The sequence below is a fragment of the Parapedobacter indicus genome, assembly GCF_900113765.1.
Taxonomy (GTDB): Bacteria; Bacteroidota; Bacteroidia; order Sphingobacteriales; family Sphingobacteriaceae; genus Parapedobacter; species Parapedobacter indicus.
Window position 1 is genome coordinate 115,344 of record NZ_FOQO01000007.1, and the last position, 57,671, is coordinate 173,014.

Annotated in this window: 55 protein-coding genes (2 of these 55 cut by a window edge); 25 read left to right on the top strand and 30 right to left on the bottom strand. The window is 48.9% G+C overall.

Annotation, left to right across the window (positions count from 1 at the left end):
• On the top strand, positions 1-231 hold the 3' portion of the coding sequence (fumC, locus tag BMZ56_RS14995) for a class II fumarate hydratase (RefSeq protein ID WP_090628092.1). 1,167 nt of this gene lie to the left of the window's left edge; the window shows 231 of its 1,398 coding nt (coding positions 1,168-1,398); its start codon lies off the left edge, out of view; its stop codon occupies positions 229-231.
• A 50-nt stretch (positions 232-281) separates the two neighbouring features.
• Positions 282-764, top strand: a complete 483-nt coding sequence (locus BMZ56_RS15000; protein ID WP_090628440.1) for a fumarate hydratase — start codon at positions 282-284, stop codon at positions 762-764.
• Positions 765-777: 13 nt separating this feature from the next.
• On the opposite strand, the gene BMZ56_RS15005 is transcribed toward BMZ56_RS15000, so the two are convergent.
• Positions 778-1,389, bottom strand: coding sequence for a response regulator (locus tag BMZ56_RS15005; protein ID WP_090628094.1), 612 nt, complete (start codon positions 1,387-1,389; stop codon positions 778-780).
• Positions 1,382-3,334 carry a tetratricopeptide repeat-containing sensor histidine kinase gene (locus tag BMZ56_RS15010; RefSeq protein WP_090628096.1) on the bottom strand — a complete coding sequence of 651 codons (1,953 nt, stop codon included), beginning with the start codon at positions 3,332-3,334 and terminating at the stop codon, positions 1,382-1,384. Before BMZ56_RS15010 ends, BMZ56_RS15005 begins: the two co-directional genes overlap by 8 nt.
• 159 nt (positions 3,335-3,493) lie before the next feature.
• On the opposite strand from BMZ56_RS15010, the gene BMZ56_RS15015 reads away from it, so the two are divergent.
• Entirely contained in the window at positions 3,494-4,243 is a 750-nt protein-coding gene (locus BMZ56_RS15015; protein WP_090628098.1) for a hypothetical protein, read from the top strand.
• Between the two features lie 40 nt (positions 4,244-4,283).
• Positions 4,284-4,838: a hypothetical protein gene (locus BMZ56_RS15020; RefSeq protein WP_143072934.1), complete on the top strand. Its 555-nt coding sequence runs from the start codon at positions 4,284-4,286 to the stop codon at positions 4,836-4,838.
• A gap of 99 nt (positions 4,839-4,937) precedes the next feature.
• Here the strand turns inward: BMZ56_RS15020 and BMZ56_RS15025 are convergent, their stop codons facing one another.
• Entirely contained in the window at positions 4,938-5,330 is a 393-nt protein-coding gene (locus tag BMZ56_RS15025; RefSeq protein WP_090628101.1) for a DUF3127 domain-containing protein, read from the bottom strand.
• Positions 5,331-5,476: 146 nt separating this feature from the next.
• Between BMZ56_RS15025 and BMZ56_RS15030 the strand changes: the two genes are divergently transcribed.
• Both BMZ56_RS15030 and BMZ56_RS15035 read left to right on the top strand, forming a co-directional pair.
• Entirely contained in the window at positions 5,477-6,670 is a 1,194-nt protein-coding gene (locus BMZ56_RS15030) for a THUMP domain-containing class I SAM-dependent RNA methyltransferase (protein ID WP_090628102.1), read from the top strand.
• Positions 6,654-7,298 (top strand): HD domain-containing protein, encoded by a 645-nt coding sequence (locus BMZ56_RS15035; RefSeq protein ID WP_090628442.1) that lies wholly within the window; start codon positions 6,654-6,656, stop codon positions 7,296-7,298. The genes BMZ56_RS15030 and BMZ56_RS15035 overlap by 17 nt, the downstream gene beginning before the upstream one ends.
• Here the strand turns inward: BMZ56_RS15035 and BMZ56_RS15040 are convergent.
• The gene (locus tag BMZ56_RS15040) at positions 7,295-7,654 is read right to left on the bottom strand and encodes a TM2 domain-containing protein (protein WP_090628104.1); all 360 of its coding nucleotides are present in this window, start codon (positions 7,652-7,654) and stop codon (positions 7,295-7,297) included. The two genes, BMZ56_RS15035 and BMZ56_RS15040, sit on opposite strands and share 4 nt — an antisense overlap.
• Positions 7,641-7,958: a DUF2752 domain-containing protein gene (locus tag BMZ56_RS15045; protein WP_090628105.1), complete on the bottom strand. Its 318-nt coding sequence runs from the start codon at positions 7,956-7,958 to the stop codon at positions 7,641-7,643. The genes BMZ56_RS15040 and BMZ56_RS15045 overlap by 14 nt, the downstream gene beginning before the upstream one ends.
• Positions 7,959-8,122: 164 nt before the next feature.
• Between BMZ56_RS15045 and BMZ56_RS15050 the strand changes: the two genes are divergently transcribed.
• The 4 genes from BMZ56_RS15050 to BMZ56_RS15065 all read left to right on the top strand — a co-directional run bounded on the left by BMZ56_RS15050 (position 8,123) and on the right by BMZ56_RS15065 (position 11,423).
• On the top strand, positions 8,123-8,905 hold the full coding sequence (locus tag BMZ56_RS15050; protein WP_090628107.1) for a glycerophosphodiester phosphodiesterase: 783 nt from the start codon (positions 8,123-8,125) through the stop codon (positions 8,903-8,905).
• Positions 8,906-8,912: 7 nt separating this feature from the next.
• The gene (locus tag BMZ56_RS15055) at positions 8,913-9,749 is read left to right on the top strand and encodes an endonuclease/exonuclease/phosphatase family protein (RefSeq protein WP_090628108.1); all 837 of its coding nucleotides are present in this window, start codon (positions 8,913-8,915) and stop codon (positions 9,747-9,749) included.
• Between the two features lie 69 nt (positions 9,750-9,818).
• On the top strand, positions 9,819-10,583 hold the full coding sequence (locus tag BMZ56_RS15060; RefSeq protein WP_090628110.1) for a DUF4197 domain-containing protein: 765 nt from the start codon (positions 9,819-9,821) through the stop codon (positions 10,581-10,583).
• 9 nt (positions 10,584-10,592) lie between these two features.
• Positions 10,593-11,423: a universal stress protein gene (locus BMZ56_RS15065; protein ID WP_090628111.1), complete on the top strand. Its 831-nt coding sequence runs from the start codon at positions 10,593-10,595 to the stop codon at positions 11,421-11,423.
• A gap of 42 nt (positions 11,424-11,465) precedes the next feature.
• Here BMZ56_RS15065 and BMZ56_RS15070 read toward each other — a convergent pair whose 3' ends face one another.
• Both BMZ56_RS15070 and BMZ56_RS15075 read right to left on the bottom strand, forming a co-directional pair.
• On the bottom strand, positions 11,466-13,160 hold the full coding sequence (locus tag BMZ56_RS15070; RefSeq protein ID WP_104443719.1) for a hypothetical protein: 1,695 nt from the start codon (positions 13,158-13,160) through the stop codon (positions 11,466-11,468).
• Positions 13,157-13,888 carry a hypothetical protein gene (locus BMZ56_RS15075; protein ID WP_090628115.1) on the bottom strand — a complete coding sequence of 244 codons (732 nt, stop codon included), beginning with the start codon at positions 13,886-13,888 and terminating at the stop codon, positions 13,157-13,159. Before BMZ56_RS15075 ends, BMZ56_RS15070 begins: the two co-directional genes overlap by 4 nt.
• 117 nt (positions 13,889-14,005) lie before the next feature.
• Here BMZ56_RS15075 and BMZ56_RS15080 point away from each other — a divergent pair, with 117 nt between their 5' ends.
• From BMZ56_RS15080 to BMZ56_RS15095, 4 genes are all read left to right on the top strand, one after another.
• Positions 14,006-14,389, top strand: coding sequence for a hypothetical protein (locus tag BMZ56_RS15080; RefSeq protein ID WP_143072935.1), 384 nt, complete (start codon positions 14,006-14,008; stop codon positions 14,387-14,389).
• Positions 14,390-14,396: 7 nt separating this feature from the next.
• Entirely contained in the window at positions 14,397-15,659 is a 1,263-nt protein-coding gene (gene pepT, locus BMZ56_RS15085; protein ID WP_090628443.1) for a peptidase T, read from the top strand.
• 12 nt (positions 15,660-15,671) lie between these two features.
• The gene (locus tag BMZ56_RS15090; protein WP_090628118.1) at positions 15,672-16,247 is read left to right on the top strand and encodes a nitroreductase family protein; all 576 of its coding nucleotides are present in this window, start codon (positions 15,672-15,674) and stop codon (positions 16,245-16,247) included.
• Between the two features lie 97 nt (positions 16,248-16,344).
• The gene (locus tag BMZ56_RS15095; RefSeq protein ID WP_090628119.1) at positions 16,345-16,758 is read left to right on the top strand and encodes a DUF983 domain-containing protein; all 414 of its coding nucleotides are present in this window, start codon (positions 16,345-16,347) and stop codon (positions 16,756-16,758) included.
• Positions 16,759-16,790: 32 nt separating this feature from the next.
• Here BMZ56_RS15095 and BMZ56_RS15100 read toward each other — a convergent pair whose 3' ends face one another.
• The 10 genes from BMZ56_RS15100 to cobA form a co-directional block, all read right to left on the bottom strand.
• A complete protein-coding gene (locus BMZ56_RS15100) occupies positions 16,791-17,438 on the bottom strand; it encodes a hypothetical protein (protein WP_090628121.1) in 648 nt (215 codons plus the stop codon).
• Positions 17,428-17,982, bottom strand: coding sequence for an RNA polymerase sigma factor (locus BMZ56_RS15105; protein ID WP_245893252.1), 555 nt, complete (start codon positions 17,980-17,982; stop codon positions 17,428-17,430). The genes BMZ56_RS15100 and BMZ56_RS15105 overlap by 11 nt, the downstream gene beginning before the upstream one ends.
• Before the next feature lie 165 nt (positions 17,983-18,147).
• Complete coding sequence (locus tag BMZ56_RS15110) at positions 18,148-19,938, bottom strand: acyl-CoA dehydrogenase FadE (protein WP_090628446.1); 1,791 nt, start codon at positions 19,936-19,938, stop codon at positions 18,148-18,150.
• Positions 19,939-19,955: 17 nt separating this feature from the next.
• Positions 19,956-21,131 carry an acetyl-CoA C-acyltransferase gene (locus tag BMZ56_RS15115; protein ID WP_090628122.1) on the bottom strand — a complete coding sequence of 392 codons (1,176 nt, stop codon included), beginning with the start codon at positions 21,129-21,131 and terminating at the stop codon, positions 19,956-19,958.
• 4 nt (positions 21,132-21,135) lie between these two features.
• Positions 21,136-23,580, bottom strand: coding sequence for a 3-hydroxyacyl-CoA dehydrogenase/enoyl-CoA hydratase family protein (locus tag BMZ56_RS15120; RefSeq protein ID WP_090628124.1), 2,445 nt, complete (start codon positions 23,578-23,580; stop codon positions 21,136-21,138).
• A gap of 19 nt (positions 23,581-23,599) precedes the next feature.
• Positions 23,600-24,031, bottom strand: a complete 432-nt coding sequence (locus tag BMZ56_RS15125; protein ID WP_090628125.1) for a MarR family winged helix-turn-helix transcriptional regulator — start codon at positions 24,029-24,031, stop codon at positions 23,600-23,602.
• Between the two features lie 112 nt (positions 24,032-24,143).
• Complete coding sequence (locus BMZ56_RS15130) at positions 24,144-25,619, bottom strand: rubredoxin (RefSeq protein WP_090628127.1); 1,476 nt, start codon at positions 25,617-25,619, stop codon at positions 24,144-24,146.
• The gene (locus BMZ56_RS15135) at positions 25,612-29,124 is read right to left on the bottom strand and encodes a nitrate reductase (protein WP_090628129.1); all 3,513 of its coding nucleotides are present in this window, start codon (positions 29,122-29,124) and stop codon (positions 25,612-25,614) included. Before BMZ56_RS15135 ends, BMZ56_RS15130 begins: the two co-directional genes overlap by 8 nt.
• A gap of 3 nt (positions 29,125-29,127) precedes the next feature.
• The gene (locus BMZ56_RS15140; protein ID WP_090628130.1) at positions 29,128-30,444 is read right to left on the bottom strand and encodes an MFS transporter; all 1,317 of its coding nucleotides are present in this window, start codon (positions 30,442-30,444) and stop codon (positions 29,128-29,130) included.
• A 39-nt stretch (positions 30,445-30,483) separates the two neighbouring features.
• A complete protein-coding gene (cobA, locus tag BMZ56_RS15145; RefSeq protein WP_090628132.1) occupies positions 30,484-31,242 on the bottom strand; it encodes a uroporphyrinogen-III C-methyltransferase in 759 nt (252 codons plus the stop codon).
• A 151-nt stretch (positions 31,243-31,393) separates the two neighbouring features.
• On the opposite strand from cobA, the gene nirB reads away from it, so the two are divergent.
• The 4 genes from nirB to BMZ56_RS15165 are packed head-to-tail and all read left to right on the top strand — an operon-like array spanning position 31,394 to position 36,648.
• On the top strand, positions 31,394-33,913 hold the full coding sequence (gene nirB / locus BMZ56_RS15150) for a nitrite reductase large subunit NirB (RefSeq protein WP_090628134.1): 2,520 nt from the start codon (positions 31,394-31,396) through the stop codon (positions 33,911-33,913).
• 35 nt (positions 33,914-33,948) lie between these two features.
• Positions 33,949-34,299 (top strand): nitrite reductase small subunit NirD, encoded by a 351-nt coding sequence (nirD, locus tag BMZ56_RS15155; protein ID WP_090628135.1) that lies wholly within the window; start codon positions 33,949-33,951, stop codon positions 34,297-34,299.
• 55 nt (positions 34,300-34,354) lie between these two features.
• Complete coding sequence (locus tag BMZ56_RS15160; protein ID WP_090628137.1) at positions 34,355-35,281, top strand: isopenicillin N synthase family dioxygenase; 927 nt, start codon at positions 34,355-34,357, stop codon at positions 35,279-35,281.
• 53 nt (positions 35,282-35,334) lie between these two features.
• Positions 35,335-36,648, top strand: a complete 1,314-nt coding sequence (locus BMZ56_RS15165) for a DUF389 domain-containing protein (protein ID WP_090628138.1) — start codon at positions 35,335-35,337, stop codon at positions 36,646-36,648.
• On the opposite strand, the gene BMZ56_RS15170 is transcribed toward BMZ56_RS15165, so the two are convergent.
• Together BMZ56_RS15170 and BMZ56_RS15175 are read right to left on the bottom strand one after the other, a co-directional pair.
• Positions 36,636-38,450 (bottom strand): DNA topoisomerase 3, encoded by a 1,815-nt coding sequence (locus BMZ56_RS15170; protein ID WP_090628140.1) that lies wholly within the window; start codon positions 38,448-38,450, stop codon positions 36,636-36,638. The two genes, BMZ56_RS15165 and BMZ56_RS15170, sit on opposite strands and share 13 nt — an antisense overlap.
• A gap of 91 nt (positions 38,451-38,541) precedes the next feature.
• Positions 38,542-39,099 carry a thioredoxin family protein gene (locus BMZ56_RS15175; RefSeq protein WP_090628141.1) on the bottom strand — a complete coding sequence of 186 codons (558 nt, stop codon included), beginning with the start codon at positions 39,097-39,099 and terminating at the stop codon, positions 38,542-38,544.
• Positions 39,100-39,263: 164 nt separating this feature from the next.
• Here BMZ56_RS15175 and BMZ56_RS15180 point away from each other — a divergent pair, with 164 nt between their 5' ends.
• The 5 genes from BMZ56_RS15180 to BMZ56_RS15200 all read left to right on the top strand — a co-directional run bounded on the left by BMZ56_RS15180 (position 39,264) and on the right by BMZ56_RS15200 (position 41,605).
• Complete coding sequence (locus tag BMZ56_RS15180; protein ID WP_256213834.1) at positions 39,264-39,983, top strand: AraC family transcriptional regulator; 720 nt, start codon at positions 39,264-39,266, stop codon at positions 39,981-39,983.
• Between the two features lie 62 nt (positions 39,984-40,045).
• The gene (locus BMZ56_RS15185) at positions 40,046-40,576 is read left to right on the top strand and encodes a dihydrofolate reductase family protein (protein ID WP_090628144.1); all 531 of its coding nucleotides are present in this window, start codon (positions 40,046-40,048) and stop codon (positions 40,574-40,576) included.
• Positions 40,577-40,787: 211 nt separating this feature from the next.
• Positions 40,788-40,994 carry a (4Fe-4S)-binding protein gene (locus BMZ56_RS15190; protein WP_090628146.1) on the top strand — a complete coding sequence of 69 codons (207 nt, stop codon included), beginning with the start codon at positions 40,788-40,790 and terminating at the stop codon, positions 40,992-40,994.
• A gap of 18 nt (positions 40,995-41,012) precedes the next feature.
• Positions 41,013-41,306, top strand: coding sequence for a GNAT family N-acetyltransferase (locus BMZ56_RS15195; RefSeq protein WP_245893253.1), 294 nt, complete (start codon positions 41,013-41,015; stop codon positions 41,304-41,306).
• 8 nt (positions 41,307-41,314) lie between these two features.
• Complete coding sequence (locus tag BMZ56_RS15200; RefSeq protein WP_090628148.1) at positions 41,315-41,605, top strand: GNAT family N-acetyltransferase; 291 nt, start codon at positions 41,315-41,317, stop codon at positions 41,603-41,605.
• Between the two features lie 26 nt (positions 41,606-41,631).
• Here BMZ56_RS15200 and BMZ56_RS15205 read toward each other — a convergent pair whose 3' ends face one another.
• Positions 41,632-41,991, bottom strand: coding sequence for an MmcQ/YjbR family DNA-binding protein (locus tag BMZ56_RS15205; RefSeq protein ID WP_317048194.1), 360 nt, complete (start codon positions 41,989-41,991; stop codon positions 41,632-41,634).
• A 249-nt stretch (positions 41,992-42,240) separates the two neighbouring features.
• Here BMZ56_RS15205 and dnaK point away from each other — a divergent pair, with 249 nt between their 5' ends.
• Entirely contained in the window at positions 42,241-44,163 is a 1,923-nt protein-coding gene (gene dnaK / locus BMZ56_RS15210) for a molecular chaperone DnaK (RefSeq protein WP_090628151.1), read from the top strand.
• Positions 44,164-44,251: 88 nt separating this feature from the next.
• Here the strand turns inward: dnaK and BMZ56_RS15215 are convergent, their stop codons facing one another.
• The 4 genes from BMZ56_RS15215 to BMZ56_RS15230 all read right to left on the bottom strand — a co-directional run bounded on the left by BMZ56_RS15215 (position 44,252) and on the right by BMZ56_RS15230 (position 49,059).
• A complete protein-coding gene (locus BMZ56_RS15215) occupies positions 44,252-45,163 on the bottom strand; it encodes a nucleotidyltransferase family protein (protein ID WP_090628152.1) in 912 nt (303 codons plus the stop codon).
• Positions 45,164-45,263: 100 nt separating this feature from the next.
• On the bottom strand, positions 45,264-46,808 hold the full coding sequence (locus BMZ56_RS15220; protein WP_090628155.1) for a helicase HerA-like domain-containing protein: 1,545 nt from the start codon (positions 46,806-46,808) through the stop codon (positions 45,264-45,266).
• 69 nt (positions 46,809-46,877) lie between these two features.
• A complete protein-coding gene (locus BMZ56_RS15225; protein WP_090628156.1) occupies positions 46,878-47,693 on the bottom strand; it encodes an N-acetylmuramic acid 6-phosphate etherase in 816 nt (271 codons plus the stop codon).
• A 13-nt stretch (positions 47,694-47,706) separates the two neighbouring features.
• Positions 47,707-49,059, bottom strand: coding sequence for a DegT/DnrJ/EryC1/StrS family aminotransferase (locus BMZ56_RS15230; RefSeq protein ID WP_090628158.1), 1,353 nt, complete (start codon positions 49,057-49,059; stop codon positions 47,707-47,709).
• A gap of 262 nt (positions 49,060-49,321) precedes the next feature.
• Here BMZ56_RS15230 and BMZ56_RS15235 point away from each other — a divergent pair, with 262 nt between their 5' ends.
• Positions 49,322-50,071, top strand: a complete 750-nt coding sequence (locus BMZ56_RS15235) for a DeoR/GlpR family DNA-binding transcription regulator (RefSeq protein WP_090628160.1) — start codon at positions 49,322-49,324, stop codon at positions 50,069-50,071.
• 8 nt (positions 50,072-50,079) lie between these two features.
• Here the strand turns inward: BMZ56_RS15235 and BMZ56_RS15240 are convergent, their stop codons facing one another.
• The 6 genes from BMZ56_RS15240 to BMZ56_RS15265 all read right to left on the bottom strand — a co-directional run.
• Complete coding sequence (locus tag BMZ56_RS15240; RefSeq protein ID WP_090628161.1) at positions 50,080-51,192, bottom strand: glycoside hydrolase family 43 protein; 1,113 nt, start codon at positions 51,190-51,192, stop codon at positions 50,080-50,082.
• A 4-nt stretch (positions 51,193-51,196) separates the two neighbouring features.
• Entirely contained in the window at positions 51,197-52,048 is an 852-nt protein-coding gene (locus tag BMZ56_RS15245; RefSeq protein WP_317048195.1) for an alpha/beta hydrolase, read from the bottom strand.
• Between the two features lie 93 nt (positions 52,049-52,141).
• Positions 52,142-53,665: a sulfatase gene (locus BMZ56_RS15250; RefSeq protein ID WP_177195164.1), complete on the bottom strand. Its 1,524-nt coding sequence runs from the start codon at positions 53,663-53,665 to the stop codon at positions 52,142-52,144.
• A gap of 62 nt (positions 53,666-53,727) precedes the next feature.
• Positions 53,728-55,080, bottom strand: a complete 1,353-nt coding sequence (locus BMZ56_RS15255; protein ID WP_177195165.1) for a sulfatase family protein — start codon at positions 55,078-55,080, stop codon at positions 53,728-53,730.
• Between the two features lie 76 nt (positions 55,081-55,156).
• Complete coding sequence (locus tag BMZ56_RS15260) at positions 55,157-57,241, bottom strand: arylsulfatase (protein WP_090628165.1); 2,085 nt, start codon at positions 57,239-57,241, stop codon at positions 55,157-55,159.
• A 48-nt stretch (positions 57,242-57,289) separates the two neighbouring features.
• A protein-coding gene (locus tag BMZ56_RS15265) for a sulfatase family protein (protein WP_090628166.1) crosses the window boundary here: on the bottom strand, positions 57,290-57,671 show its 3' portion. The gene runs 1,010 nt beyond the window's last position; the window shows 382 of its 1,392 coding nt (coding positions 1,011-1,392); its start codon lies beyond the right edge, outside the window — the gene reads right to left on this strand; the stop codon is at positions 57,290-57,292.

The following is a 57,671-nucleotide window of genomic DNA, read 5'->3' on the forward strand; positions in this document are numbered from 1 at the left end:
ATCGGTATTGAGCCAAACTACGACGGGATTAAAAAACACGTGGAAAATTCGTTGATGCTCGTCACAGCGCTTAATCCCCATATTGGTTACGAAAATGCAGCAAAAATCGCCAAAAAGGCGCATAAAGAAAACAAATCACTGCGGGAAGCCGCGCTGGAGCTGGGACTGCTGACCAACGAGCAGTTTGACGAGTGGGTGCGACCGGAGGATATGATTGGTGGACTCAAGTGATCGACCGTAAAACGTATATATTACGCTGTAACGCGGCATACCGGCTGTTCATGGCTGGTATGCTCGTTCTATGTGCCATGGGTTGCCGTTTCAATCCCGATATTCAAAGCGAAGGCGCGGACTACCTGCAAGGAGTATGGGTGCAGGACAGCATTCCGATGCAAGATGCGCTATTGCGTTATACACTGCATGAATTGAAATTTACGTGCGACTCCATCTATGCCACTCTACGCACGACTGCTAAGGTCAATAATATTGCCGATTCCTGCTATAACAACGGGCAGTGGACCGAGTATGCGAAAGGTATTTACGTGGTCCGCGGCGACAGCCTGATTGTGGATGGTCTGTACACAAAACCAGACTGGAGGCAGAAAATTTCCGGTTGTTACCGCAGCGGACAATATCTTCCTCGTTTTAAAATTGTCCGGTATTCCTCCGATTCACTCGTATTGGAAAACCGTTATGATCAACGGCCGCTTTTGCTGCGGAAAACCGCCGACATCACGTGCGTACCGAAGAAACGCTGGGAATAAATGAAAATGATAATCAAATCAATTTTTGCTCAACCGCCATTTTCACCAGTACTGCTGTGTTTTTCGCACCCAGTTTCAATAGCAGATTCTTGCGGTAACCTTTGATCGTTTCGGGACTCAAAAAAATCTGTTCGGCAATTTCACCGTTGGTTAATCCCTCTGAAATCAGGCGGAGTAATTCACGTTCCCTGGGGCTCAACCAGATGTTCTTCGACGATGGCCTCTTCATCAAGAGGTCGATTTCATGGCAAAGGAACGTCCTACCAGCAGCCACTGCTTCTATGCCGGCCAATACCTCATCGGCCATCGCATTCTTGACTAAGTAGCCCGAAGCGCCATTGTCCAACATCTGCCGTACAATCGCATATTCGTTATGTGTAGTCAGTGCCAACACGTTGATTTTCGGAAACTGCGCTTTCACCTCCTTGCAGAAGTCCACTCCGCTGACGTCCGGCAAGCCGACATCGAGGAGCAACACATCCGGTTTCCAGAAGCCGAGGGAAAGCCGGCAATCCGTAGCGCTGTGTGCCACACCGATAACAGTCGCTATACCCGATTCATCAATCAGGTTTACCAATCCCTCCGTAAGAATCTTATGGTCATCGATGATGGCTACGCTAATCATTGCTGTCTTTATTTGTTAATTCCAGTTCTACGTGGATTTCCGTCCCCTGTTCGGATGAATAAACCGCCATTTTACCCTGAAAAGCCGCGACACGCTGGCGGATATTCCGCAATCCCATCCCTTCCGATACCGTATGTGCATCAAAGCCTTTGCCATCATCCTGTACGGTGAAGGATACTCGCTCGGATTCTTGGACCAATTGCACATTGATTTGCGTACCCGCTGCGTGTTTCAGCGCATTGTTGACCAGCTCGTGGATACATCGGTAAACCATGATTTCCAGTTTCTCGGGCAGACGGGCTTCACTCCCGAAATAATGGAATTGGGCGATAGCGATGGCGTCGCAGAAATCCGACAGGGAGATCTTCAAGCCATAGCGCAGAAGTGACTCCGGCATCATGTGGTGCGCCACGCGACGAAGCTCCCGAATAGAATCGTCGAGCATACCCAACGCTGTCTGAAAGCGGGATACATCAACCGCTTCCAGCACCGCATCACCTTTCACCTGCGGCAAATTGATCTTCACCGCAGACAGCATGCTACCCAGTCCGTCGTGCAGGTCTTTGGCCAGGCGTGTACGTTCGGCTGCTTCACCATCCAGTGTGGCCTGCACCGCAACCAACTGCTTTTCCTGCTCCAGGCGTCGGGTTTCTTCTTCCGCTAGTTTCCGCCGGTTCACCGCCAATCGGTAGCGTATGAAGGCGAGTGCCAATGCAATGAGGAGAATAGCTACACAAGCGACACCGAGCCAAATAGATAGTTTCCGTTCCTGTTCCAAAGAGGCTATTTGAAGTTCTTTTTTTTCGGTTTCATACTTTATTTCCATCCCCGACAATGTCTTTTGATAGGATTCGTTAGCATAGCGATCCGATGCTGTCCGATAACTATCCATATATTTATGGGTAAGTTCCGGATGACCCAGGTAGGCATTGGCAACCGCCAGATTCGTGTAAATGTCTTTCGTGTGATTATAGTCGGTCGAATCGATAGCTAACGCTTCACCTGCCAGCACTACCGATTGGGCATATTGCCCCTGCTGAAAATATATGTCTGCCAATATGACCAATGCGGGCGTGATTAGGCTGGGGAAACCCAGCTCCTTGGCCATAGCTAAGGCTTGTCGTGCAATCGGCTCGGCCGTAACATAGTCGTCATGAAGGCTGTATAGCTGCGCTAGGGCTTGTATGGCAAAGTTTTCACGATACTTATCCCCCGCCTTTCTAGAAATTTCGGCAGCTTTATGCGCATAATCTACCGATACTGCGCTAGGTTTTCCTTGATGAAAGGTAATGTTACTAAGCGAAACATAGACACCAGCCAGTACCTCTTGACTACCCGCATCTGTAGCCAACTCCTCCGTGATTCTGAAATATTTGAACGCCTGCTCAAAATTCTCCATACGCTGGTAGATATTGCCAATGTTATAATACAGTACGGCTTGTCCCTGTGTATCGTTATGGTCTTCTAAAATTCTCACCGCAGCAAAATAGTTTTCCAATGCCATTTCATACAAACTTTGGACATTGTAGATATTTGCGTACGCGTTGTATATCGAAGATTGCTGCCTGTAATTCTGGAGTTTGTCAGCAAGGGTCCGAGCTTTTTCCAGGTATATCATTGCAGTATCGTATGTACCTCCCGCATAGTAGGCGGTACCGATATTGAAGTATAATGAAGCTTCTTTTTTGGAATCCCCTGTTTTTTGGGCAAGCACTAACCCTTTTTTACCAAAATCTATCGAACGGTTAACATCAATATTCTTGTATGCCCAGCTTAAATCGTAATATAGCTGGATTCTCGCTGCATCCGTAAGGCTTTTTTCTGCCAGTAGCTGTTCCAAGGAATCCACCGACTGCCCGCACAAAAGAAAAGGGGAATTACATATCGTGGAAATGCACATTAATAGCCGCAACCACACGATCTTGCTTTTTATATGTCTTTTCATAAGGCTACCTATAAGGGTCTAGCAAATGTATTCGTTATTATCACAACAAAGGTAAGCCGTTTACCCCCAATTAAACCCCCCCTTTGGGGGGTAAGTACGGTGCCCGGTAAGCGCATACTTTTGCCTTGCAATAATATCATAAACTAATTAATAAATACCATGAAGACGACAATTCGAAAAACCCTGTGGCTGCTCCTGATTGCTGGAGTGTTCACTTCCTGTTCCAAAAATGACGGCGGCGAAGACACCGGCCCCGATAACGAACTGTCTGGCGACTTATTGCTGATCGAGCAAACGAAAAACGGACAAACGATCTCCAAATTTGAATATGACGAGCGAAACCGTGCAACGATCCATCACCTAATGGACGAAACCAGCGGCGACCTGCATACTGTTACATTCACCTACGATGACCGGAATCGGCTCATTGCGGCAGACAGAATGACTGACGAAGTGTATTTAAGCGAATCGTATACCTACGAAGATGATGATAAACCGGTGGCGGGAGTCTGGACATTCCCCGACTCCGACGGTAGCGATGTAGTAGTTCCCGTACAATACACCTACACCGAGAATACCGTTGCCGAAACAGTTTTTCACGAAGGGGCAGCACAAACGTCCACGTACACTTTTGATACGAAAGGTAACCTGGCAACTGTCCTGATTGGGGCAGCCCTTCAGGAATACGGCGATTATGACGACAAGAAAAGCACGCATACCAATTACCCCTGGGCCTGGAAAATCAGCTACGCAAATAATCCCCGGTCTGTGAAGATAGCCGGTATGGTGGACCAAATCTGGGAATACACCTACAACGACGCCGGCTATCCAGTAAGCGCCAAGGTTTACAACCGGGGATCCGACGAGGTGGCCGAAACCCACGAATACCGCTACAAGAAGGCGAACTGAATCCGAATCATACACAATGTTCATCAAAATGAGAAACAAAATGAATAAATCAATCATCGTGCTGTTTTCAGCAATCGCAATAGTCGCCTTTGTGGCTACCGTTGCTCAAGCACAACCCTTTCAAAAAGGAACAACCGCAGGTAATGTCGGCATCGGCTTAGGTACAGCGCTGGGCGGGCTCGGAAAGGCCCGCCCTGCTATTAGCGTTTCGGTAGATCATGGTCTTTGGGATATCGGTGGGCCCGGAGTAATCAGCCTGGGTGGCTACATTGGCAATACGGGTTACAAATACACCGATTTGGGTTATACCGCAAAATGGAATTATATCATTGTCGGCGCACGGGGTGCCTATCATTATAATGGTTTCACCGAGCTGCCCAACCTGGACGTGTATGGCGGGGCCATGTTGGGTTACAACATCGTCAAGTACAAGACCGAAGGAGGCGGCGCTGATCTTTCCAATAATTACGGTAGCGGTGTCGGTCTTTCCGGATTCCTGGGCGGACGCTGGCTCTTTACCGAAAACCTCGGGGCATACGCCGAACTGGGATATGGTGTTTCGGTACTGGCAGTAGGATTGACTTTTAAATTCTGAACGGCAGATGGTTGCACACCCGCTGTGGCAGGCGAAAAAAAAGGCGTCCCGACATATGTCGGGACACCTTTCGTGATTTACAAACTAAACTATATTCGGTTAAAATGGCAAATCATCATCTTTCCCATCTTCGGCGGAAATGTCAACCGTGGGAGGAGGCGTAAATGATTGCGAATTAGAGGCAGACTGCGCACCTCCGGCTACCGGTTCAGAAGTCACTTTGGCAACCCGCCAAGCCACCAATGAATTGAAATAGCTCGTCACACCATCCCGGTTCGTCCAAGGGCGTCCACGCAGATTGAATGAAACCTCCACCTCGTCACCCACGCTCAAATTATCGAATAATGTGGTCCGATCCTGTGTGGCCTCGAAACGAATATATTCAACAAACTGGGGGTTCTCCGCATACTGCACAATCAAATCCCGTTTCTTAAATGTGTCGGTAACTTGTTGTACATCACCAATTTCGTGCACTTTTCCTCGTATTTCCATTACTTGCTTTTTTTATCAAAACCTACACTAGCAAATCACTTGGACAGGTTCTGACGTTCCGTTAGTTAACAAATTACATGTTCTTAATGAAAGGGTAAAATTACGTAATTTTTACTTACGATAATACCTACCTTTGCCAAAATATTATGGAAGTTTTCAACACCCCCAGCAAAATCATCGTTACCTGCAACAGACGCCTTTCTCCTTATTTACAGGGCGAGATACGGCGATTGGGATTCGACATCAAACGCGGCTTCGCCACGGGCGTAGAATTGATGGCAACTGTCAATGACTGCATCCGGCTCAATCTCAATCTGCACTGTGCCAGTCAGATACTTTACTCGTTGGACACGTTTTCAGCCAGCAATCCAAATGAGCTTTATGACCGGCTACTAACCCTTCCCTGGGAAAATTTAATTGCATTTAACGGTTATGTTTCCGTAACATCCAACGTCAATAACCCGACGATTTCCACTCCCCTATTTGCTAACCTGAAGGTAAAAGACGCCATTGCGGATCGCATTAAAAGCAAAAAAGGGTTACGCCCAGATAGTGGCCCCGATTTACATAAAACAGTCGTACATCTTTATTGGCAGGACAATCAAGCGGAGATCTTTCTCGATACCTCGGGCGAAACGCTCGCTAAACATGGCTATCGCAAGCATCCCGGTAAAGCACCCATGCTGGAAGCATTGGCCGCCGGTGTGGTGTATGCTACCGCGTGGGATGGGCAATCCACTTTTGTCAATCCCATGTGCGGGTCTGGCACATTGGCTATTGAGGCCGCGCTGATTGCTACGAACCGAAAACCCGGCCTTTTTCGTATGAACTATGCGTTCATGCACATTCTGGGATACGACGAACAGGTCTTCTTTGCTGAACGGCGAAAGCTTAAAGAACAGGTGAATAAAAAGACACAAGCAAAAATCATCGCCACCGACCTATCTCAAGAAGCGGTCGACATTGCCCGGATGAACGCCAAAACCGCGGGTGTAGACCCGCTGATTGACTTTCATGTCTGCGATTTTGCGGATACGCCCCTACCTGATGGCCCGGGGGCGGTCGTATTCAATCCCGAATACGGCGAGCGCTTGGGCATACACACTAAACTCGAAGCCACCTACGCGCGGATAGGCGATTTCTTGAAACAACAATGTGCGGGTAAACGCGGCTATGTATTTACGGGCAATCCCGATTTGGCAAAGAAAATCGGCCTTCATACATCCCGTCGGATTGAATTTTACAATGGCAAACTGGACTGTCGCTTATTGGAATACGAAATTTACGCAGGGAGCCGTCGAACAAAAAATGAAAATCCCTCCGATGCAAATCTACATTGAGCAGACAGCTGATTTCGTACGCCAACGACTCGCAAATGCCGAAGCCGGGCACGATTGGTGGCATATCTTCCGTGTTTGGAATAACGTAAAAACCCTGTTGCAGCATACGCAGGCCGATCGGTTAACCTGTGAATTGGCCGCACTATTACACGATATCGCCGACAGCAAATTCCATGGGGGTGATGAAACCCTGGGACCTCGGATTGCCGGCGAATTTCTGAAGAGCATCGAAGTGGATGTACCCGTGGTTAACCATGTGCAGGACATCATTGCCAACCTATCGTATAAGGCTGGTTTAGGTCGGGTAACCTTTCATTCCAAAGAGCTGGAAATTGTCCAGGATGCAGATCGTTTGGATGCCATCGGTGCCATCGGCATCGCACGGGCATTCCATTACGGTGGGTTTAAAAACCGGACGTTATATGACCCGGCTATAAAGCCAACTATCCATCAGGATAAAGAAACTTACAAAAACAGCACCGCCCCCACGATTAACCATTTTTACGAGAAACTTCTCTTACTAAAAGATAAGATGAATACCGATGCGGCCAAACGGATCGCCCAGGAAAGACATCAGTTTATGCAGCAGTATCTCGAGCAGTTTTATCGGGAATGGGAAGGTAACTAAAACCCGCCCATTACCATTTGCAAACATTCACGCGTAACCCGTTGATTGTATTCGTCGGTCATGCTTTTATGATTGATGAGATCTACGATGGTCCCTATCCAGCAGAATCCGATGGTCAGGAAATAGATTATCCCCATCGCCACTTGATTGAGCACAAACCGCTGAATGCCGGCAAATCCGAGGAATCCCAACAGGGTAAATAAAAGAATATCCTGCGTATTTTTCCGCTTGCCACTATAGAGAAACACAAAATTCTTCATCTGTTCTTCATTCAGCGATGCCGTTGCATGCTGAAGATACATTAGCTCTTCGGGAGAAATTCCCGGAATACCCATTAATATATTACGGTTGCTCATGATAATAAGGTGTTGTCCAATGATTGTATGTGAGTTTTGATAGCCTATAAATCCGATGTATTATTATAAAAAATGTGGGGATACCCAACCAATGCATGGCAAACGAAGCCCCAATTTCACCTTGCATGAGAAGCGCGATCGAACGGCCCAGTCCACACCCCGGACACCAGTCCAGCCCCATGTTTTCCAACGGGCACAACGTAAAATGGTGATTGTGCGGATCAGAAAAATAAAGCAGAATCAACGCCATCAGCCAGCACATCCATTCAATTGGCAATTTTTGAAATAATTGCTTGCTTTGCATCGTTATGTACTAAGATGTTTCATCAAAGATAAAGTTACAATAGTTTTCCAATTTATCACCGTACTGATTTTATTGACTTAACAAAATGATTACCTTTAGCCCATCATACGCTAACACGACTGTGTTTACTTGGCAAAAAATAGAGCTATAAACGTTATTCACGAATGGAAACTGTAACCCGTATTTTTCTGACTTTAATTGTTTGCGCCATGTGGCATGTATCAGCTGCCCAGTTTAACCAAAATCAAGCCATCGCACACCGTGGGGCATGGAAGGTGGATAATCATCCGCAAAATTCGATTGCTTCCCTACAACGTGCCGTAGCATTGGGCTGCGCAGGTTCAGAGTTTGATGTGCACCTTACCAAGGATGACGTATTGGTTGTCAATCATGACAATGACTTTTATGGAATCGATATTGCCACTGCCACCTATTCAGAATTGCTGGCAAAAAAACACCCTAATGGCGAATCGATTCCAACCGCAGAAGCTTACCTGCGGGAAGGGATGAAACAGCACAAGACCAAACTCATTTATGAACTCAAAACCTCAAAACTTGGCAAGGAACGTACGCTGTATTCGGCCGATCTGGCCGTGCAATTAGTCCATAAGCTGAGAGCTGAGGAATGGGTAGAATACATCGCTTTCGATTACGATGCCTGCAAACGCATTGTCGAACTTGACCCCAGTGCAAAGGTATACTACCTCAATGGAGACAAAACGCCGGCGGAAGCCAAAAAAGACAAATTATATGGCCTGGACTACCATTTCAAAGTATATAAAAACAATCCAACCTGGATACGCGAAGCCCACGACCTGGGGCTTGTCGTTAATGCCTGGACGGTAAATACCCGGGAAGAAATGACAAACCTACTGGGCCAAAATGTTGAATTCATTACTACAGACGAACCTGCGTTGCTGCTGGACGTCATCCATAGCACCAAATAATGATCGAATGAAAGGCTTTCTGAGCACCCTCTTTTTTCTTTTTATCTGTGCAGCATTCAGTTTTGCGCAGCAATTTACCGTAGCAACCTATAATATCCGGTATGACGCCTCAGGCGATGTAGGCAATCTCTGGAAAGACAGGTACCCACACCTTGTACAATTGATCCGGTTTCACGGCTTTGATATATTTGGCACCCAGGAAGGTCTCAAGCACCAATTGGAAGACATCAAGAACAACTTGCCAGGCTATACCTACATTGGTGTAGGCCGGGATGATGGAAAAAATGGTGGCGAACATGCAGCAATATTTTATAACGTCGCTAAATTTGACGTGATAAAGCAAGGCAATTTCTGGCTTGCTGAAAACACAAAAACCCCGAATAAGGGATGGGATGCAGCGCTGCCCCGAATCTGCACATGGGGCCTTTTCAAAGCGAAAGAAACCGGTTTCGAGTTCTTCCTTTTTAACACACATTTCGACCACATAGGCGTGGAAGCCCGTAAGCAAAGTGCCGAACTGATTGTCAGAAAGGCCCACGAGTTGGGCAACGGTATCCCGATGATCATCACCGGCGATTTCAATGTAGATCAACGGAACGAGAGTTACCATGTACTCAACGATGGCGGTGAGGTAACCGATGCCTACGAGTTATCGCCCTTGAAATATGCACCTACTAGCACCTACAACGGTTTTGACATCCGCAAGACGGGCGACAGTCGTATTGATCACATCTTCTTATCGAAACCGTTCAGTGTGATCAGATACGGTATCCTGACAGACAGCTATCAAGGCAAAACACCTTCCGATCATTTTCCGGTGATGGCAGAGGTACATGTCCCCTGATACTTGTATATAACACGCAAGTTACCTATGTTTGGGTGAGATTCAATTTAGTATAAAATTGTGATTCCTATGAACCGTTTACTACTATTGCTTCCGGTAGCCTCCTGCCTATTATTGTTTAGCCAATGTGATACGTTGAGCCAAATGACCACCACCAGTAGAACAACCGGTGGGCAGACCTCATCCACAGCATCGCCCAATTCGATCAGTTCAAGCGAAGCTGCTTCTGGCATTAAACAGGCACTGAGTCAAGGATTGGATCGCAGCATCAACTCACTGGCTGTTCAGAACGGCTTTTTAGGCAACGCTGCCGTCAAGATCCTAATGCCACCCGAAGCACAAAAGGTGGAAAGCGCCCTTCGCGGAATTGGCTTGGGCTCACTGTGCGACAACCTAATCCAAAGCCTCAACCGTGCGGCCGAAAGTGCGGTGAGCGAGGCGGCTCCCGTTTTCGTATCAGCACTTTCGCAATTAACCGTTCGCGACGCTACTAACATTTTGCTGAGCGGCCAGCCGGATGCAGCGACAGACTTTTTCAAACGGACGACAACAGCCGAACTGACCAAACGATTCAGCCCAATTGTAGAGGGCGCACTTGGCAAGCATAACGTCGCTCAATATTGGAGTGCTGTAGTAGGCCGCTATAACCAGATTCCTTTGGTAAATGAAAAGATAGAAACCGATTTAAACAAATACGTAACCCAAAAAGCCATTGATGGCTTGTTTTACCAGGTCGCAGCGGAAGAGCTTAAAATCCGCAATAACCTGGGCGGTACCCGCACGACACCACTGTTGCAAAAAGTATTTGGTTACGCTGACAAGCAGAAAAAATAGCGGCTGGGCATGAAGAATTTCTTAATTCCTGTGGATTTCTCAGATGTATCGTATACGGCGGCGCAGTACGCGTTGGATATGGCGGCACATCTTCAAGCGGAAAAGGTAGTCTTTTATCATTCTTACGCCCACCGACCGGCTGATGGTTACGATGAACATACGGGATACCAGCACACTACGCTGAGGCATCTGGAAAAGATGGCATCCAGGCTACATATTCCCGCCCCCTTATCTGTTAGACAATTCATTTTTTTGGCTGATGACCAGTCCGTAAAATCCGGTGTAGAAGCTATTGTAGCTCAATACGCGGTATCATTAATCGTAATGGGCATCGCTGGATTGTCTGATATCGAGAATACGCTGATTGGCCGCAACACGATGGCCGTAGCGGAATCCGGAGTTGCGCCGCTGCTCATCGTGCCCCGCAATCATCTATTCAGACCGGTAAACAAAGTGGTTTACGCCACCGATCTGAAGAACGTGGAACATGTAACCCCGGCTGCAAGTATCATCCGCTTGGCCAGCCAACTGGAAGCGGAAACATACATCGTGCATGTAGACCCCGCGACGCAGGGCCAGACGCCTGAAAAAATTCTGGGCAAGCAGGCAATTCTTAGCATGCTGGAATCGCTTCATCCGGTATTTGAAGTTGTTAGCGAACCGGTTGACAAGGCAGCGGGGATTTTCGACTATGTAAAGAAATACGGTATTGACTTGATACTCATGGCTTCCCGAAACTATGGCTTTTTCGAACGACTTTTCCACAGCAGCGTAAGCAAGAAACTGCTGAACATTGCCGATGTGCCTGTGGTATTACTAAAGAATAAGCCGGTGGCGTGAAAGCAAGAAGATGGTTGAGACGTATACTCCACCAATTTTCTATTAATCAACTACTTCCAGCGTTTCAAAGTGGAGGTTGACCAACCGACTCAAACTCCGTTCAAATTGTGCTAGACGATCGTACATTACATTGAGAGCGTATTGATCGGAATAATAACGAGAACTATAACGGAACTCATTTAGCGCTTCCGATAGTTGTACAACCAATTCTCGTTCCTCACTGACATCCAAACAGAAACACGTCCGAACGAGTGGAGAAATGCTTTCAGTTAGTCGAATCAAATACATCAAATTTAAACTGTTTTCGGGGCAATAACTCCAAAAAGCATATAGCCAACCTAAACAAAGCTGTTCGATAGCTTGAGCAATAACCACCGCTGTGCATTCACTATACCTATCTCCCAGATGATCAATAGCCATTGACATCAATCCATTTGCATTTCGTAAATGATCCCCCCAAATAAATCTACGATGCTTGACTTCAATAGGTACTGACACCAATTCCCTCACTAAGACTTCGTCTTCTTCTACCCATCTCTCTGCAGTATTCGCCAAAAAATGAAAAAACACTTCTCTTTCCTTCAACTTCCTATTGAATGTCTCCAGTCTGAAATACAGCGCCACAATCTCCAACTCTTCCCCCAACACCTCATTTATCTGGTGCTGCTTGTGCAACGCTTGATCCGGCTGTTCCTTGGTCAGGATAGCAAGATAATACCGATGGTAAGCTATTTCCCGATTGCCCCGTATTACGAGGTTCACCGACCGCTCTTCCCGCGATTGGCACGCAAAACAAAACACATGGGTGGGCAAAAAATATTGACGGATAGCTGATAGGATTCGCTCACGATGGTCGTCGGAGTTGGGTATTTTGCTCTCTGTTGATTCGCTGTCTACCGCTTGCCGGTTATCTGCGTCCTTGGTTGCCAAGGCTTCTTCTTCAACTTGCCGCCGTTGGATTTCATCGAGCAGATCTCGGTTAAACGCGGTCAGGTACGCAAGCAATTCCTTTCCTTTATTGGCAGCTATGGTTAAATCTTCTTTCGACATGGAGAAATCATGGTCGTACCGCGCCGAACTATAGGACTCATCAAGTTTACCCATAATGCTCAACTCGTGTTGCTTTTCAAAAAGCACCCCCAATTCCGGACAGAACGGCGCAATGTATTCCTGGTGGTTACGCAGGGAATGACTGATTTTCTCCTTGCCCATCACGAGGTTTTCTGCCGCACGGTAACCCTGCTCGATCACTTGATGAAGCATGAAAGCCGCTTGACCATAATTCTCTTTATTAACATAAAACGAATACCCTTCTGCAAATGCGTCGATTTTGGATACTTCTTTAGCGAAGTGTGCTTTTGCTTGCCTGCACCACGCACCATAATCCACTTCGGGCAATTGAATCCGTGTGTGTACCTCGGGGTGTTCAAAAATCAGCTTATCGGGTTGACAGATCAGCGTAGCACGCATGTTACCCTGTTTGATCTTGCGATTCACTTCATCAGGAAAGGCAACATGGCAGCGGTATGCCGGTTTCTCGGATACAGCCAAGTTGCAAAGCGCCCGCGCCGAGACAATCCCCTGGCCTACGGAATTGCGCAGTAAAATGTACAACTGGTTGACCCGCCTTCCCTGAATGGTATATGGATGCAGGTAAATCTGATCAATCAGCAAGTTAACGGTGATACGCTGGACGATGAGTCGCAGCACGGGGTCTGAACGGAATGTAGGGTTCATTGGGTCTCGGTTGGTTGGTTTTGTTCTTCGGTTCTTTCATCCGATGGCAACTCGCCTGTTGCCTCCGGTGCATTTCCCAATGCCACGGGTTCATCGGCACCTTCCTCGTCCGCGTCTCCGTCCTTCGCGTCAACTGAATAAGCAGTCAAATAAGACGGCATTTGTACCGAAAGTCCTCCGTTATCGTAAATATGGTAAAGCGCCTGTGCAAGCCGGAGCAGCAGCTCCCGGATGGCAACAATCCGGTCGCCAAACCGTTCATCACCCCAGCCCGTTTGGTCTGCCAAATACATCATCATATCGTCTAAGGTTTCGTACCATCCAAGCAATGATTGATAGGAAAAAAACTTACTCAATGTATCGGCGGGATTCACTTTTCCATCAAAAGTAACATCACCGTCGAGTACGAAAGCCCAATAATCCTTCTTAGTTTTAAAGAATTCCAGTGGCTTGACGTGTTTCTTCAGGCGACATTGCTTGTAAATAACATAAGCCACCTCCACCTGTTCAATAAGCTGCCTGCAATGAAATCCGCTTTCAGATAACGCCGGACAAGCCATATCCGAACATACAGCATGGTTTACGATGAGGTTGATGTCACGAAGCCAGTAGTTAATCCTTGTTTGACTGCCGAAGAAATCATTCAAATAGATCATTGGGTTTTTGATGACTCGTTTGATTACATACCGAAAATTTTCAGCCTTTAGTTTCTTTTGCTTAAATTTCATGCCGTTAAGATTTATAGAAGATAGTTCAGAAATAATTATTTCTGATAAATCAAAAATAAGAACTATTTTTCTTCAAAACAAATTATATGAAGATTATTTTTAGCAATGAGTTCAGTATTGAAGAGAATTAAAGAAATCGCAGAAGAGGAGGGTATCAGTGTCACAGCCTTGGAGGCAGTAATAGGTGCCAGTAAAGGGGTATTTTCAAGGGCTTTAGCAAACAGCACGGACATCCAAAGTAAGTGGCTGGTCAAACTAACCGAAAATTATCCCCAATATTCGACTGAGTGGCTCCTGAGAGGAGAAGGGGAAATGCGAAAAGGCGCCATTTTGAAGGAGCATCCCGACAATTACCTGCCCGAGGAAACTCCAAAACTGACCAACGAATTTATCCAAACACTGAAACAGGTGATTACCACCCAAGAAACGACCATCCGCTCACAGGAAGTTACCATCGAGACACTGAAACAACGGATAACAGCATTGGAACAAAAAAGATAAAATGACCATGAGCGATTTGATCATAAACACCCTAACTAACTCCGGCGTCGAAGAGCGCTTCCTGCGTTATGTGCAGGTCGACACACAATCGGATCCATCATCGTCAACTTATCCATCTACCGAAAAACAGAAAAACCTCGGCCGGATATTGGTCGATGAACTGCTGGCATTAGGCATTGACGATGCGCACCTTGACGAATATGGTTACGTGTATGCAACCATCCCTGCCAACAGCAACACGCCCGTACCGGTAATTTGCTTCTGTTCACATATGGATACATCGCCTGATTGTTCCGGCACCGGCGTAAAACCTGTTGTCCATCGGAATTATCAGGGTGGGGATATTACGCTGCCAGACGACTCTTCCGTCGTCATCAAACCCAGCGAGCATCCTGACCTCCGGAATCAAGTTGGTAACGATCTAATCACGGCGAGTGGCACCACACTTTTGGGTGCCGACGATAAAGCTGGTGTTGCAGAAATCATGACCGCAGCACAGTTACTGATGACGTATCCTGAGATCAAACACGGTACCCTCAAAATTCTCTTTACACCTGACGAAGAAATTGGCCGTGGAGTCGATAAGGTGGATTTAACCAAACTGGGTGCCGACTTCGCCTACACCCTCGATGGTGAAACCGCTGGTTCCATCGAAGATGAAACCTTTTCAGCGGATGGCGTAACTGTCCTGATCAACGGCGTCAGTGTTCACCCCGGATTCGCCAAAGGTAAGCTCCAAAGTGCTATCAAGATCGCGTCGGAAATCATCCATACGTTACCCAAAGATCGACTCTCGCCGGAAAGTACCAACAGCCGCGAAGGTTTTGTGCATCCGGTATCCATCAACGGTGGCGTAGAACAGGCGACCCTTGAATTCATCGTGCGGGACTTTGTAGACAACCAGCTGGAAACCCATGAACGGGAATTGGAAAACATCGTGAAAACGGTCGTCGCCAAATATCCCGGTTGCAGTTACCGGTTTAGCGTAAAAGAACAATACCGAAACATGAAACAGGTGCTGGACAAGCACCTACAGATCATGGAGATTGGATTGGAAGCTATCCGGCGCGCCGGAATGCAGCCACTCAGACGAAGTATACGCGGCGGCACCGACGGTTCCAGACTTTCCTTCATGGGGCTCCCCTGCCCCAATGTCTTTGCAGGCGGCCATGCCTTCCACGGCAGGCAGGAATGGGTATCGGTACAGGATATGGAAAAGGCCGTCCGGACAATATTGCATATCGCCGCACTGTGGGAAGAACATGCGTAACTAAATTCAATCATGCAAAACACAACTTACGAATCCATAAAACAAGTAATCAAGCAACGGCGTGCAGTATTTCCGCCCAGCTATACGGGGCAAGAAATACCTAAATCCCTGTTGATCGAATTGCTGGAATGTGCCAATACTGCGCCGACACATAAACTTACACAACCCTGGCGGTTTATTGTTTTCAGGGAAAACGGCCTCGCGAAGTTGGCAAACCAGCTTGCCGAACAATACAAAACATACACTCCCTCCGAGCAATTCCTGCAAAAAAAGTATGAAAATACCCGGGAAAAGGTACTTCAGTCAGGTGCAGTTATCGCCATTTCCGTATTTTATAGCGATGCCCTGCCTCGATGGGAAGAGCTGGCGGCCACGGCCTGCGCCGTGCAAAATCTGTGGCTTGCTGCTGCTGCAGCGGGAATAGGTGGATATTGGAGCAGTCCAGGTACCGTCAAGTATATGGGCGATTTTCTGACCTTAGCTGCCAACGAGGAGTGTTTAGGCTTCTTTTACATGGGATATCACGACGAGCCAGCCCGTGAAGCCAGCCGAAAATCAATCTTGGAAAAAATACGATGGGAAGAATGAATGGTTATAATAGCCAATTAGATCAACGCTGTGTTAATTACCATTAAACGTCCAAAAAGTACCACTCTTCTCCACCGCATAACCGTACCTTTGCACCATGGAAACCACCCAAGAGATCAGTGAATTCAAAGCAGCACTTCATGCGAAATGTCCGCGTTGCCGGACAGGAGCCTTGTTTACTGGGAGAGCGTACGGCTTGAAGGCGCAGAAAATGAACGAATACTGCCCGCATTGCCAGCTGAAATTCGAACAGCGGCCGGGGCATTTCTATGTATCCATGTTTGTAAGCTATGCACTCAGCGTGGCAGAAATGGTTATTGCTTGTTTGGCAACTTATCTCATTACAAAAATTGACGACTCATTTTGGCTATATCTAACCGTTGCAATCTCTGCGGCCCTGTTATTCGCTCCTTTTAATTATCGGTATTCGCGCGTCATTCTCCTATTTTGGTTGACACCGGGCTTTCATTATCAGCCTGAAACTGCCAAAGGCCAATCGACAGATCGATAAAAAGCGGTATCGGTCGCATGCCGTGCCACTTATTATTCAAATGACAGGGCTATTTTGCCCTTTTTACCTTTCCATACAGGCCCTTCCTCCAAAAACCGCTTCGCCTCGGTTATTAGGAGCGTGTCAGCCTTACCGATCGCTTGAATCGCATACGGCTTTCCCGCAGGATCGATTTTAAAAGCTAACACGATTTGCCCCTTGATTGCGGGTATTTCCTTAATTTCAGAAAGATATGCATTGAACTGCTGCCAACCATCGTTTGGCATTGCATCGAACTCCCTTTCATCTCCGGCGGCCTGGGCATGCACCTGTACTACAGGAGCCAACTCCACTTTCACCTCCTTCTCCGTCACTTTGGGCTGAAGGTGATGGTTACGCATCCACAATAACACCAACACCAACACCATAAGTACACAAGCGGTAGCGGCCACGCCCAAACGTTGCCACCCAAAGAAAAACGCATCGCGTTCTTTCGCCTGATCCGCAATGCGTGCAGCGAGTCGTTGTTGCAGCAGGCTCAGCCGACGATGGCTCACCTCCTGCTGCATCCTGTACCCGTCAATGGCATCCTGTAACAACGGATCATCCAGCGCTTCGCGCTCAAGCCGATACATCTCATCGTCATTTAATTCGCCATTGAGATACTGTTGAATACGGATAATATGGTAATTATTGTTCATCCCTACTTTTTTCCATGCAAATTTTCAAATTGCGCTTACCGTTCTGAATATAACTTTTCACTTGGCCAAGGTCGTATCCCGTTTGTTCGGCAACATCTTTATAACACTTTTGCTCCATATAAAATAAGGTGATGCATCTCCGCTGTTCGTCACTGAGTGTTTCCAAACACGACTCCATCAACACGAGCCGCTCTTCCGGAATTTGCTCCCCTTCATCTTGTTGATGCAGAAAAACATCACTTTCCACAACATGTTCTTCGATATCGACCGTGGTAACCCGATTAGCTTTGCGCAACTCCATGAGGCAATGATTACGGGCCAGTGTATATAACCAACTTTTGAAGTTATTTACTTCATGAACGCGCAATTTCGAAATCAACGATTCGAAAATCTGCATGACTGCATCCTCACTTTTCGCTTCGTCTTTATAATATTTGAGGCACAGTCCGTAAATTAACGGCATATAAGGTTCATACAGCTTACCCAATAGCTGCAGGTCTCCCGTTTTCCGGTATTCTGCCAAAAGATGTTGTTCGTTAAACACGAATGTCTTATTTATGAAATCACGATGCCGGCCTACTTCCAAACTTAGACAAATTGTCTGTTATCCCCAAAAATTGGATGCACAATAAGCATGGTTTCCATAAACAAAAAAGCCGGAACGGTATTTACCGTCCCAGCTTGCCATCACGTGTTTGTGAATTATTGGTTAAAAACACCAGCCATTTGCTTCTATTAGTATTTTTGCTACCCGTTGCCGGGCTTCCTTGATATTATAGGGTTCAGTTTTCGTAAAGCGGCGCAACCCCACCAACATCATTTTCAGTTCGTCACCTTCGGCAAATGAAAGAAGAGCTTCCTTACCCGCCAGGTAAACCTTGTCGACCGTAGTATACAGGTAAATCCGCGCCATATCCAAGGGTCCCTGTATACGAATTGCGTCCTGTTTGCTGGCTAGCTTTTCCACACGCAATAGGACAGATTCAGCGAGGTAGACATAGCCGATGATATCGGCTATGTTCATCAATATTTCTTGTTCCTTTTGCAGGGTCGTCATCAACTTCTGAACGGCTGCTCCTGCCACCAGTAACCCGACTTTCTTCAGGTTTGCAATCAACTTCCTTTCATATGCAAATGGCGTCTCATCTATCTCGCCGAAATCCGGAATCGCCATCAATTCTCCTGCCACGGCTTGTGCCGGTCCCATCAGATCAAGTTCGCCTTTGAGTGCGCGTTTGAGCAGCATGTCAACAATTAGCAGCCTGTTCACCTCGTTGGTACCCTCGAAAATACGGTTGATACGCGAGTCGCGGTACGCACGTTCCATCGGTGCATCGGCCGAGTAGCCCATTCCTCCGTAGATCTGTACCCCTTCATCAACGACATAATCCAGCATTTCCGAACCCCAAACCTTCAGGATGGCACATTCGATGGCAAACTGCTCGGTCGCTTTCAGTTTCGCCCTGGTGGCATCCATTCCGCCCGCCACAAGGGCTTCGTACGCGTCATCAATATTTTGTCCAGCGCGATAAGCCGCACTTTCTACGGCAAAGTTTCGTGCGGCCATTTCAGCCAACTTGTAGCGTATGGCACCGAATTTGGAAATCGCCAGTCCGAACTGCACACGTTCATTCGCATAGTTGACAGCCTGGTTGATTACACGGCGCGAAGAGCCGATGGTAGCCGCACCTAATTTGATACGCCCCACATTCAGGATGTTCACCGCAATCTTAAATCCGTTCTCGCGTTCGGAAAGCATATTCTCGACAGGCACAGGGCAATCGTTGAAAAACACCTGCCGCGTAGAGGACCCTTTTATACCCAGTTTATGTTCTTCGGGATTCATGGTAATGCCACCAAATCCCCGTTCTATGATAAAAGCCGTGTGATTCTTGTCGTCATCGATCTTCGCGAACACGATAAACACGTCGGCAAAACCTCCGTTAGTGATCCACATTTTCTGACCGTTGATGAGGTAGTGCGTACCTTCAGCGTTCAGTTTCGCGCTCGTCCGTCCCGAGTTCGCATCCGATCCAGCATTGGGTTCGGTCAGGCAATAGGCAGCCTTCCACTCGCCCGTCGCCAGCTTGGGGATGTATTTATCCTTTTGTGCATCGTTGCCATAATACAAAATGGGCAACGTGCCGATGCCGGTGTGCGCCGAAAGTGCCACCGCGAATGAATAACCAGCACCGATGACATCGGCCACCAGCATGGAGGTGTTAAAATTTTTACCAAAGCCTCCATATTGCTCAGGCACTGAAACTCCCAGCAACCCCAGTTCGCCCGCTTTATCAAGCAGGTTTTGCATCAGCCCCTCCTCCTGCGCATCAATGCGGTCCAGGTTCGGAAAGACCTCCGCTTCCAGAAAATCTTGGCAGGTTTGCCGGATCATTACCTGTTCCTCGTCAAACTCTTCCGGAATAAACACCTCCTCAAAAGACGTTTCCCGAATGACAAACTCACCGCCCTTTATTGCCGATTTCTTAATCGTTTCCATCATACTCGGTTATTCGGTTATAAAATTTCAAAAATCCCTGCAGCACCCTGCCCGGTTCCTACACACATGGTTACCATCCCATACCGTTGATTTCGCCGCTTTAGTTCATGAAACAATTGCACCGACAATTTTGCCCCGGTACAACCCAATGGATGGCCCAAGGCAATCGCGCCGCCGTTTACGTTCACTATATCGGGATTGATACCCAATTCGCGAATAACCGTCAACGATTGTGAGGCAAATGCTTCATTTAACTCGATGAGGTCAATATCGTTCAATTTCATCTCTGCTCGTTTCAAGGCTTTGGGAATGGCTTCGATCGGTCCGATCCCCATGATGCGCGGCGGTACCCCGGCCACACCATAGTTAACCAAACGGGCAATGGGCGGCACATTCAACTCCTTCAGCTTCCGTTCGGAAACAACCAATACAAATGCGGCCCCATCCGACGTCTGCGAGGAATTGCCTGCGGTAACCGAGCCGCCGGCAGCAAAGACTGGTTTCAGTTTAGCTAATGCTTCCAAGCTAGTATCTGGCCGGGGGCCTTCGTCGGTATCCACAACATATTCACGGGTCTTTATTTTCTTGCCCGCATCGAGGTAGTTTTCCCTAACCGTAATAGGCAATATGCCCGCTGTAAGATGACCATTTTTGGTTGCCGTCACGGCCTTCTGGTGGGATTTCAGTGAAAATGCATCCTGATCCTCCCGACTGACCTTATATTCTTTCGCCACTGCCTCTGCCGTCAAGCCCATATTCCAATACCAATCGGGATGTCGTTTGGCCACATCCGGGTTGGGCACCAGTTTCCAACCGCCCATGGGCATTCCCGACATCACCTCCACCCCACCCGCAACAATGACATCCGCCATACCCGCTTTAATCTTGGCCACCGCCGTAGCGATTGTCTCCAAACCAGACGCACAATACCGATTTACCGTCACTCCAGGCACTTTCTCAGTATCCAACCCCATCAGCGAGATAAGCCGGCCGATATTAAGTCCCTGCTCCGCTTCGGGTGTCGCATTGCCTACAATCACATCGTCAATTTGTTCCGTATCAAGGTTCGGTACGGAAGCCACGAGGTGTCTGATCACGTCCGACGCCAAATCATCCGCCCGGGTGAAACGAAAAACGCCTCGCGGAGCTTTACCTACTGCCGTTCTATATCCTGCAATTATATACGCTTCCATGATATTAATTTCGTAAGGGTTTACCCGTAGTTAACATGTGTTGGATTCGTTCCAATGTCTTACGCTCACCGCACAGCGAGAGGAATGCTTCCCGTTCCAAATCAAGCAGGTACTGCTCGGAGACCTCCGTGGGCGACGATAAATCTCCACCGCATAGCACCCAGCCGAGTTTTTCGGAAATCTTTTGGTCGTGTTCGGAGATGTAATTTCCCGATCGCATAGAATTAGCCCCCACATAGACGATGCCCAGTCCCTGCTTGCCGAGCACTTTGATATCGGTACGCGGTACCGGTTGGGTATACCCCGCTTCGGCTAGTTCGATAGCCTTCGCCTTCGCATCCGCCAGCAGACGGCTTCGGTTCATACTGACCGCGTACTTACCTGCCTGTAAATAGCCCAATTCGAAGGCCTCCACTGCCGAGGTAGATACTTTGGCCTGTCCGATGGTGAGGAAACGGTCGCGCAGCACCTGCTGCTCAATTTGCCCTTCTTTCATTTCATCCGATGCCCGCAGTGCAAACTCTTTCGAGCCACCACCACCGGGGATCACGCCAACACCGAACTCAACCAACCCCATATAGGTCTCGGCATGGAGCTGCACAAAATCGGCATGCATGGAAAACTCACACCCTCCGCCCAAGGTCAGCGCAAACGGCGCTGCCACCACCGGAATGGATGAATACCGCAGCCGCATGGACGTATTTTGGAATGTCTTCACCGCCATGTTCAGCTCGTCGTAATCCTGCTCCACCGCCATCATGAAGATCATGCCGATATTGGCCCCTGCCGAAAAGTTGGCGCCGTCATTGGCAATGACCAGGCCGCGGAAATCGGTTTCTGCCACATCGATCGCTTTATGCAAACCCTGGATAACATCGCCCCCGATGGTATTCATCTTCGTATGAAACTCCGCATTAAGGATGCCATCACCCAGATCGGTCACCGTAATACCGCTGTTTTTCCAAACGGTCTTCTGTCCGTGTATGTTACTCAGGATAATGAAAGCTTCCGCGCCTGGGATTGGTTTGTACGATTTACTACGTATATCGTAGTAATGCCGGATGCCATTTTCCACCCGGTAGAAAGAATCGTTCCCTGCATCGAGCATCTCGCGGACCCAATCGGCCACTTCGCCGCTGTAACCGGGTATCCGCTTCTCCTCAGCCTTGATTTTATCCAGCGTCTCCTTTACACCCAATGCATCCCATACCTCAAACGGACCCAGTTCCCAACCGAAGCCTGCGCGCATGGCATCATCAATACGGAAAAACTCGTCCGTGATTTCCGGTACGCGTCGCGATACGTATTCAAACAGGGGATAATGCATGGCACGAAAAAATGCCCCCGCTTTATCTGTCCCCTCCTCATATACCTTCATCCGTCTGCGGATGTCCTCAACCGGCTTGGTGGCTTCCAGCGTTGCTGACTTCACCTTTTCCTGCTTCCGGTATTCCAATGTGTTCAGGTCGAGTGCCAGAATCTCGCTATTGCCTTTATCGTCCTTTATCTTTTTATAGAACCCCTGCCCGCTCTTTTCACCCAGCCATTTTTTATCGACCATCTGCCGGATATAGGATGGCAATTGAAATACGCCCGCCGCTTCATCGTCTTTGGCGTTTTCTGCCAACCCGTTAGCCACATTAACCAGGGTATCCAGCCCCACGACATCCGCGGTGCGGAACGTGGCCGACTTGGGATGCCCCATTGCAGGACCGGTGAATTTATCGACTTCTTCGACCGTCAGACCGAGCTGGTCGACCAAATGAGTTAAGGCCAACATGGAATACACCCCTACGCGGTTGCCTATGAAAGCCGGGGTGTCTTTACAGAGCACCGTGGTTTTGCCAAGGAATTTATCACCATAGTGCAGCAGGAAATCCACAACCTCCGGTTTGGTATCGGGCGTAGGGATAATTTCAAGTAACCGGAGATAACGGGGCGGATTAAAGAAGTGTGTGCCACAGAAATGCGCTTTGAAGTCATCGCTTCGCCCCGCTGCCATTAAGTGAATGGGAATACCCGAGGTGTTTGAGGTGACCAGCGTTCCTGCCTTGCGATGCTGCTCTACTTGGTCAAATACCTGTTTTTTGATATCCAACCGCTCCACCACCACTTCGATTACCCAATCGGCGGATTCGATGGCCGCCATATCATCTTCGAAATTACCTGTGGTAATCAACCTCAACGTATGTTTACTGAACACAGGTGATGGATTGGTTTTGACAGCCGCTTCGAGCGATTGGTTGACAATTCGATTACGTACGGACTTGCTTTCAAGCGTCAGGCCCTTGGCCTCTTCCTGTGGCGTCAGTTCCCTGGGAACGATATCAAGCAGCAATACCTCAACGCCGATGTTCGCAAAATGGCAGGCGATGCGCGAGCCCATTACCCCGGAGCCCAATACGGCTACTTTCGTGATACGCCTTTTATCTAGTGTCTCATGTCTCATGTCTAAAGTCTCAAATCCGTCATTCCGGTTTATATTGTATAGCCAATTGATTGATGCGCTTCAGCGTGTCAACGAGGATCAGCCGTTCATCGCTTCCGATATGTTCGTCCAGGTAGGCATTGAACTTGCGTACAACGTCTTTCGCCAACTCCCGCTTCTCCATGCCCAGCTCTGTGAGATACACCTTTACCGAGCGCTTGTCAGCATCGTTCGTTTCCCTGTAAATCAGCTTCAACCCCTCCAAATTGTTCAGGATACGCGAAAGGCTTGTCGTCTTTACACCCAGCAAATTGGCAATCTGTGATACCGGAGTCCCTTCCTTGTGGATGTTGATGAGTACATAGCCCGTAGCTTGCGTAATTCCAAAGCGGGCTGCGATCTGATTGTATTTGTTGGCGGCAGACTGCCACGCGGCCTTTAAATAATAATCAATGGTATTGTCGTCGCTCATAACCGGTCGCCACCTTATATTACATATATTTATTATGCATGCATAGCAAATTTAGGAGGAATAATTTTGTAAAACAAATTTTTTGTTGAAATATAGGGTCCCGTTTCAATCTTTATTTAGCGTTCCATCGCTTAAAATCCTTTTTCGGTGCCCCGCACAGGCCACAGGTATACGCTTCCGGCAACTCCGTAAAATCCAGGCCGGGCAGTACTGCCGCCAGCGCATCGCCATAAGCTGGGTCATAGATACTTAGGCAATGTGTACACTGGAATTGTTGATGTATAGGCTCTCCATCCGAAACCTCAGGCAAATGAAGGACCGTCTGGTCTACCAGCAGGTCACCATCACCCGCTTTCGAATCATAAAAGTCATCACAAAGCTTCTTGAGGATTTTAGGCAGTACGTTCTTAGCTACCCGCCGCTTATAAGGAATCAGCACACGGGAATTAGCATTGAAGTCTTTCGTGTGCAACACGTCATAGTATGAAGCCCCTCCTTCACCGACGATCTCCTTTAAAATAATCGACCCCCAAATACCACTGTTCGATCCCATTTTGATGCCGAAACACAACCGATAGGTACGAAGGTTCAACCGGTCAAAATACCGGACTATCGAACGCTTCAGCTTGAGAGCAGGTTCGCACCAGTCCTCAACCTGCCAATTCAACTCGTTCGATGCATGGCGCAGGTTGACACGATGCTTGTCCAAAATATAATCCCATTCCTTCCGGTCCTCCTGCCGGATGTCCTTGATGATTAATGATCGCCAGGGTGTGGTATAGAGCTGGCCGATCCGCGACGCCCGGCATGCGTCGCAAACAGCAAGCAGGAAGGAAACGGTGTACGTTTCGTCTGGCCGATAAATGCCTAGCCAATATTTTTCATCATACCGGTTGAACCCTTCGTAATACGGCAGGCGGAACTCTGACTCGGTCAACGGCTGAACCGGGTCCTGATAGTGGAACTGCACCGATTCCTTTACCTTCGACTCGAGACCTGCCCCTAAGGCCACATCACCGGCCCTCGGCAAACCATCTCCGTTGAGGATCAACATTTCCAGCTGCCGGCAGATCTCACCGATATCCATGGAGTAAACCAGTGAAGACCATTCGAATACCTGATTGGTTTTTGGCCACCGGATGAAGACGTGCCAGAAGTTACCTACATCGGACGATACAAAATTCAGATTGCCTGTATAATAAGGTACCAGCGATTGATTCGCATCCACCATATTAACCTTCAGTTTTGGCACGAAATCAAATGACGCCAAGATATCTTTGTAGATACCCTCCCTTAACCACCGGGATTGGTTAAAGATGCCATCCGACACATAAGAACTGACGATATTGGGATAATAATCTGTATTTACTTCATGCAGCAGTTCCAGATTAAAGAGATCATATGTCAGCTCTTCGAGCTGCTCGGAGGTCGCAGCGAAAAGGATTTGTTGACGGGCCCCTATCTTTATGGTTCGAATCCCTACCGATTCGATTGCCATTAAGAAGGCTTTGAGGTCACCAATCGACACAAACCCACCCAGTAGATTGACTTTGACACGTTGCAATGCCTCTTGAATTTGCTTAGCCATTGACCACTTTCCTCTTTTTTGTTTCTGCTAAAAACCTCGTTAAAATCGCTCCCACCTGTGGCCGGCAAGAACCGCAACCACTCCCGGCACCGCTGGCCTCGCAAAGCGCGTTCAAGTCGGTACATCCCGACTGGATAAGGTTAGTCAGGTTTCCTTCGCCTACCTGGTTACAGCTGCAAACGAGCTTTCCGATCACGGGTTCCTTCGTTGAGCCACTGCGCAACAACTGCAAACGTTTTTCGCTAAGTTCCGTTTTGTTTGTAATCAAGTCTTTAAACTCCAAAAATTCATTCTTGTCGCCGATCAAAATGGCTCCCACGAGGCGATCGTGGTGAATAATGCATTTTTTGTAATACCGTTGGGCCTTGTCAATGAAAACAATTTCTTCATACGTATCATCCGGGCAATCAACGAGGCCAATGCTACAGAGGTCGAATCCTTGTATCTTGATAATATTCATAAACACACTCCCCTGATAAACGCTTCCTACATCGCCATTGTGGTACCGGGCCACTACCGCGCCCTGCTCCTCCGCTGCAGCCGTAATGCCATATAACACGCCCTCAAACTCGGCAATCTCGCCGATGGCATAAATGGAGGGATCACTGGTCTGCAACCGGTTGTTTACCACTACGCCACGTTGACATTGGAGGCCAGCGGCCTTCGCCAACTCTATGTTAGGGGTAGTTCCTATCGCCACAATAACGGCATCGCACTTAATCTGCCGCCCGCTCTTTAATTCGACCTTATTGACCTTATTCCGACCGTAGTAGAGCTGAACCTCATCATTATAGTACACGTCGCACCCCTGCTCTACCATCTCCTCATGGAGCATTTGACTTCCCAGGACATCCAATTGTCGGTTCAGGAAGCGTGAAACACGCTGCACAACGGTGATTTTCATTCCCATTTCGCGCAGACTCGCTGCCATCTCCAACCCCAGCAGGCCACCGCCGATAATAACGACCGATGCGTCTTTGCGAAGAAACTTCCGGAGATTATCAGCGTCAGACCGGCGACGCATACTGAAAATACCCGGCATCGTGGGAATATCCCTGGGCATTGCGGGGCGGCTACCGGTACCCAAAATCAACACATCATACGGTGTCTTTATCCCCCTCGAATCTTCCACGCACTTCGTTGAGCGGTCAATGCGGGTTACAGTGACACCCCGGAGGTGGTTAATCCGGTAAACACGGTGCTCCTCCTCATCCTGCATTTTCACTAACTCGCCCCATTGCTGGTCGCCACTCACATAGTGCGGCAGCATTACCCGGTTGTAAAACGGAAGGTCTTCGTTACTGAATACGGTGATGTCGTCGGTCTGATTGATTTCGCGGAAGGCCTTCACAAACCCGAAGGCACCCGCACCGGCACCGACGATTACAACCCGTTCGCACTTCTTCTGGTAAGGCACCACCCGTACAGCGCAAAACTTAAAATCAGGTTCTCTGGAAACGGGGTCGATCAACGGATTGGTCAGGTTGTTTGCCCGATTGAGATCCGATCCCCATTGCTTTCCCCAGTGCATGGGTAAAAATACGCAACCGGGTTTTATGACGTTGCTGATGGTGGCTTTAACCCGTACATTGCCACGGCGTGAGGTGATTTCTACCAATTGCCGCTCCTTGATACCCAGACGTTCAGCGTCGTTGGGGTGAATCTCAAGTAACGGCTCGCTGATGTGCTGCTTTAATTTGCTTACTTTCCCCGTTTTGGTCATGGTGTGCCATTGGTCGCGAATGCGGCCCGTCGTCAAAATGAATGGGAAGTCTGCATCGGGTTGCTCGCTTGCCATTTCGGTATCGGGACTGTGAATAATGGCTTTTTTCGTCGGCGTATAAAACCGGTGGTCTTCGAATAAGCGAGGCGTGCCTGCGTTGCGCCGTTTCCGGTAAGGCCATTGGATGGTTCGGTGGCTATCTATCAGTGCGTAATCCAGCCCGTTGACCTGAATCGACGTACTCGCTGTCAGCCGGGTATGCTCGCGGTATATGGCCTCGGGTGTGGCGTAATCAAATCCGCTATACCCCATCTTTTGTGCAAAACGGCAGATGATCTCGGCATCTGGGAGTGCTTCTCCCGGCGGATCGATGATTTTGTGCAGGTGGCTGATCCGCCGTTCGGAATTGGTCATTGTCCCTTCCTTCTCCGCCCAACCTGCGGCAGGTAAGATCACATCGGCGTAATCCAGTGTCTGCGGCTTATTGCTGATTTCCTGCACAACGACAAATTTGGCATTTTTCAATGCCTGTTCGACTTTGCGGGCATCGGGGAGGCTCGTGAGCGGATTGGTGCATAAAATCCATATGGCTTTCAGCTTCCCATCCGCCAGGGCATCGAACATTTCGGTGGCCGTTAGCCCCGGTTTATCGGACAGAACGGTACCACCCCAAAAATCAGCGACCTCCCGCCGATGGGCTTCATTCTTCAGGTCGCGATGTGCCGGCAGTAAATTGGCCAAACCACCTACTTCCCGTCCCCCCATGGCATTCGGCTGACCGGTTAATGAGAAAGGACCCGATCCCGGCTTCCCTATTCTTCCGGTGATGAGGTTAAGGTCGATCAGCGATAAGTTCTTGTCTACCCCCTTCACACTCTGGTTGAGTCCCATCGTCCACAAGGTCAAAAGTGACTTAGACGCTCCGATAAAGGAAGCAGCTTGGCGGATCTCTCCCTCAGGCACGCGGCAAATCCACGCGGCTTCCGCTACGGTACGTTCGAATACCCGCGCTTTATACGCCGCAAACCCTTCCGTATGGTTTTCGATAAAGTCGACATCGATGTCGCCATTTTCAATCAGCAACCGACCGATCGCATAGTTCAACACCATGTCGGTCCCGGGCTGTATCTGCAAATGGATGTCGGCAATGGACGCGGAATCTGTTTTACGCGGATCCACGACAATAATCCTGGTCTTGGGATTTTCGGCTTTGTGCGCTTCCACCCGTCGCCAGAGAATCGGATGGCACCAAGCTGGATTGCCCCCTTCAATCAACAGGCAATCGGCCAGCTCAATATCATCGTAACAAATCGGCACCGAATCCTCACCCAAGCTCATCTTGTATGCAGCTACCGCACTGCTCATACACAGGCGCGAATTCGTATCGATATTATTGCTTCCGATAAAGCCTTTCATGAGTTTATTGACCACGTAATACTCTTCGGTGAGGCACTGCCCCGATGCATAAAATGCCACGGAGTCCGGCCCATATGTTGAAATCAACGTGCGGAACACGGCCGCGGTACGGGTAAGCACATCATCCCAGCTCACGCGCTGCAACGGCATATTGCGATGATAACGCATTTGCGGATAGTGCAACCGGTCGGACCGGTCATTGACCGTGTACTGTAAATTCATGCCTTTGCTGCACAATTTACCACGGTTTACCGGATGATCCCCGTCACCGGTCACCGTAACCAGGTCATGCGTATCCAACTGGACCTTTACCCCACAACCGACGCCACAATAACAGCAAGTACTGGTTACTTCATTTTTTTTCATAAATTATCGTTCAAGCACCAATTCGGGGGATACAACATCGGCTACCGGCTTTGCCTGGAATTTGGTGACAACCACCATTAGCCCGATGAAGACCACGCCGATTCCGATATACTGGAAGGCATCCGCATACGTCAAGTCCTCAGATTTAAACAGGAACCCCACCAGCATCGCACCGATGTTCCCTCCGGCACCAACCACACCGCTGACCACGCCGATGTTGTCTTTATTGATAAAAGGCACGATTCCGTATGTACAGCCGTTGGCCATTTTCAGAAACAGTGCAAAAATCAATAGGAAAATAACCGCAACCAGCAACGAGCCGGACGCCGCGAACAGCGTAATGCCGAAGCCTTCCAACACCAAAAGCAACCCCAATAATGTCCCTTTCCCTTTCAGACCGAACCGTCTCCCTACCTTGTCACTGACGATGCCCCCGAGGGCCCGCGCAAAAAGGTTCATACCGCCGAATATGCTGGCCATGGCGCCAGCCATTAGGATACCCGTGCCAAATCGATCGATAAAAAACGTGGCGGCCACGTTGTCCACCGTAATCTCAATGCCAAAACACGCCGCATAGGCCAGGGTCAGCACCCATACCCGGTAATCGCGCAACACCACGATCAACGACCCTTTTTCTTTTTTCTGTCGCACCGCGGCATCCGTCATCTCCAAATCCTTGAAATTTCCGGCAGGTGTATCCGTGGTGTATCGGTAGTATACAAAGGCCATGATAAGCAGGAGGACACCGGGCACCACCATTGCCAGTCGCCATGAATCCGCTTCGCTTGCCAGCCCCATTGCCGCAAAACCAGCGGCAATCAACGGCATTACCAGGTTGGTAACACCCCCGCCCAGATTTCCCCATCCGCCGGTTACCGCATTGGCCGTACCAACAATATTGGGCGCAAACATCATCGACGTATGGAACTGGGTGATGACAAAAGAGGCGCCTACAATCCCAATAAAGAACCGGAATAGCAAAAACGATTCGTAGCTCGTGCTCAAACCGATGAGCATCATCGGAATAGCACCCACTACCAATAAGACCGTATAGGTAAGACGTGGCCCCAACGTATCGCACAGCTTACCGATTAGCAGACGGGCAATGATCGTGGCCGAAACGGAGGCGATGATAATATTCCCAACTTCACTTTTTGTCAACCCCAATTGGTCGCGTATAATCGGCATCAGCGGTGCGACCCCAAACCATCCGAAAAAACAAAAAAAGAAGGTTATCCAGGTGATATGGAAAGTCCGCATCTGAATGCCTTTGAACGAGAAAATGTTAAGTTTGGAGAGTGGCTGCTGATTTTTAACCATTGCTAGTTGATATATTGTCTTTCTGTTTATTAATTAATGCTACACGACGTTGCGCTTTACCAAAAAGGATGTTACCGCTTCGTTTAAGGCAACCACCTCACCGATGATGATAATCGCCGGACTGCACATATTAGCCTCCCGGCTGCATCTCACCAAATCACGCACCGCGCAGGTTACCCTCCGGCCATCCGGTTTCGTTGCATCCTGCACAATGGCCGCAGGCGTATCGCCTTTCCCATACATAACGTAAGTCCTCGCGATTTCCGACAGCTTCCGCATACCCATGTATATAACCACCGTCGAATTGCTTTGCACGGCCAGCGACAAATCAGATGCAATACTTCCGTCGCGCTTCATCCCGGTTAACACCCATACTCCTTCACTGGTACCGCGATGGGTAAGGGGAATATCCCACATGCCGACGCCCTGCATACTCGTCACACCCGGTACATAAACAATGCGGACTCCCACCTGTTTAGCCACGGCCCATTCTTCAAATCCCCTGCCATATATATACGGATCGCCACCCTTCAATCGCACTACAGCCGCGTAGCGCGTGCAGTAATATGCGATCAACTCATTGATATCGGCTTGTGACACATATTCACCGAATGGCTTCTTGCCTACGTACCGTTTTATGCAATGTTTAGGCAAAATATCCAGCAAATCCCTATTCACTAGGTTATCAAACAGCACCACGTCTGCTTTGGACAGCACTTTATATGCTTTTAGGGTAAGTAATTCGGGATCTCCCGGACCAGAACCAACAATATAGAACGTATTTTGATTATTTAACATTAAAATCAATGTATTTTGACAAAAATCACAAACAAAAATACATATTATTGTTAAATAAATAATGAAATTTACTGATTTTTGAAAAAAAATACTAATTTAGCAGTCATAAATAATGTATATTTTTGTCTTTTAACAGAAAAGAAATATAAAAATGAAGCAAAAAACAATAATTATTATTGGAAATGGCATGGTTAGCCATAAATTTTGTGAAAAAATAAGAAAAAAAGACAAAGTTTCTAAGATAGTAGTATTCGGAGAGGAACCGATTAGGGCTTATGACCGTGTTCACCTTACCAGCTACTTCAGCGACAAGACATTAAACCAACTTTACCTAGCTGAACAACAATGGTATGCCGAAAATGATATCGAATTGCACCTAAATAATCCGGTTACGGCTATAAACCGGAATAAAAAATCGGTTATTTCGTCAAAAGGACTCCAACTCGATTACGATTTCCTGGTATTGGCTACCGGATCGGCCGCTTTTGTACCGCCTATACCGGGGGTAGACAAAGAAGGTGTCTTTTTGTACCGCACCATACAGGATCTTGATCTGATCAAAGCGTATGCAATCCATGCGAAGAAAGGGGCTGTCATCGGCGGAGGGCTCCTGGGTCTGGAAGCAGCGAAAGCCCTCGTAGACCTAGGCATCGAGGAGTCAACGGTCATTGAATTTGCACCCCGCCTGATGCCCCGGCAAATAGACGACAGCGCAAGCCGTACGCTGCAAACCAAACTGGACAACCTGCGACTTACATGCCTATTACAGAAATCAACAAGCCAGGTACTCGGCGACGACCATATAACCGGGCTATCTTTTTCGGACAATACCCAAATCGACGTAGATATCCTGATCATATCGGCTGGCATCAAACCCCGCGATGAGCTGGCAACAGCCTGCGGCCTGGCCACTGGCCCGCGTGGCGGTATCATCGTTGATGAAACGATGCGTACCTCAGACCCGGCGATACTGGCCATCGGTGAATGTGCCTTGTCAAACGATATGATCTACGGTTTGGTCGCTCCCGGATATGAGATGGCAGAAGTAGCCGCCTGCACAATTTGCGGCGAAGAAAAGTCGTTCAACGGGTTCGACATGAGCACCAAGCTAAAGCTGATGGGGGTAGATGTAGCCAGTTTCGGAGACCCGTTCATCGCCGAGCCCCATGCGCGGACCATCCTGCTGGACGACGCGCATAAAGGGGTATATAAGCGACTGAACATCAGTGCCGATGGCAAGCGGTTGCTCGGCGGGATACTCGTAGGCGAAGCCAGTAGCTACAACATGCTGCTGCAGACGGTCAACAACAACATGCCCATTCCCGCAGACCCGGAGGTGCTCCTCCTTGGTGAAAAAAACAACAGCAAGCCAGCCGGCTCCGGATTGGAATCCCTGCCCGATTCTGCACTGATCTGTAGCTGCGAAGGCATCACAAAAGCCCAGATATGCGATGCCGTGACCAACCAGGGCTGCGATGATTTTGCCGGCGTGAGCAAGTGCACCAAAGCAGGCACCGGCTGCGCAGGCTGCGTACCCATGGTAAAGGACCTGATCGCCCACACCATGAAACAACAAGGCAAATACATACGTGCAACCATCTGCGAGCATTTCAATTACAGCAGGCAAGAGCTCTATGATCTGGTGAAAATACATCAGCTGAAAAGCTACGACGAGGTCCTGGATAGCGTGGGAAAAGGCGACGGATGCGAAACCTGTAAACCAATAGTTGCCTCCATCCTGGCCAGTCTATGGAACGAGATGATTCTGGGCCGGGGTAACGATGTGGTGCAAGACAGCAACGACCGTTTTCTGGCCAACATCCAACGCGGGGGAACCTACTCCGTGGTACCACGTGTGCCCGGTGGAGAAATCCATCCTGATAAGTTGATTGTCATCGGGCAAGTGGCAAAAAGGTACGGGCTGTACACCAAAATCACGGGCGGCCAACGCATCGACCTATTCGGCGCACACCTGAACGACCTGCCCGCAATCTGGGAAGAACTGATTGCGGCTGGATTTGAGAGCGGCCATGCCTACGGCAAGGCGTTACGCACCGTGAAAAGCTGTGTAGGAAGTACCTGGTGCCGCTTCGGATTGCACGATAGCGTCAGTTTCGCGATCCAGATCGAAGAGCGCTACCGGGGATTGCGGTCACCGCACAAACTTAAATCTGCCGTTAGCGGCTGTGTCCGCGAGTGTGCCGAAGCACAAAGCAAAGACTTCGGGATCATCGCCACTGAGAAAGGGTGGAACTTATACGTCTGCGGCAATGGCGGCAGCAAACCACAGCACGCGCTGTTGCTGGCCAGCGATATTGATTCGGCTACCTGCATTCAGTATATCGACCGGTTCCTCCTATTTTATATACGGACGGCCGACCCACTCACACGGACAGCGACGTGGCTGAACAAGATGGAGGGCGGCATCGACTACCTGCGTAACGTCGTCGTTAACGATAGCCTCGGCATGGCCGAAACCTGGGAAAAGGAAATGCAGGAGTTGGTGGATGCGTATGAATGTGAGTGGAAAGTCGCGGTTAGAGATCCGGAAATACGCAAGCGCTTTGTCCATTTTGTCAACGCACCCGGGGAAAAAGATGACACCGTGCGCTTTGAAACCTTGCGCGGACAGAAAAAGGCTGCCGATTGGAATACGTTAGCAACGCATTAAAAAAGCAAATTTAATTCACTATTTAACATACATTTATGGAAACGTTAGCAACATCAACATCCTGGAAGTTAGCCTGCCGCGTGGAAGACACGATAGCGAATGGCGGGGTTTGCCTGAAGCTGGAAGACCAACAGATTGCCTTGTTCTATTTCAAACGGCGAAATGAATGGTATGCAACGCAGAATGAGTGCCCCCACAAACGGCAAATGATCCTGAGCCGCGGCATGATCGGATCGCTTGGCGACCAACCGAAAGTGGCCTGTCCGTTTCACAAAAAAACGTTCGCACTGGATACCGGAGAATGTATCTCGGGTGATGAATGCGCCATCAAGACTTATCGGGTGAAAATCGAAGATGGCTTGGTTTATATTGCGTTGAACAACTAAGATCGGGTTCGGGAGTTATCGCCAAAAACTTGTACCTTTACTCTAAAAAAGAAAGATGGCGAATATAAACATCCCAAGGCTCGACCTTCATGATTATACCCACGGATCGGCGGAGCAGCGCCATCAATTTTCACAGGCCATCGGCAAGGCGTTCAATGAGACGGGGTTTGTCACCATTGCCAACCACGGCATGGACAAGGCATTGATCGATGAATTGTACCAAGTCGTTCAGGCTTTTTTCGCCCTGCCTGAAAACACGAAATCGAAATACGAAATCCCCGGTCTTGCTGGGCAGCGCGGTTATACATCGAAAGGGAAAGAAAAAGCGAAAGATGCGAAGGTTCCGGACCTGAAAGAGTTTTGGCAGCGTGGGCAGGGGGATAACCCCGTTGTGGATGAATTGCCCCGCTTCGACCAAGTTACGGGTGAAGTGTTCCGGCGGCTGGAAACCGCGGGGTGTGCATTGCTCAAAGCGATCGCCGTATATCTGGGCTTGCAAGAGGACTATTTCGAACCCAAGGTCATACAGGGCAACTCCATCCTTCGGGCCATCCATTACTTTCCCATCGAAGATCCGGACAGCCTACCTGACGATGCCGTGCGCGCGGGTGCGCATGAAGACATTAACCTAATCACCTTGCTTATCGGTGCCAGTGCAGATGGGCTGGAGGTACTCACCCGCGAAGGCACGTGGTATCCGGTGAAAGCCCATGGTGAAGATATCGTGGTCAATGTAGGCGATATGCTGCAGCGACTTACCAACAACAAATTGAAATCGACCACACACCGCGTGGTCAACCCACCACGTGAATTAATGAAGACCTCCCGGTTCTCTGTACCATTTTTTCTCCATCCGAAGGCCGATATGAGTTTAGCTGCACTTGAATCCTGCATCGATGCCGGACATCCCAAAGCCTATCCGGATGTCACGGCCGGCGAATACCTGGATGAACGGCTAAGAGAAATCGGGTTAAAGATGTAGTTCGTTTATACACTATAGCGAAATAAAACAGAATAAAATTTTATTTTCGCTATATGGATTTACAGAAGTTATGGCATAAGTTTAACATAAAGTCCGAGCAGGAGGACTACGACGTTATCCACGATACCGTAGAAAAAGGCATTTTTTTCAAAGGCACGAATCTTTGGATTCTCATATTTGCTATCCTCATTGCTTGCGTAGGGCTTAACGTCAATTCAACGGCCGTCATCATCGGTGCCATGTTAATCTCGCCCTTGATGGGACCTATACTCGGCGTCGGGTATAGTTTGGCAACCTATGATTTTCGGCTACTGCGGAAATCGCTTGTGAATTTTGGATTCGCCGTCGCTTCGGGTTTGATTGCATCTACCCTGTATTTTCTGGTCACCCCATTGGATGAAGCACATTCAGAGTTACTAGCCAGAACACAACCCAACATTTACGACGTAATCATCGCCCTAGCGGGCGGTTTGGCAGGTATTGTGGCACTCTCCAGCAAACAGAAAGGGAATGTGATTCCAGGTGTCGCGATTGCGACGGCACTGATGCCGCCGCTCTGTACTGCCGGATATGGATTGGCTTCAGGTACCTGGAATTATTTCTTTGGTGCATTTTACCTGTTCACTATCAATACTGTATTTATTGCCGTAGCCACCTTGGTGATCGTTCGCCTGCTAAAATATCCTATCTGGCAGGGCGTGGATGAGAACATGAAAAAAACCGCCAACCGCTGGGTCAGCGTTATCGCGACAGTTACTATTCTACCCAGCATCTATTTTGGCTACATATTAGTTAAACAAGAGCGGTTTACAAGAAATGCGCAATCATTCATCCGCAACGAGACCCATATCGAAGGCGATTACCTACTGAAGTCGGACATAGATCCATCGAAGCGATTGATAAAGCTCATCTATGGCGGCCGATTGATAGCCGAAGAAGCCAAACAGGCGGTAATTAACAAGGCTAAGCACTATGACCTGACCGGTGTGGAAATCAATATTCAACAGGGTTTTTCATTGGAGGACGAGGAAACCGGCGAAAACCGCCTGGCTATAAACACACAACAGGCAGAGATTAATCGCCTACGCGCCGATCTCGGAAGGACCTTACAACTGCAGGATAGCCTTAACCAGCGAAAACATTTGGGCAAGCAACTCCTACAGGAACTAAAACCACTTTATCCAGAAATCACCTCATGTGGTGCGGCCGATCAGGTGCTGTACGACGATTCACTGCGAGCACACAATTATTTCACCCTGTTTTTGGGCTCGTCGGATAGAAGGAAGACCCTTTCAAATCAAGAAAAATTGGCGGAATGGTTTCAATCCAGGCTGAATACCGACTCCGTCAAAATCTACGTAGAATAGTATCTTGTAATTGCCTTATCAGAATTAATGCTTTTCACTTCATTAGTAAGCTGGAAAATCATGGTGATGAGCTCCTGCTTGAAGTGAGCAGCATTGTATTCTCCTTTCTCAATGAGCCGCAGCTTGCGTTCCCATACCCCGGTCAGTTCAGGGCTCTTCAATAACTCATTCTGGATCGTATCGATCAGGCCGATGCCGGTTTGCGTAGCCACCAGCTTCCGTTTCTGCTTTTCGATGTATTTCCGTTTGAAGAGTGTCTCGATGATATTGGCCCGCGTGGAAGGACGTCCGATGCCGTTTTCTTTTAGCAGGTCTCGCACTTCTTCATCATCCACTTGCTTGCCTGCGGTTTCCATAGCTCGCAGCAGCGTAGCCTCGGTATAGGCTTTTGGTGCTTTGGTACGTCCCTTGTGGATGAACGGCTCATGGGGTCCGCTTTCGCCCACCTCGAATACGGGTATTTCCTGCTCTTCCGGATTTTCGCCGGGCGCCTTCTTTTCTTTTTTGTCTTTTGGGTACAATATCCGCCATCCGGGTTCAAGGATTTGCTTGCCGGTAACGCGGAATGGCACCGTACCTACCTTGCCCTCCACGCTGGTATTGGACACCTTGCATTCCGGATAGAAAGCTGCCAGGAAACGTCGCGCCACCAAGTCGTAGATGCGCTTTTCATCCAGCGGAAGTGCCTCAGGCGACACATCCGTAGGGATAATGGCGTGGTGATCGGTCACTTTGTTGTCGTCAAATATTACTTTGGTCTTCGGTATGGGATGTTCGAGCAGCGGAGCGACCAATGCGGCATAATGCTTCATACTAGCTAAAATACCCGGTATCTGTGGAAAAAGGTCTTCCGATAGGTAGGTAGTATCCACACGCGGGTAGGTGACGAATTTTTTTTCATACAGTGCCTGGACGTGCTTCAGTGTATCGTCGGCAGAGAAGGCGTATTTCTTATTGGCATCCACCTGCAATGACGTGAGATCGTACAGACGGGGATTGCGCTCCCTGCCTTCCTTGGTTTCAGCTGCGGTAATTTCAAAGGGGTGTTCCTTCAAATAGGCAAACCCTTTCTCTGCGCGCTCGGCCGTTTTCAGCCGATCAATGGAGGCGACAAACACCGTTTCACGGTAGGTGGTTTTAAGCTCCCAGTAATCTTCGGGTTTGAAAGCATCGATTTCCTTCTGGCGTTGCACCAGCATGGCCAGGGTGGGCGTTTGGACACGGCCGATGGAAAGCACTGACTTATCAGTGGCATACTTGGTGGTAAACAAACGCGTGGCGTTGATACCGAGCAGCCAATCACCGATTGCGCGGGCGCTGCCTGCGGAGTAAAGATTGTCATAGTCCGCAGCCGGTTTCAACTTGCTAAAGCCTTCGCGAATAGCGGATTCGGTGAGCGACGATATCCAGAGCCGTTTCACGGGTGCCCTGCATTTAGCCTTTAATAGTACCCATCGCTGGATGAGCTCCCCCTCCTGCCCTGCATCACCACAGTTGATTACCTCTTCACAATCGGCCACAAGGCGTTCGATCACGCCGAATTGCTTTTCTACGCCCTTGTTTGCAATCAGCTTGATTCCAAATGACGGGGGGATGATCGGCAAGTAGCCCAGTTGCCAGGATTTCCAACCTGGGTTGTAATCGTGGGGTTCTTTCAGTGTACAGAAGTGCCCGAATGTCCAGGTTACGCGGTAGCCTTGGCCTTCGTAGTAGCCGTCCATACGCGCTGTAGCCCCAATCACCTGAGCAATGTCTTTCGCTACGCTGGGTTTTTCTGCAATACAAACCTTAAATTTAGCCATAAGCGTCCGTTGGCCGACAAATCTCGGCATTATCATTCACTTGCCGAAACTGCAACGGCCGTCCAAATCAAGTGGATGTAAAGGTTCCGGCTTACAAGGTTGCTAAAATAGCTTCCAGCTCAGCCTGCACAGACTGCCCCTTATCTGCATTGTACCAGTTCTGTAGAGCTATTTTCTGCGTTTCGAAATCTGCATCGTCGGTTTTCAGCTTGTCAAACAACAGCTGGCACTCGGCAGGTCGGGGTCCCCAGGTTGCTAGGTCATTGCCTCCCGCGTCCCGGATAATGAGCTTCGGAATCGATTTGCTTCCGTTGGTAAGGTATTCGTTAATGCGGAACGGCGCTGAATCGCGCAATTCATACGTTACCGAAATCAAGGGGTTTTGCTGTGCGATCAACTGGATAAAGGGCACCGAATGCGCGGCATCTCCGCACCAGGGTTCGGTGATTATAATCCATTGTTGCGGGGTCGAAATACGACGAACGGCATCTAACACAGCCCCATAGAGTATCCCTTTCTTCAGCCACCGGTTCATCCGCGACCAATTGAGCTTGGTATAGTCGAGGTATGCGGGGTTATCATAAGGAGCTTGGGGGCTCTGGGCATGTAGTATGTCTTCGAATAAGCGTAAATACCGGGGAAAATCCATTTTCAATATATTTTTTCACAGTTGCGCAAAAATACATCGACCATCCGCTATTTGGGTCGCCCGAATGTCAAATAAAAGTGAATGCTGTATCTTTGTATCCCATGAATTTGCAGCTATACCCCATCGTCCCAAAGCTACGGCCTTACGTAAAGCTGATATGTACGATGGATTGCGATAACGAGGCAGATACCCATCATATACGTGTACTGCCGGATACCTGCGTAGAGGTTTTTATAAATTATACCGACACGCCCGTGGCTATTATTGGCAATGAACTGCACAAGCGCAGCATCGTAACCTTTAGGATGAGTAGGCCGATGGATGTGCAGATGCGTAAAGGATCGGGCTGCCTGGCTATTTGTTTTTTTCCAGGCATGGCTTATAAATTCTTTCGCCCGCCGATGCATATGTTGTCCGATACAACGACCGCATTGGAAGATATATGGACAGACTTGGCCGCAACAATAGAAGACAAACTGGCCAACGTTCAAAATAACAATGTGCGTGCAGCTATCGCACAGCAGCACCTGACAACGTTTTTAGCTGCTGGCCAGCACGATCAGCAGGTAGCTAATTGCCTCCAACAGGTCGAGCTTTTGGAAAAGCCACCAACCGTAAAACAACTTGCTGATAGCACCGGATTGAGCCAACGTCAGCTTTCACGTAGATTTCAACACGTTGTCGGTCTGTCACCCAAAGAGTACTTACGGGTTTACAGGTTTATACGGTCACTCCGGTATTTAAAAAACTACCCCGCCTCTTCACTTACAGAAATAGCCTATAAAAGCAGGTATTACGACCAAGCTCACTTCATCCGCGACTATAAAGATTATGCAGGCCACACACCCGGCGAGGTGGTACTGTCTCAACGTATTTTATACTGATGTCTGTTTTGTACAATCAACTAGGTTCCATATTCCACACCTTTGCGTAAAAACAAAAGCAAATGCGAAAAGTAATTTTAGGATTGGCCGTAACACTGGATGGTTACATTGAGGGCCCCAACGGCGAGTATGACTGGTGTTTTACCGATCAGGATTATGGGTTGACTGAATTTTTCTCCCGTATAGATGCTGTTTTCATGGGACGGAAGAGTTACGAGACTGCACAGGCATACGCCGAAGCCAATAATGGGCAATTGGCTCCCGGCATGCCGCCCGTAAAAACGTATGTTTTCTCCCAAACAGTAAAAAAAACAGCAGATGATGCGGTTCTTATATCGGAGGATGCGATGGCTGAAGCACGTAAAATCAAGCAACAACCCGGCAAAGACATTTGGCTGTACGGTGGTGCCTCGCTGACCGACGCCTTGATGAACGAGGGGCTGGTGGATGAGCTCTGGATGTCTGTGCACCCGCTATTGCTGGGAAGTGGCAAACCGCTCTTTCGCCCACAAAATAACCGCACGCAACTGACCCTCCTTGAGAGCAAAACGTACGAAACGGGGCTTGTATCGCTGAGGTATACCGTTTTGTAAAATCTTTCGGTCCTTTTCATATTTCGAACTGTGTCATTATATTGACATTAGTTCGTTCATCATTTTTTAAGAAAATACGATTACTTCTTGATCTAGGTTAATTTTCTTTTGAAGAATCCTATTTAATTTTGTTAGATTAACTGAGCAAAAAGTGAAACGATTCAGACTAGTTGAAACGTTGTCGTCAATATTAATAACTAAAAACCACAATATGGAAACGCACGAATATACGAACGGAGAAATCACCATCCTTTGGAAACCCAAGAAATGTATCCACGCGGGTGTTTGTGTCAGAACCTTACCCCAGGTCTATAATCCAAAGGGCCGGCCTTGGATCAAACCAGAAAAGGCAACAAGCGAGCAATTAATGGATCAGGTTACTCAATGTCCTTCTGGCGCGCTGAGCTTAAAGAAATAATGAAATTTAACTCAATCAATGATGGAAACAACAGAGGTAGTATTAGGCGGCAGGCACAGAGGAGAAATTGAACTCTTTTCCGATGGGAATAAAGCCGGAAAAATGGACATATCGATTTCGGGTAATAGGTTAACCGTTTATCATACGGAAGTGAACACCGCATATGAAGGGCGTGGCTTCGCAAAGTTACTGTTGGATAAACTTGTGTCCTATGCCCGGGAAAAAGGACTCATGATTGTTCCGCTCTGTCCGTATGTGCATGCGCAGTTCAAGCGCCATCCGCAAGCTTATACGGATGTGTGGGCTAAATAGGAAGCAACATGTCGGAAATCATCAACAACACGCAGAATTTGCGATTTGAAATCCATTTAGGAACCGAAGTTGCCTATCTGGAATACCGGTTCTATAAGAAGGATATTGCATTTATGCATACTTTCGTCCCGGAGGCGTTTAAGGGGAAGGGGATTGCTAGCCAACTGGCCCAGTATGCGTTTGCATATGCTAAAAGAGAAAAGAAACCGGTTATGGTTTATTGTCCCTTTGTGAGCAAATACGTTAAAGCACATCCAGCAGTAAAAGAGCAGCTAGATAAGGAATACCATAAAGGGTAAAACCCACGGCAGCTATTTTTAACGTTCTAAATTGAAAAAGTGCTCCGCACACCCTTTGTCAATCCAGCCACCACCAACTCATAGCTATGATCGATGAGCTTTGTGAGTTCGTGGTCACTCAATTCGCCGTTGCAAATCACTTCGTTCCAATGGCGTTTATTCATGTGATAGGCCCCCCGCACCGAATGCGGGTATTGGTCGCGCAAAGCAAGCGCACGTTCCGGATCGCACTTCGCGCTGAATGACAGCGGGTGACTATCCAATCCAGTGAGTAGAAACATCTTATTAGCCACCTTAAACACCAAGGCATCCGGCCCGAAGGGGCAACTCTCCGTAACGGCAGGCTTACTGAGGCAATAGTCTCGTAGTTGTTCGATATGCATCATACAAAGGTAAAAGTCAAAAGGTAAAAGTCAAAAGCTGAAGTCTACTACCTGAACAGGCTCTGATATCTGATGTCTCACAGCTACTATCTCACACCTAATAATGACACATTGTCATGCCTATATCATCTGTAACAGCCCCTTTTTCCTCATCTGCCTATAATTGGCATCAAACCTGCAATTGGCACAAGGCTTGTGTAAAGAATAAAAAGCAATTGATTTAATCATCAACGTAGAAAAGGAAATATAGATATGGCAAAAATTATTGGAATTGACTTAGGAACTACCAACTCTTGCGTAGCTGTGATGGAGGGGAATGAGCCGGTAGTCATCACCAACAACGAAGGAAAACGCACCACGCCTTCGATTGTGGCATTCGTAGAGAATGGCGAGCGTAAAGTGGGTGACCCAGCGAAGCGCCAAGCCATTACCAATCCGAAAAAGACCGTTTACTCCATCAAGCGGTTTATGGGAACCAACTACGACGAAGCTTCAAAGGAAGCGAAACGGGTACCTTATACGGTTGTAAAAGGCGACAATAATACACCTCGTGTGGAAATTGACGACCGCAAATACACACCACAGGAAATTTCTGCAATGATTTTGCAGAAAATGAAAAAAACTGCCGAAGATTTTCTCGGCCAAGAAGTAACGGAAGCCGTTATTACGGTACCTGCCTACTTCAACGATGCGCAACGTCAGGCTACAAAAGAGGCCGGAGAGATTGCGGGATTGAACGTAAAACGTATCATCAACGAACCTACCGCTGCTGCCTTGGCGTACGGATTGGACAAATCTAATAAGGATATGAAAATCGCAGTATTTGACTGCGGTGGCGGTACGCATGACGTATCGGTATTGGAGTTGGGTGACGGCGTATTTGAAGTAAAATCTACCGACGGCGATACACACTTAGGAGGAGATGACTTCGACCAGGTTATTATCGATTGGTTGAATGATGAATTTAAAAACGATAATAACGGCTTTGACTTAAGCAAAGATCCGATGGCGCTGCAACGGTTGAAAGAAGCCGCTGAAAAAGCTAAAATCGAACTTTCCAGCTCATCATCCACCGAAATCAATCTGCCATACATTACAGCAGATCAAACCGGCCCTAAACACTTGGTCCGTACCTTGAGCCGAGCTAAATTTGAGCAATTGGCAGATAGCCTGATTAAGCGCACCATTGATCCTTGTAAGTCGGCGTTAAAAAATGCTGGCTATTCACCAGCTGATATCGATGAAATTATCCTGGTGGGCGGTTCTACCCGTATCCCTGCCATTCAGGAAGCCGTTAAGAAATTCTTTGGCAAAGAGCCTTCAAAAGGTGTGAACCCCGATGAAGTGGTTGCTTTGGGAGCCGCGATTCAAGGTGGCGTTCTTACGGGCGAAGTGAAAGACGTGTTGTTGCTTGACGTAACTCCGCTTTCGTTGGGTATCGAAACAATGGGCGGTGTCATGACCAAGCTTATTGAATCGAATACAACGATTCCGACCAAAAAATCGGAAGTATTCTCCACAGCTTCAGACAATCAGCCTTCGGTGGAAATCCACATCTTGCAGGGCGAACGTCCTATGGCTTCTCAAAACCGTACAATTGGACGATTCCACTTGGATGGTATTCCGCCCGCTCCGCGTGGGGTTCCTCAAATTGAAGTCACGTTTGACATCGACGCCAACGGCATCCTGCATGTTTCGGCTAAGGATAAAGCGACCGGCAAGGAACAAAAAATCCGTATTGAAGCATCTTCCGGCTTGACCGACGATGAAATCAAGAAGATGAAGCAGGAAGCGGAAGCCAATGCTGAAGCCGACAAGAAAGCAAAAGAAGAAATCGATAAGCTGAATGCAGCTGATGCCTTGATTTTCTCTACCGAGAAGCAGTTGAACGAATACGGCGATAAGATCGGTGCCGACAAAAAGGCGCCTATTGAAGATGGTTTGAAGAAATTAAAGGATGCGTATGCAGCCAAAGATTTCACTGCCATCGACGCCGCGCAAGCAGAATTGCAAAACGCTTGGAATGCAGCTTCTGAAGACATGTACAAAGCGTCTCAGGAAGCATCTGCCAGTGGACAACCCGCAGCGGATGATGCAGGTCAACCGACTGGCAATTCCGGCGACGATGTAACCGACGTGGAATACGAAGAAGTAAAGGATAACGACAAGAAATAACTTAGAGTCGGAACTCCGAATAGCGTAAAACTAAAGCCCCGCTGAATTAAGTTCCGCGGGGCTTTTTATTAATTAAACAATAGCTCTTTTAAAACAATTTCTCCGGATATACTCCGTCGTTCACCAATTGGGCGATGCTCTCTTGCACAATGGGCTTATCATCGGGATACGTCACACCGAACCATTTCTGAGAAGTGGGCAGCACTTTAAACGTAGCCTTCCCTTGTTTGATGAGTTCATCTGCTACCTTGGGGATCAAAAATTCCGATTTCGGATTGGCTTCGTTTGCAGGCACAAACGCTTTGAACAGCTCTTCGCTTACACCAAAAATAGCCGGCGTAAAGCCCCAGAAATTCATCGATACCCGGCTGCTTCTGGGCAATTCGGTCTCCACACCATCTTCTTCAAAGAAAATACGTTTTTCGCCATCCACCTCCTTAAAGTAAACCTTCAACCGTTCGTTGATTTCGGTCATGTTGCCCTCGTCATCCACGTTACATACGCCCCGCGATACTGAGCCATGTTCAGATAATGTTTTATCTATCTGATAGCCCATCAACGAAAATTTATCGTCAGTAACTTCCTCGGTCAAGAACTTTGCCATCTTCTCAAACGCCTCGTAGCCATAAAAATCATCCGCGTTGATCACACAAAACGGTTCGTTGATCTGATTGCGTGCCGATAGTACGGCGTGGGCCGTACCCCAGGGCTTAGAGCGCTCAATCTCCTTATCGATACCAAAGGATGTCAAATCATAGCTTTGGTACACATAATCCGTTTCGATTTTACCCGCCAGTTTCGGCTCGAAAATCTCTTTGAATTTGTCCGCAAATTCTTCCCGGATAATAAAGCTTACTTTTCCAAATCCGGCCCTAATCGCATCGTAGATGGAATAGTCGATAATCGTTTCGCCATTCGGCCCGAACGGATCAATCTGCTTCATGCTTCCATAGCGGCTAGCCATCCCGGCTGCAAGAATCAACAAAGTGGGTTTACTCATTACTGAAAATTATAGTTATCAAAATTAACATTCCTGAAACAGCCAAACTTAGCTAAATTCAACCTATTCTTCGCTGCAAATATGCAATTTCCATACCAGCTCAGCGCCTTCTGCGAAACATTGCCGTCAATAATCCGTTGGCGAGTTTGGCGAGCAACTTGGTTCCTTCACGCGCGAGTGTAGTCGTTGCTGCTTTCTGCGCGGCCTCCAATGGAGTTTGCCGTGTACTGCGTCGCGACTTACCACTCGCTCTTGTTTTCGCTTCAACTTCACGGGCTTCCTTAGCCGCATGGGCCTGTACTTTCTCGTCCAGAATTTCAGAGGCGCTCCTCCGCTCTACTGCTTGATGATATTTAGCATAAAAGGGCGAGGCGCTCACCAGCTGATTATAGGTCTGCGCATCGACGGGCCCCATCACGGCGCGAGGTGGTATGAGGTGGGTAGCCACCACCTCCGTGGGGATTCCTTTATCATTAAGCACCGTGATGAGCGCTTGCCCGGTGCCCAACGAGGTAAGTACCCGGTCGATTTCATAAAATTCGGAGCGCGGATAGGTTTTCACCGTTTTACGCAATGCCTCGGCATCGTTGGGTGTAAACGCCCTTAATGCGTGCTGCACGCGGTTGCCCAGCTGTCCCAATACACTTTCGGGGATATCAGTAGGGGCTTGTGTGCAAAAGAAAATGCCTACCCCCTTGGAACGGATCAGCCGCACAATTTGCTCTACTTGCGTAAGAAACGCTTTCGGCGCATCCTTGAACAACAGATGGGCCTCCTCAAAGAAAAACACCAGCTTCGGCTTATCGAGGTCACCCACCTCAGGCAGACTTTTGAACAGTTGTGCCAGCAGGCTCAGCAGGAACGTGGAGAATAAAACAGGTTGGTCTTGGATATCCGAAATATTCAACAGACTGATCACCCCCTTCCCGTCCACACGTCCAAACAGGTCGTTGATATCGAATTCCCTTTCGCCGAAAATATCTGACACATCCTGCTGCTCCAGTGCCACCAGTTTACGCAATATGGTTCCCGAAGTGCTGCCGCTGATGCGGCCGTAGCTATCCTTGATCTCTTCGGCTCCAGGGCCATCCGTAAGATAGGTGAGCAGCTTCTTTAGATCCGTGAAGTCGACCAGTGGCAACTTGGTATCTTCTGCATATTTGAATACTGCAGCCAGCACACCGGTCTGCGTATCATTCAATTCAAGGATCCGCCCTAGCATCACGGGACCGAAATCTTCTACCGTAAGCCGCATGGGGTTACCCACCTTGCCGCTCAGTGAAAACAGCTCAACGGGAAAGCCGGAAGGCTCAAAGGGCCACTCCAATGCTTCACCCCTTTCGACCAGGGCTGAATTGGATTCGCCCGGCTGATGCAGTCCGGAAAGGTCGCCCTTCACGTCCAACAGGAAGACCGGCACCCCTGCATCCGAAAGCTGTTCAGCGATCAATTGTAAAGTGCGGGTTTTTCCCGTTCCCGTGGCCCCGGCAATTAAGCCGTGCCGATTCATCATCTTCAGGGCGAGGTTTACTTTGGCTGGGGCGACTATTTCCCCATCAAGCAGTCCTGCACCAAGGAAAATAAAAGCCCCCTTGGGGTTGTAGGAGGCGACTATTTTTTCGATAAAAATGGATTGGTTTCCCATAACGTATGTAGCAAAACAGGGGTGAAGCTACACACTTCGGAATATAATTCCAAACCAAAGATTTGCACATCAATTTCTCAAAACATGTTCCATTGCTTGTTTTACACTGCCATGTTCTAATAAAATCAGTTTTGCCTCATTATAGTCAGCAATTCCGGTCTTTTCCATCAGCATTCGTACCGCTCGGTCGGTGATCTTGACATTAATCAACGCAACATTGACCATGCTGTTATCTTCCACCCTGCCCAATTGGATCATCGTGGTGGTACTGATCATGTCAAAAATCATCTTCTGCGCCGTACCACACTTCATACGTGTGCTGCCGGTGATAAATTCCGGACCGGTAACAACTTCCACAGGGAACGTCGAGGCCGCAGCAATGGGCGAATCCGGATTGCTGACAATACAACCCGTGGTAATACCATGCTCCTTGCATTGTTGCAGGGCCGCCAATACAAAGGGCGTGGTACCGCTTGCCGAGATACCTACGACGATGTCGCCGGAAGTAACATCCGCTACCTGCAACTTTTCCCAGGCCTCTTTTGTATCGTCTTCCCTCTCTTCCAATGCATCCGCCAATCGATCGATCCCGCCGGCCAAAATCACGTTGAATACCCCTTTAGCAACCCCGTAGGTGGTTGGAAGCTCAATGACGTCCAATACGGAAAGCCTGCCACCACTACCCGCACCTACGTAAAACAGCCGCCCTCCGGCGCTGACTTTCCCCACAATCGCTTTGATCAGCTGGCCAATCTGCGGCAGGGCCTGCTGTATCTGAACAGCAACCGACTGATCTTCTCGATTCATCAGATCGATAAGTTCATCGACTGATTTCTTTTCCAGATGCCTGTACACAGACGGGCTTTCCGTAATTCTCAAATCCATGTATTCCCTTTTTTTATGCTTTCGCAATTTGCTTCGCGTACTTTTGGATTTTCCGTATCGCCTCAGCGATCTGTTCCATGTTTTCTCGCGTTCCGAGCAACATGGTCTGGAAAAACCACAACGACTGTTCACCGGTTAATGTGTCATTCTGCGGACATTGATTACGTTCCAACCATTCTTTCATGGCTTTCTCACCATACATACGTAGGTAGTGCGAATTTGAGGCTAGCCCGGTCACATACGCATCGCGGTTCATTTGCCCATATCCCGGGTCACAGGGAATTCCCTCCGCATTTAGGGCGTCCACAAATTTACCGCGGCTCAGGCCGTGAAAATGTTCTTTCAGGTAGCGGAACATATACAGGTGGTAGGCGCTCCGTGTCGTACCTGGATACCATTTTGCCGGTTCTATACCCGGGATATCGGCCAATAGCTCGGTCAGGTAGTTCGCGTTTTCCGTTCTCGTTTCCACCTGCCGCTGCAAGCGCGTCATCTGTGCCAATAACAGACTACCCTGAAACTCAGTAAGCCTCAGGTTTGTGGCGCGCGTACCCAAACCGGTACCGTAAGACGTACCGGTGCCACCCTGCCCCTGATTGTGGAAGGTATAACATGTACGTGCGAAACCTGCATCGTTGGTCAGGACGGCCCCACCTTCTGCACAATTCAGGTTTTTGGATGACTGGAAGCTGAATGCGCCAGCCAATCCGAAGTTGCCCACCTTTTTGCCCTTCCATTCCGCAAGGTGCGCCTGGCAGGCATCTTCGATGATTGGAATACCTGTCTTTTCGCCCAGTCGCATAAGCGCATCAATATCTGCCGGCGTACCGCCGATATGCACTGGCATGATAGCTTTCGTCTGGGCTGTTACCGCAGCTTCTGCCTTTTTAACATCCATCTGGAATGTTTCGATATCCGTATCCACTAAGATCGGCAATGCATAGTTGAGCACCACTACATTGTAGGTAGCAATGAAGGTATATACCGGAATTACCACTTCATCCCCCGGACCGATACCCAATGCACCCAGGATCGTCGTTAGTGCTGCCGTACCACTGGACACCCCGAGGCAATGGCTGGCTCCATTGAGGTCGGCGTATGTCTTTTCGAACTCCGCCAGTATCGGGCCGTCTAAGCGTCCCCACTTACCGCTTTTTAGCACGGAGATCAAGGCCTGCTCTTCCGTAGTATCAAAGACGGGCCATGATGCAAAACCCGCTGTATAGGCTTTTTCGCCACCCAGAATAGCAGGTTTACCATCTTGAAGACCGGCAAATGACCATTGAGGAAGGCCTCCAAACGCTGCACCTGCTCCAGCCATGGCGGCAATCCCAATGAAGCCCCGGCGATTGAACTTGTTCTTCATAACATTTATTATTTACTTAAATGGGTGTATTACTTACAGGGTATTTGGATGCGCGAATTATGCATGATTTTAAACAACATAAACGCATAATTCATGCAAATATAAATTTAAACACAACTTATCCAAACAAAAATGCGCTTTTAAAAAGCAGCGGATAACTTTTGCGCAAAAAACAAGCAAACAATAGCACGCCATTTGCATCGACGGATCGTATGCATTATGTTTGCCCGTAAGTTGCGTATTAAAGCAAGGGTCATCTTACATGAGAAAAGACAAACGTCAGGCTTTTATTTTACGGGAAGTAAATCTACACAATAAAGTTCTTGCGGTGGATCTAAGTGAGCAGCTCAACGTTTCGGATGACACCATTCGCCGCGACATTAAAGAAATGGCTACGGAAGGTAAAATCATCCGGATACATGGGGGCGCTGTCAGTAAATCCTTTGTTACGCCTTTCAATGCAGACCATATTGTATACGCAGTAGCTGCCAAAGCGCATATTGCGCGAAAAACCTTATCGTTGATCAAAAACAGCATGGTTATCCTTACAGAAGGGGGCACTACCATGCTTGAGCTCGCGAAGGCTATTCCCACCACACTGAAAGCTACTTTCATTACCATTAGTCCGCAAGTCGCGATCACACTTGCCCAGCACGAAAGCCTTGACGTGATCGGCATCGGAGGGAAACTGACAAAAAACGCGAACCTCCACATCGGTGCGAGCGTTGTCAATCAACTTGCAGGTTTAAAAGCAGATCTGTGCATCTTGGGGGCCAATGCATTTTCATCCGAAGAAGGGCTGACAGATCTGGATTGGGAAGTGGTACAGGTAAAGAAAGCACTCATCCGATCGGCAAAGAAAGTAGCGGTCATCAGCATTTCCGAGAAGCTGAATACGGTTAAATGGCTGAATATCTGCCCAGCTAATCAGGTGGATTACCTGATCACGGAGCTGGACCCGACAGATCAACTCCTGAGTCCCTTTACACAGAAAAACATTAAAATTCTTTAACAATGCCCTCAGCGAGCGGTTGTGGGACCTAGTACGGTCAACTTCCCACGTTCGTCAATTCGCATTTCGTCGATGAACACCAGCCGTTCATCGCCGGTCTTCTGCGTACGCCCGTGATATACACACAACATCCGGCCATCCGGCAGGAAAACCACACTGTTATGGCCGGTTCCGGTCACGTCACCCTCTTTTGCCGTATTTTTTTCCAATACTGGGTTAGTTGAAGACTTGGTATATGGACCCAACGGATTTTTTGCCGTAGCATACCCCACGGCATAATTCTCTCCTGCAAAGTGATTGGCCGAATACATCATGTAATAAGTATCGTCATGCTTGAACGTAAACGAACCCTCCGTCCACCGACGGTTCACCTCGCGACTGGTCACCGAGCGGCTTTCCCATTCGGCTTGCGCATCAGCTAACTTGACCGGTGGCCGCAGCAATAGCACCGGCTCACCGATTGTGCCCGAAAAATCCGGTTTCAATTCTATCCCGTATACCCAGCTTTCCTCGATTTCATCAAACCAACCTTGTTGCTTTGCCCAATCGGCCACCTCGCTCTTTACGGCGTGCTTATAGCAGCAACGGGAATAGTAGAGAAAGATACGACCGTCTTCCGCAAAGTAAACATTCGCATCGATGATCGGGTATCCGGGATCGAAGACCGGACGGCTTTGCAGGTCGATAAATGGACCTGTGGGCTTGTCGGCCACCGCAACGCCAATACGAAAGTTTTCCAGTTCCTTACCGGGATTGTGTTTCCATTGCGCGCTGTAGAATAGATAAAACTTGCCATTATGCGCGTATACTTCCGGCGCCCAGTATGCTCCGCCCCACGCTGCAGTAGAATCACTCCAGCCATTTTGATTACTGGCATGATAAACCTGGCCTTCGTTCTTCCAGTTAGCCAGATCGGTAGAGGAATAGGCCGCAAAACCGTTCTTGGCGCCTCCCCCCGTGCCATATAGATAATAGCGTTCCGTTGCATCGTCATAGATGACATACGGATCGCCGAAGGCGATATTCAGTGGATTGTTGAACGATTTGGCTATTTCTTGTGCGCCGGTTACAACCGGTAAAATAAAGGTAAAAAGAACAACTATCGCAGTAGGCAAGTTCATGGTTTTATTTCGTTGTCGTTGTCAATTCGTTAACGTAATGGAGGAGGATGTGGAAAGCCGGCGCCGCCATGGCTCCATGGTCAAAACCATCCAATTCGTATAAATGGACATTTTGGTGTCCTACCACCTTCATCATCCGGTAAAAGTAGGCGTTTTCCTCGTATCTACCGAGCATTTCCATTTCGCGATCGCCCGTGATCAGTACCAGCGGGGGAGCATCGTTACGCACATGGTACAGCGGAGCCAATTCATCCACAATGGGCTGCGTATCTTTTATCCCACGTTCTGCCCGTACTGTCATGTGCGTGATGGCATGGCCACTGAAATCGATAACTCCTGCCAATTTATCTGCATCCTCGCCATACTGCTGTAGCCAGGACGTATCAAGTCCGACCATTGCGACCAGATACCCGCCAGCCGAATGGCCGGAAATGAAAATTTTACTTGGATCGCCACCATATTCTCCGATATGCTTGAACGTCCACGCAATGGCTGCGGCAGCGTCATCAATATACGCCGGTGCCTTTACTTTCGGGCTTAGCCGGTAATTGACCGCCACCACTGCAATTCCTTTTTCCTTCAATTCCTGCGGGATAAACTTTTCCCCGCCAGTGATCCCTCCGCCATGGAACCAAACCACCGTAGGGTAGTCTTTCTTATTTTCGGGATAATAGACATCCAATACACAACGTTCAACTGCATAGGCGTCGTCGCTATTTTCCGATCTATACCTCATGTTCTCAATGAGTTGATAGGTTAGGGAATTGGCAGTTTGCTGTGCATGTGCAGCAGACATGAATGCGATTAGGCACAAGCCTACCACCAAGCGGTAACGTATTTTTTTCTTTTTGACCATATCAATCTTCTTCGCCCTATTAATGCTGGAGTTGCTAAAGTACACAATGCCGATGAAACCCGGAAACGCGTTGGGTGCATCCACAAAAGCAACCTAGTGACGCGGACTCTGCGGACGCGCAGGCATCGGTACGGGATGCCGTGCCAGAATGACTTGAAGCGTCTTCCGTACTTCCGGTCGTTCGTTAGCGATATTTCTCACCTCCATCGGCCCATCTTGATAATCGTACAGCTCGTATTGCGGGGTCTCTGTGGCATTACCGATTTTCTGCCATTCCACCAGCCGGTAGCGATCGGTTCGGATCGCCCTTCCCAAACGACCTCCCCGCGGGAAGCAATGGTAAGCATGATCCCGGATCCTGGCTTCCGGATCCTTGAGTACAGGCGCCATGCTCAGGCCATCAAACGGCTGCGGCACCTGCGGAACAGGCAAACCGGCGAGTTCAACCAACGTAGGGTAGATATCCACCGTTTCAGTAAGCTGCGCCGTATGGGTACCTGGCTGTCCGACGCCGGGTGCGGAGATGATCAACGGTATATGATTCGCCAGCTCATAATTGACGTGCTTGGTCCACATGCCCATCTCACCGAGCAGGTAACCGTGGTCGCCCCAAAGCACCACAATGGTGTTGTCATCGAGCCCCAAAGCTGCCAATTCATCCAGCACCTTGCCAATTTGGGCGTCCACATAGCTTACGCCCGCATAATAGCCATGTATTAATTTACGAGTGAGGCTGTCTGTAAAAGGTTCCTCCGTGACCTTTTCCGGAATTGGAGCATACTGGTCAATCTCCGTACCGTATTTCACTGCATAGGGAGGTGCTCCCTCCGGCCGCACCGTGCGACCCGGTAGAGGTAACCGATCTTCGTCATACAGATCCCAGTACTTTTGAGGCACTGAGAACGGAAGATGTGGCCTGGCAAACCCGACAGCAAGGAAAAAGGGCTGATCAGGCTGCGATTTCAAGTCCCGTAGCCGCTCAACCGCCCGCTGCGCGACACGGCCATCGGCATACGCATCGTCGGCAACATCAGGCGATTCCCAAGCAAGACCACGAGGTAATCCCTGGGCAAGCTGGTTCGAAAATAATGCTTCCTCACGTGTGAATCCCTCCTTCTTGCTTTCGGGGTCTACATACTCAATCACCAGTTCCTTATGATGTGGTACGCTCCAAGAGTCTTGATCGGCATAGGTGTTGTGACCAATATGGAACACTTTGCCCATGGATTCGGTACGATAACCATGTTGCTTAAAATACTGAGGCAAAGTTACTGCATCGGGATAATAGTCGCGGAAATTTTGTCCAAACCCATAAATTCCGGATGAAGAAGACCGACTACCCAACAGCAGATTGAACCGCGATGGTGCACATACCGCCTGGTTGGCATAAGCCCTATCAAAACGCATCCCCTTGGAAGCAAACCGGTCGATATGCGGCGTCAGCGCAGTCGCGTCTCCGTAAGTGCCTAATGCGGGCCGCAAGTCATCCACCAAGATCAGCAATACGTTCGGTTTATCAGGCTTGCTTGCCATGGCACAGGAAATACCCGCCAATAGCGCAAAACCAACCGCACCTAGTGCGGTTAGCTTCTTAAATCCTGCATTCCTTCTTTTCATATTTGCTATATTCATGTTTATTGCCGCGGCTAACTTACCAAACACGTTCATCGCCATCATTTTTAGAACACATACGGAGCCACAGGTCCTTTTGCTTTACCACGATTTTTATTCGGAGCGTTTAAATCCTCTGGCCCGGTTTCATAATCTCCCTGTACCTCCCGCGTTGTTTTCATTTGTGCCCGGAAACGCTCCAGGATATCACTATACTTAGGATCAGCTGCGAGATTCACCTGCTCCCAAGGGTCAGCACCGATGTCGTAAAGTTCTTCTTCCGGACGATGATGGTATCGCCACAGCACAGCGGCAGCATGCGGATCACGGAACGACTCAATGCGCCAGGATGGCCAGTATTCCCGCCCGCCATCGTGATCTGTCGCCCTATCCATGTGGGTTGTATAGCGTATTTCCGGTGCAAGATTTAAAATGTATTTATACCGGTCAGTGCGTAACATGCGCATGGGTGCACGGTTCATCAAGCGATCTCCCGTATGGGAAGCAAAAACTGTGTCGCGGTGCTTTACCCCTGGGTCTTTCAATACCGGCAGAAAGCTTTTGCCATCAACGTCCTTGGGCGGCATACCATTGGCAATCTCCACCATCGTTGGCAAAATGTCCACTTGAGATACCAGCGCATCCGTCCGGCTCCCTGCTTTGACGTATCCGGGCCACCTTACCATAAAAGGGACTTGGATACCGTAATCGTATAATCCCCATTTTCCGAATGCCCACTGTGGCCCTTGGTCGGCGGTAAACATCAAGATGGAATTAGCTGTCATTCCATGCTTATCCAACAGGTTCATCAACGTACCTAAATTCGTATCCATTTTGGTCACGTCGGTATAGTACCTCGCCCTGGCTTTTCGGGTTTCTTCGGTATCAATGTGAATCGGTGGAATATCTACCTCATCGGGCCTATAAATCGGCTTCTCAGGCCAAATCACATGCGGACTGTGGTCTGCCACGATTAATACAAACGGCTTGTCCGGCTTCTGTGTTCCGAGCCACTTGTCCACCGGCGCCAAAATCAAATCGTAATGTAACCCCGGGGTGTTTTCAAAGCCCGGTTCGGGCGCGTTGGTTCCGGCGATGCGCTCAAAAGGAAACACTTCCTGCGGGCCGACATGGAGTTTGCCGGCAATGGCCACGCGATAACCCAACGCTGATAGCCGCTGCACCATGGAAGACATACCTTCCCCGACCCCCGAATGATTGCCGTGTGCACCATGCCTCATCGGATACATGGCAGTAAATAGCGAACTGCGGGAAGGGCCACACGTTGGGGAAGCGGCGAAGGCCTTGTCGAATACCAAGGATTCGCGGCTCAATTTATCCAGGTTGGGTGTGCGGACAACGTGGTTTCCATACGGCCCAATATCCCGGACCGCCAAGTCATCCCCAATGAATATCACCATATTGGGGAGCGAAGCTCTCTCTTGCCCATAAACAACCGACAACCAGCATATAAACCACACAAAAAGAGCCATAGGATTAGGGGATTATGGGAGTTAATATCACATCATCGATCCAGCATTCATCTCCTTCCTTAAGCGCTCCCACTTCAACAGACAATCGATAGAACCCATCCTGTGGAATCGGGTTGCTTTCTTCTGCGTTGGAAGTGGATTCGCCGGTCGCCATCCACCGTTGGTCGAGCAAGCGTGTGCCAAGGTCATTGGCGTTATAAATACAAACCGGAAACGACAGCGAATTATTGGCTTTGCACGTTAGGCCGATCCGAAACCGCTCTCCCTGCTTTGCATAAAAGCGCCAACTTAACACCAAATCTGCGGGGGCCGCACCATCTTCATACAGCTTGATATATGCGGCATTTTTCCCCGTGAGCTGCCCGGTCGTGTCGATGGAAACCATCCCGATTGCCGGGTGAACCCCCTGTATTTTCCACCCACCCAGATTGGCATCGAAGCTGCCATTGATCATACGGGTATAGTCGTGCTGACGCTCTCCATAATCTCGAGTATCCATCGGCAATGCACCGATATCTCGCGCCCAATCCTCCCATGCATCATAGAGAGTATCCAGCAACTTCTGATGATCGGCAGCCACGTTAGTTGCCTCAACCGGATCCCTTTCCATATCGTAAAGCTCCAAGGCATCGCGGCTGAAGGCTTGCCCGATCGGGGTTTTAGCAACCATTTTCCACCTGCCGTCGCGCACCGCGATGTTGGCTTCATGTTCCCAAAAAATCTTTCTTCGGTCGGCACTCGCGCCGCGGAATTGGGGGAGCAGACTGCGGCCCTGCATGGGCAGTATTTCATGACCGTTGTAGGTGTCTGGATAAGTAGCTTCCGCGAGGTCTACACAGGTAGCCATGATATCTATAAGATGTCCATAGTCTCTGGCAAACCCGTTGTGAAGCGTCTTTTCAATCCCTTTGGGCCAATGTGCAATCATGGGTGTGGCAATCCCGCCCTCGTGGGTGTAATGTTTATATTCCCGGAAGGGGGTACTGCTCAAATTTGCCCAATTGATCCGATAGCTCTCAAACGTATTCGCATCGGTACCATTCACGGTCTTGTGTATCCCGCTGCTTATAAATTCAGCGCAGGCACCGTTATCACTTACGAACAAAATAACGGTCTGCTCATACAGCCCCTGTCGCTTCAGCTCATCGACAATCCGCCCGATCCCTTGATCCATGATATCGACCTGTGCAGCGTAGATGGCCATGCGTTCTGCCATTTCGGCTTGCTTTTCTCCACCGAGATGGTCCCATGCGGGGACAGTGGTATCGCGCGGAGACAGCACTGTCTCCGGACCGAATAACCCTATTTTCTGCTGCCGATGGAACCGGGCAACCCGCAGTGCATCCCATCCTTGCCGATAGCGCTGTCGGTATTTTTCGATTTCGTGTTCCAACGCGTGCAGCGGCCAGTGGGGAGCGGTGTAGGCCACATACATAAAAAACGGAGTTTCTGCAGACGTGGTAACATGTTTCCGGATATAGGAAACGCTGGTATCACTGATCGCCTCGGTGAGGTAAAAACCATCGGGTGCGGGATACGGCGTATTACCACTGTAAACTGTGGGTGTGAAATAGTTAGCTCCCCCGGGTATGATACCGAAATATCGGTCAAAGCCACGTTGCAACGGCCAGGTGTCCACGACCTGTCCCTCGATATGCCGCTCATTGGTAAGGTGCCATTTGCCCGTCATGTATGTGCGATAACCGGCCGACCGGAGCACTTCCGCAATCGTAACGCTCTTCGTATTCAGTTCTCCCTGGTATGCAGCGGTACCCATGTCTGCTGCAGCCATCCATCCCATACCCGCTTGGTGAGGGTACAGCCCCGTCATCAAGGCAGCCCGCGAGGGGCAGCAACGGGCGGCACTATAAAACTGCTTGTACCGCAGGCCACCGCTTGCCAGCCCATCCAGCGCAGGCGTCTCGATCTCTCCACCATAGCACCCCAGATCCGAAAATCCCAAGTCGTCTGCCATGATCAATACAATGTTAGGACGATGTTTTGTTTGTGCAAAACCAACGGAAAACATGCCGAAGAATGCAACGATCCATCCAGCCCAAATAATTCGCAATAGCTTTATAATCAACATCAGCGTTTGAGGTTAGTTAACAATTACGCCTACCGCTGCATGAGCGCATCAATCAACCGGTGGATTCGCCCGGCCGGCGGTCAGTTCCGGCAGATACGTCCTCCAAGTAATGAGTTTATTCCGCAGCTCCTTGACGATGTCTGGCTGTGCCTCGGCAAGATCAGTCGTTTCATAGCGATCCTGCTCCATGTCATACAGTTCAGGGTCATTCTTGTGGTAATCGATGAGCAGCTTCCACTTCCCAGATCGGATGGCCAGATTGGGACTCCGGTCTTTCCCCTGCGGATAATTAAAAGCATAATCATTTCTGCCATATTCCCAATACATATCCTTATCCCGCGAAGCGGGTGTACCCAACCATACGGCTGCTCGGTCTTCACCATCGCCTTTGTAATTGGCTGGCAGTTCAGCCGAGGCAATACCAGCCAAT

Excerpts from the sequence above, each read along its gene's own strand:
- BMZ56_RS15245 (WP_317048195.1), bottom strand. The coding sequence starts at position 52,048 with ATGGTCAAAAAGAAAAAAATACGTTACCGCTTGGTGGTAGGCTTGTGC.
- BMZ56_RS15130 (WP_090628127.1), bottom strand. The coding sequence starts at position 25,619 with ATGGCTAAGCAAATTCAAGAGGCATTGCAACGTGTCAAAGTCAATCTA.
- BMZ56_RS15220 (WP_090628155.1), bottom strand. The coding sequence starts at position 46,808 with ATGGGAAACCAATCCATTTTTATCGAAAAAATAGTCGCCTCCTACAAC.
- BMZ56_RS15200 (WP_090628148.1), top strand. The coding sequence starts at position 41,315 with ATGTCGGAAATCATCAACAACACGCAGAATTTGCGATTTGAAATCCAT.
- BMZ56_RS15250 (WP_177195164.1), bottom strand. The coding sequence starts at position 53,665 with ATGAAAAGAAGGAATGCAGGATTTAAGAAGCTAACCGCACTAGGTGCG.
- BMZ56_RS15020 (WP_143072934.1), top strand. The coding sequence starts at position 4,284 with ATGAATAAATCAATCATCGTGCTGTTTTCAGCAATCGCAATAGTCGCC.
- BMZ56_RS15015 (WP_090628098.1), top strand. The coding sequence starts at position 3,494 with ATGAAGACGACAATTCGAAAAACCCTGTGGCTGCTCCTGATTGCTGGA.
- BMZ56_RS15165 (WP_090628138.1), top strand. The coding sequence starts at position 35,335 with ATGGATTTACAGAAGTTATGGCATAAGTTTAACATAAAGTCCGAGCAG.
- BMZ56_RS15115 (WP_090628122.1), bottom strand. The coding sequence starts at position 21,131 with ATGGAAGCGTATATAATTGCAGGATATAGAACGGCAGTAGGTAAAGCT.
- BMZ56_RS15050 (WP_090628107.1), top strand. The coding sequence starts at position 8,123 with ATGGAAACTGTAACCCGTATTTTTCTGACTTTAATTGTTTGCGCCATG.
- BMZ56_RS15195 (WP_245893253.1), top strand. The coding sequence starts at position 41,013 with ATGATGGAAACAACAGAGGTAGTATTAGGCGGCAGGCACAGAGGAGAA.
- BMZ56_RS15095 (WP_090628119.1), top strand. The coding sequence starts at position 16,345 with ATGGAAACCACCCAAGAGATCAGTGAATTCAAAGCAGCACTTCATGCG.
- BMZ56_RS15090 (WP_090628118.1), top strand. The coding sequence starts at position 15,672 with ATGCAAAACACAACTTACGAATCCATAAAACAAGTAATCAAGCAACGG.
- BMZ56_RS15070 (WP_104443719.1), bottom strand. The coding sequence starts at position 13,160 with ATGAACCCTACATTCCGTTCAGACCCCGTGCTGCGACTCATCGTCCAG.
- nirD (WP_090628135.1), top strand. The coding sequence starts at position 33,949 with ATGGAAACGTTAGCAACATCAACATCCTGGAAGTTAGCCTGCCGCGTG.
- BMZ56_RS15040 (WP_090628104.1), bottom strand. The coding sequence starts at position 7,654 with ATGAGCAACCGTAATATATTAATGGGTATTCCGGGAATTTCTCCCGAA.
- BMZ56_RS15135 (WP_090628129.1), bottom strand. The coding sequence starts at position 29,124 with ATGAAAAAAAATGAAGTAACCAGTACTTGCTGTTATTGTGGCGTCGGT.
- BMZ56_RS15185 (WP_090628144.1), top strand. The coding sequence starts at position 40,046 with ATGCGAAAAGTAATTTTAGGATTGGCCGTAACACTGGATGGTTACATT.
- BMZ56_RS15205 (WP_317048194.1), bottom strand. The coding sequence starts at position 41,991 with ATGATGCATATCGAACAACTACGAGACTATTGCCTCAGTAAGCCTGCC.
- BMZ56_RS15125 (WP_090628125.1), bottom strand. The coding sequence starts at position 24,031 with ATGAGCGACGACAATACCATTGATTATTATTTAAAGGCCGCGTGGCAG.
- BMZ56_RS15215 (WP_090628152.1), bottom strand. The coding sequence starts at position 45,163 with ATGAGTAAACCCACTTTGTTGATTCTTGCAGCCGGGATGGCTAGCCGC.
- pepT (WP_090628443.1), top strand. The coding sequence starts at position 14,397 with ATGAGCGATTTGATCATAAACACCCTAACTAACTCCGGCGTCGAAGAG.
- BMZ56_RS15160 (WP_090628137.1), top strand. The coding sequence starts at position 34,355 with ATGGCGAATATAAACATCCCAAGGCTCGACCTTCATGATTATACCCAC.
- BMZ56_RS15140 (WP_090628130.1), bottom strand. The coding sequence starts at position 30,444 with ATGGTTAAAAATCAGCAGCCACTCTCCAAACTTAACATTTTCTCGTTC.
- dnaK (WP_090628151.1), top strand. The coding sequence starts at position 42,241 with ATGGCAAAAATTATTGGAATTGACTTAGGAACTACCAACTCTTGCGTA.
- BMZ56_RS15240 (WP_090628161.1), bottom strand. The coding sequence starts at position 51,192 with ATGAACTTGCCTACTGCGATAGTTGTTCTTTTTACCTTTATTTTACCG.
- BMZ56_RS15055 (WP_090628108.1), top strand. The coding sequence starts at position 8,913 with ATGAAAGGCTTTCTGAGCACCCTCTTTTTTCTTTTTATCTGTGCAGCA.
- BMZ56_RS15230 (WP_090628158.1), bottom strand. The coding sequence starts at position 49,059 with ATGAAGAACAAGTTCAATCGCCGGGGCTTCATTGGGATTGCCGCCATG.
- BMZ56_RS15225 (WP_090628156.1), bottom strand. The coding sequence starts at position 47,693 with ATGGATTTGAGAATTACGGAAAGCCCGTCTGTGTACAGGCATCTGGAA.
- BMZ56_RS15000 (WP_090628440.1), top strand. The coding sequence starts at position 282 with ATGGCTGGTATGCTCGTTCTATGTGCCATGGGTTGCCGTTTCAATCCC.
- BMZ56_RS15045 (WP_090628105.1), bottom strand. The coding sequence starts at position 7,958 with ATGCAAAGCAAGCAATTATTTCAAAAATTGCCAATTGAATGGATGTGC.
- nirB (WP_090628134.1), top strand. The coding sequence starts at position 31,394 with ATGAAGCAAAAAACAATAATTATTATTGGAAATGGCATGGTTAGCCAT.
- BMZ56_RS15030 (WP_090628102.1), top strand. The coding sequence starts at position 5,477 with ATGGAAGTTTTCAACACCCCCAGCAAAATCATCGTTACCTGCAACAGA.
- BMZ56_RS15255 (WP_177195165.1), bottom strand. The coding sequence starts at position 55,080 with ATGGTGATATTCATTGGGGATGACTTGGCGGTCCGGGATATTGGGCCG.
- BMZ56_RS15170 (WP_090628140.1), bottom strand. The coding sequence starts at position 38,450 with ATGGCTAAATTTAAGGTTTGTATTGCAGAAAAACCCAGCGTAGCGAAA.
- BMZ56_RS15060 (WP_090628110.1), top strand. The coding sequence starts at position 9,819 with ATGAACCGTTTACTACTATTGCTTCCGGTAGCCTCCTGCCTATTATTG.
- BMZ56_RS15005 (WP_090628094.1), bottom strand. The coding sequence starts at position 1,389 with ATGATTAGCGTAGCCATCATCGATGACCATAAGATTCTTACGGAGGGA.
- BMZ56_RS15190 (WP_090628146.1), top strand. The coding sequence starts at position 40,788 with ATGGAAACGCACGAATATACGAACGGAGAAATCACCATCCTTTGGAAA.
- BMZ56_RS15260 (WP_090628165.1), bottom strand. The coding sequence starts at position 57,241 with ATGTTGATTATAAAGCTATTGCGAATTATTTGGGCTGGATGGATCGTT.
- BMZ56_RS15035 (WP_090628442.1), top strand. The coding sequence starts at position 6,654 with ATGCAAATCTACATTGAGCAGACAGCTGATTTCGTACGCCAACGACTC.
- BMZ56_RS15235 (WP_090628160.1), top strand. The coding sequence starts at position 49,322 with ATGAGAAAAGACAAACGTCAGGCTTTTATTTTACGGGAAGTAAATCTA.
- BMZ56_RS15065 (WP_090628111.1), top strand. The coding sequence starts at position 10,593 with ATGAAGAATTTCTTAATTCCTGTGGATTTCTCAGATGTATCGTATACG.
- BMZ56_RS15175 (WP_090628141.1), bottom strand. The coding sequence starts at position 39,099 with ATGGATTTTCCCCGGTATTTACGCTTATTCGAAGACATACTACATGCC.
- BMZ56_RS15025 (WP_090628101.1), bottom strand. The coding sequence starts at position 5,330 with ATGGAAATACGAGGAAAAGTGCACGAAATTGGTGATGTACAACAAGTT.
- cobA (WP_090628132.1), bottom strand. The coding sequence starts at position 31,242 with ATGTTAAATAATCAAAATACGTTCTATATTGTTGGTTCTGGTCCGGGA.
- BMZ56_RS15180 (WP_256213834.1), top strand. The coding sequence starts at position 39,264 with ATGGATTGCGATAACGAGGCAGATACCCATCATATACGTGTACTGCCG.
- BMZ56_RS15120 (WP_090628124.1), bottom strand. The coding sequence starts at position 23,580 with ATGAGACATGAGACACTAGATAAAAGGCGTATCACGAAAGTAGCCGTA.
- BMZ56_RS15100 (WP_090628121.1), bottom strand. The coding sequence starts at position 17,438 with ATGAACAATAATTACCATATTATCCGTATTCAACAGTATCTCAATGGC.
- BMZ56_RS15010 (WP_090628096.1), bottom strand. The coding sequence starts at position 3,334 with ATGAAAAGACATATAAAAAGCAAGATCGTGTGGTTGCGGCTATTAATG.
- BMZ56_RS15110 (WP_090628446.1), bottom strand. The coding sequence starts at position 19,938 with ATGGAAACGATTAAGAAATCGGCAATAAAGGGCGGTGAGTTTGTCATT.
- BMZ56_RS15075 (WP_090628115.1), bottom strand. The coding sequence starts at position 13,888 with ATGAAATTTAAGCAAAAGAAACTAAAGGCTGAAAATTTTCGGTATGTA.